This is a genomic window from Devosia sediminis (assembly GCF_016411825.1).
Classification (GTDB): domain Bacteria; phylum Pseudomonadota; class Alphaproteobacteria; order Rhizobiales; family Devosiaceae; genus Devosia; species Devosia sediminis.
On record NZ_JAEKMH010000002.1, the window covers coordinates 618,277 to 674,158 of the forward strand.

Genomic DNA, 55,882 nt, shown 5'->3' on the forward strand with positions numbered 1-55,882 from the left:
AGGGGCAGAAGAAGGGCGAGAAAGCTGGGCAGAGTGAACATGGCGACATTCACTGGCCTTATGGTCAGTGTCCTCGTTTGGTGCGATGATCAGACAATGCGCCAACCGTGCGAGGCTTTCCAACAAAAGACCGCCTGGTGAGCATAAGGAGGATTTATCCATGGCACTGCCGCCCATGACCGCCGTGCGCGCCTTCGAGGCGGTGGCCAGGCATCTCAGTTTCACCCGCGCGGCGGAGGAACTGGGCATGACTCAGGCGGCGGTGAGCTACCAGATCAAGATACTTGAGGAGCGGGTCGGCACGCCACTGTTCCTGCGCAAACCGCGCCAGATCGTGCTCAGCGAAGCCGGGGCGCGGCTGGCTCCGGATGTGGGCCAGGCCTTTGATTTGCTGCGCAATGCCTTTGCCGATACGCGCGGCGCGGTGGACAATCAGCTTTCGATCACCACTGTGCCCACCTTTGCCATCCAGTGGCTGGCGCTCAATGTCGGGCAGTTCCAGCTCGCCCACCCGCAGATTGCCGTACGCGTCGACAGCAGCGGCGACCTGGTCGACCTGCTGCATGACGACTTCGACATCGGCATCAGGACGCTGCCCGGGCCGCAGGGTGGCGGCCTGGCGACGCATCTCCTGGTCAAGGCGGATTTCACGCCGCTGCTGAGCCCGGCCCTGGCCGAGAGCGTGGGCGGCATCAGGGAACCGGCCGACCTCATGAAGCTGCCCTTTCTCGATCCGCAGGACGAATGGTGGGCCATGTGGTTCGCCGCAGCTGGCGTACCCGGCTTTTCGAGCGAGGGGCGGCCGCGCAACGTGCTGAACCATCAGAGCCTGCTCGCCGTGGCCGCCATGGCCGGGCAGGGGGTGACTATGCTGACCCCGGCGCTGTTCCGCGACGACATCGCGGCCGGACGATTGATCCAGCCGTTTCCGCTGCTGGCCGAGGCCGGGCGCGGCTATTACCTCGCCTATCCCGAGAGCCGCCGCAACCAGCCCAAGATCCGTATGTTCCGCGACTGGATGCTGTCGGCGACGGAGTATATGCGCGCGCCGTCCTGACATTTCCTGTCGCTGCGCACGGCTATCCCCAAGTCAAACAAAGGGGTGCGCATGACCGCCGCAGAACTGACCGCCATCATCGTCCGGGCCAAGGCCGCCAGCTATGTCGGGGGCGGCGACCGGACGCGACCGACCCGGCCCGGCTCGCATGACCTGAGCTGGAGCGAAGGCGAGTGGCGCTATCTCGACAGCTATTTCGGCGGCACCGACTTTCTCGGCCAGGAAGTGCTGTGGCGGGCGCATGAGCCGGTCTGGGCGATGAGCTATTACGGGCAGGTGCTGCGGCCCGACCTGATCGATGGCGAACGCGCGGGCGCCACCATCAAGGCGGCGCTGGCGGCCATGTATGGCGAGGGGCGGTTTCTCGGTGGTTTCGACTGGCAGGGGCCGTTCGGCCACTATGTGGACCGCAGCCAAGGCAATGTCGCGAGCTTCAAGGGACGCGAGATGATCGAGGTGGAGGGCGTGGAAGCCTATGCGCTGGATTATTTCGGCGGGCTGGTGAAGCCCTAGCAAAAGGCCCGGCACTTGCGCACCGGGCCTTTCTTTTTCCTTGGCGGGGAGGTGCCTTGGAAAACTGGGGTTGAAATCACACGATGCCGCTGGAGCCGGCCGCGATTTCGGGGCGGATTTCGGCGACCTTGGCGCGATAGCCCGAGGCGCGGTAGGTGCCGAGGAGGTCGATGGCGCCGCCCTGTTCCATGCGGGCCATGGCGAGGATCGGCTCGACATCAGTGCGATAGGCCTGGCGCAGCGCCTGGGTGGCGGCGAGGGCGTCATTGCCCTCCTGCGCGGCCTTGAGGGCAGCACGGTCGACCAAGAGGGCCTGGGCATAGGCGCGCTGCACGTCGGCGGCCGACAGCATCAGCGACTCGATCGGGTCGGTGACATTGTGCGACTGGTCGAGCATGTGGGCCGGGTGGAAATCGGTGTAGCGCGCTTCGGCATCGACCAGTTCGTTGAAGACCAGGAACAGGCGGTAGGGGTCGACCGCACCGGCATCGAGGTCGTCGTCGCCATACTTGCTGTCATTGAAATGGAAGCCGCCGAGCTTGCCGAACTGGGCAAGGCGGGCGACGATCATCTCGATATTGACGTTGGGGGCGTGGTGGCCGAGGTCGACGAGGCAGAAGGCCTTGTCGCCCAGTTCCTTGGCGATGAGATAGTTGGTGCCCCAATCCTGCACGACGGTCGAATAGAAGGCCGGCTCGTACATCTTGTGTTCGGTGTAGAGGCGCCAGTCGTCGGGCAGGGCGGCATAGATGGACTTCACCGAGTCGAGATAGTGCTCGAACTGGGTGGTGAAGTTGACCTGGCCGGGGAAGTTGGAGCCGTCGCCGATCCAGACGGTGAGGGCCTTCGAGCCGATGGTCTTGCCGATCTCGATGCATTCGAGATTGTGCTCGATGGCCTGGTCGCGGGTGGCCTTGTCGGACGCGGAGAGCGAGCCGAACTTGTAGCTCTGGAGCTGCCCCTTGGCATCGGCAAAGGTGTTGGAGTTCATGGCATCGAAGCCGAGATTGAAGCGGCTGGCAGCCTGCTTCAGGCGGTTCGGATCGGCCTTGTCCCAAGGAATATGCAGCGAAACGGTCCTGGTCGCCTGTGTGAGCTGGGCGATGACGGCGCAGTCTTCGATCTTGTCAAAAATGTCGCGCGGCTCGCCCTTGCCGGGGAAACGGGCAAAGCGCGTGCCGCCGGTGCCGACGCCCCAGGAGGGGACGGCCACGGAGAAGGCCGCGACCTGCTCCTTGACGGCATCGATATTGATGCCGCGACGGTCGAGACGCTCGCCAAGGGTGTCGTAGTCGACGTGAAGGTCAGCGGCGCGCTTGGCGTTTTCGGCCTCGACGACGGATGGGTCGATGATGTGTTCGGTCATGTTTTTGCTCCTCCTCCCACACCCACCTCTGTCATCCCGGCCCTTGAGCCGGGATCCATCTTGATATCTCAGGATGGGCCCCGGCCTACGCCGGGGTGACATTCAGTGGGTGGGCCAGGACAATGCCAATTAACGCGGGAACGACTGGGCGTTGCCGGCGTCGACGTTGATGATGTTGCCGGTGGACTTGGCCGAGGCTTCCGAGGCGAAGAAGTAGATGGCTTCGGCAATGTCCTCGGGGAATACGGAACGCTTCAGCATCGAGCGCTGGCGATACATTTCCTCAAGGCCGTCCTTGTCGGTCTTGTAGGTGGATGCACGCTGCTCGAGCCATTCACCGGCCCAGATTTTCGAGCCACGCAGCACGGCGTCGGGGTTGACGACGTTGACGCGGATCTGTGCTTCCGCGCCTTCAAGGGCGAGGCAGCGGGCCAGGTGGATTTCAGCTGCCTTGGCAGTGCAGTAAGCGGCGGCGTTGGGCGAAGCGGCAAGGCCGTTCTTGGAGGCGACGAAGACGACGTTGCCGCCGATCTTCTGCTGGCGGAACAGGCGGAAGGCTTCGCGCGAAACCAGGAAGTAGCCCGTGGACAGGATGTCCATGTTCTTGTTCCAGAGCTCGAGCGAGGTGTCCTCGATCGGCGCCGAGGAGGCGAGGCCGGCATTGCTGACGAGGATGTCGAGGCCACCGAATTCGACCACGGCATGGGCGAAGCCGGCGAGGACCTGCTCTTCCTTGGTGACGTTGATATTGACCGGACGGACGAAGTCGGCGCCGAAAACACCGGAGAGTTCGGCAGTCGCGGCATCAAGCGCGGTCTGGTCGATATCGGCGAGGACGACGCAGGCGCCTTCACGCAGGAGACGGGCGGCCGTCGCCTTGCCGATACCGCCGGCGCCGCCGGTGACGAGGGCAATCTTGCCGGCCAGGGACTTGGGCTTGGGCATACGGGAGAGCTTGGCTTCTTCAAGCAGCCAGTATTCGATGTCGAAGGCTTCCTGCTCGGGCAGGCCCTGATATTCCGAAACGGTCGAGGCGCCGCGCATCACGTTGATGGCGTTGACATAGAACTCGCCGGAAATGCGGGCGGTTGCCTTGTCCTTGGCGAAGGTGATCATGCCCACGCCCGGGATCAGATAAACGACGGCATTCGGATCGCGGACGGCCGGCGAGTTGTCATGCTTGCAGCGGTCGTAATAGGCCTGATAGTCGACGCGATAGGCGGCGATCTGGTCAGCAAGGCCAGCGATGACGGCGTCGACATCCGGATTGGCCGGGTTGAAGTCGATGACCAGCGGGCGGATCTTGGTGCGCAGGAAGTGGTCGGGGCAGGAAGTGCCGAGAGCCGCCAGCGGACGCAGGTTGTTGGAGTTGACGAATTCCAGCACCGCGGCCGAGTCGTCGAAATGGCCGAGCTTGTGGCTGTCTTCGGAAATGAAGCCGCGGATCTTGGGCATCAGGCGGGCAGCAACGGCGCGTCGGGCATCGGCGTCGAGCGACTGAGTCGCGGCGCCACCGAAGATGGTCTTGCCTTCGGTCTGCTCTTCGAACCAGGCAATGGCCTGGTTGATGATGGCAATGGTGGTCTCGTAGCATTCCTTGGGCGTGTCGCCCCAGGTGAACAGACCGTGGCTCTCAAGGACAACGCCCTTGGCATTGGGGTTCTCGAGGCAGAACTTTTCGAGCCACAGGCCGAGCTCGAAACCCGGCTTCTTCCAGGGCAGCCAGCCGATGGTGTCACCAAAGATCTGCCGGGTCAGTTCTTTCGAGTTCTTCGACGCGGCGATGGCGATGATCGCGTCCGGATGCATGTGATCGACATAGGGCCGGTTCACATAGGCATGGAGCGGGGTATCGATCGAGGAGGCGCGCGGATTGAGATTGAAAGTGGCGTGGGGGAGGTAGCCCACCATTTCGTCTTCGAACTCGACGCCGCGATAAAGGCCCTTCAGGGCGCGCAGCTTGTCCATATAGAGGGTGGCAAAGCCATCGAGCTTGATCGAGGCATTGTCGCCGCCCGAACCCTTGACCCACAGCACTTCGACGTCCTGGCCGGTCAGCGGATCCTTCTGCCAGATCTTGGACGAGGTGTTGCCGCCACCGTAATTGGTGACGCGCTTGTCGGAGCCGAGCAGGTTCGAGCGGTAAACCAGACGCTCGGGTTCGGTCATGGACGCGGCCTTGGCATCATCCCAGAGATTAGCAAGGCGCTTGGGCGCGGTGGACATCGGAATTCCTCCAAATAAGTTCCGTTACGCCTGTTGGAGCGCGGTGCCGATCCGACCGGCGAGTCATTCCGGCGAAGGCCGGAATCCATGCACGAGAGCCGAACATGGACCCCGGCCTGCGCCGGGGTGACGTCGTGGAGGTGGAGGGCGCGTGCTCCTCAGGCTTTGAAGCTGGCCCGGACATGCGCATAGAACGGTTCACAGTGTCAATCAGAAACAATCAGATATCGTCATGTTTGCGCGAGTATGACGGAAATTTGCGGATTGCTGATTGACTCTGCCCGGAATTGATGGAAGCAGTGCGTTCAGGGAGTATCAGCCTTGCACGAAACGGAACGCCATCGCGTCATTCTCGCCGCCGCACAGTCCCACCCCGTGGTGACTGTGGCGGAGCTTTGCGAGGTTACGGGCTCATCCGAAGCCACGATCCGCCGCGATATTGCAGCGCTCGACGAGCAGGGAAGGCTGCGCCGCGTGCGCGGCGGTGCCGAGGCTATCAACCCACCGGCCCAGGGCGGGCTGATGGGGCGTCCCTTTTCCGTCAATGAAATGATCAACATTGCGCAAAAACGCGCCATTGCGCGCGCCGCCGCCGACATGTGCCGCGATGGGGAGCCGATCATCATCAATGGCGGCACCACCACCTACCAGATGGTGCATTACCTGACGGGGCGGCGCACCAGCGTCTTCACCAACAGCTTCGCCATCGCCGAATTCCTCATTCACAACTCGCGCAATTCCGTCGTCATTCCCGGCGGCACGGTCTATCGCGAGCAGAACGTCATCCTCTCGCCCTTCGGCGGCGTGGTGGCGAGCCATTTTTACGCCAAGCGCATGTTCATCGGCTGCCAGGGCATCGGCGCCCACGGCCTGATGGAAGCCGACCCCATGGTGGTGCAGTCGGAGCTGGCGCTGATCGGGCAGGCGGACGAGCTGATCGTGCTCGCCGACTCCTCCAAGTTTTCGGGACGCTCGAGCCTCATCCTGTGTGGCCTCGACCGAATTGCCGCCGTCATCACCGACAGCGGCATCCGCGACGAAGACCGACAAATGCTGGAAACGGCAGGTGTCAAACTCATCGTGGCGGACACGACTGCTCAGGCTGAAACGACCGCTGCCTGAGATCAACTGCCAACCTCAAGAGCTGAACTCCCTGGGAGGGACCAAAATGAAACTCTGGAAACTGCTCGCTGCCACGGCTACCGCCGCTGTGCTGCTCGCCACCCCGGCCATGGCGCAGACCCGCATCGCGCTGGTCGTGAAGTCGCTGGGCAACGGCTTCTTCGACGCCGCCAACAAGGGCGCTCAGGAAGCTGCCGCCGAACTGGGTGACGTCGAAGTCATCTATACCGGCCCGACCGCTGCCACTGCCGAAGCCCAGATCGAAGTCGTCAACTCGCTGATCGCCCAGCAGGTCGACGCCATCGCCATCTCGGCCAATGACCCGGACGCCCTGGTGCCCGTGCTGCAGCGCGCCATGGAACGCGGCATCAAGGTGATCTCGTGGGACTCGGGCGTTGCTCCCGAAGGCCGCCAGATCCACCTCAATCCGTCTGACGTGAACCTGATCGGCGAAACCATCCTGAAGCTGGCCGCCGATTACCTGCCGGAAGGTGGCGACGTTGCCATTCTTTCGGCCGCCTCGACCGCGACCAACCAGAATGCCTGGATCGAAGCCGCCAAGGCCGTGCAGCCCGAGAAGTTCCCCAACATCAACATTGTGGCCACCGTCTATGGCGATGACGACTCGGTGAAGTCGACCGAAGAAGCCCGCGGCCTGATCGCTGCCTATCCGGACCTCAAGGCCATCATCGCCCCGACCACCGTCGGCGTCGTTGCCGCGGCCCAGGTCGTGACCGACCAGGACCTGATCGGCAAGATCAACGTCACCGGTCTCGCCCTGCCGTCCGAGTTCAAGCAGTTCATCGACAATGGTGCTTCGCAGGCTGTGGCTCTGTGGAACCCGATCGATCTCGGCTACTCGGCCGTGATGCTTGCTGACCAGCTCGTGGACGGCAAGGAAGCTGCTCCGGGCGCAACCTTCTCCATCGGCAAGGTGGGCGAAGTGACGCTCGACGACACCAACTCGGCCGCCATGGCCGCACCCTTCCAGTTCGACGCGTCGAACATCGAAGAGTTCTCGAAGATCTACTGAGGCGTTCTTCACCTCTCCCTTGGGGGAGAGGTCGACGCGAAGCGGCGGGTGAGGGGGCCTTGGTGAATAACCAAAAGGCCCCCTCACCCTAACCCTCTCCCCCAAAGGGAGAGGGGACTCTATCGAGCGCGCGGCCAAGTCGGCGCCCGACCTAAGGAATCGCAATGACAGACCCCATCCTGACCCTGACGGGCATATCCAAGAGCTTTCCCGGTGTGCGGGCGCTGCATCAGGTGGCGCTTGAGCTTTATCCGGGCGAAGTTACCGCCCTGATCGGCGAGAATGGCGCGGGCAAGTCGACGCTGGTCAAGACCATGACCGGCATCTACCAGCCAGATGAAGGTGAAATCAGGGTTAATGGCAAGCAGGTGACGCTGCCCACGGCGCATTCGGCGTCCGATGTGGGCATTACCGCTATCCACCAGGAAACGGTGCTGTTCGACGAGCTGAGCGTCGCCGAAAACATCTATCTCGGGCACGCGCCCAGGAACCGCTTCGGCCTGATCGACTGGGGCCGGATGCGCCGCGAGGCGCAGGAGACGCTGGACTCGATGGCGGCGGGGATCGACGCGTCGATGCCATTGAAGGAACTGGGCATTGCCAAGAAGCACCTGGTGGCCGTGGCGCGGGCGCTCTCCGTCGACGCGCAGGTCGTCATCATGGACGAGCCGACCGCGGCGCTGAGCCAGAAGGAAATCGAGGAACTCTACGTCCTCGTGGAACTCCTGAAGAAGGATGGAAAAGCCATCCTTTTCATCTCCCACAAATTCGATGAAATCTATCGCATTGCCGACCGCTACACCGTGTTCCGCGATGGCGAGCAGGTGGGCAAGGGCTTCATCAAGGATACGCCGCAGGGCGAGATCGTCCGCATGATGGTGGGCCGCTCGGTGGACCAGATTTTTCCGGCCCGATCAGCCGCGATCGGCGAGACGGTGCTGGAGGTTTCGGGCCTCAGCCACCCGACCGAATTCGACAATGTTTCGTTCAGCGTGCGCAAGGGCGAGATCCTGGGATTTTATGGCCTCGTGGGCGCCGGCCGCTCGGAGGTGATGCAGGCCGTGTTCGGCATGACCAAGCCGTCGGGCGGCAGCATGGTGCTGGAAGGCAAGGCCGTGGCGCCGCGCTCGCCGGCCGACGCGGTGGAAGCCGGCATCGTCTATGTGCCTGAAGAGCGCGGCAAGCAGGGCGTCATCACCGGCGAACCCATCGTCAAGAATGTGTCGCTGCCGAGCCTCAAGAAGACCAGCAAGTCAGGCTTCCTGCGCATGGCCGAGGAATACAAGCTGGCGCGGACCTATACTGAGCGGCTGGACCTGCGCGCCTCCTCGCTCAGCCAGAATGCCTCGACCCTGTCGGGCGGCAACCAGCAGAAGGTCGTGATCGCCAAATGGCTGGCGACGCTGCCGAAAGTCATCATTCTCGATGAACCCACCAAGGGCATCGATATCGGCTCGAAGGCGGCCGTGCACGAGTTCATGGGTGAACTCGTGGCGCAGGGCCTTTCGGTCATCATGGTGTCCTCCGAACTGCCCGAAGTGCTCGGCATGAGCGACCGCATCGTCGTCATGCGCGAGGGGCTGGTGGTCGACACGCTCGAAAACAAGGATCTGCAACCCGAAACGCTGGTGCGTCTGGCTGCAGGCATTGCCGAGGAGAAGGCCGCATGAACCGGCTCCTGAAATCCCGTGAACTCTGGCTGGCCATGGCGATCCTCGCCGTGCTGGTGCTGGTGACCCTCCGCTTCCCGCGTTTTGCCACGCCCGGCAACCTTCTTACTATTTTCAATGACACTTCGATCCTGATGATGCTGGCGCTGGGGCAGATGGCGGTCATCCTCACGCGCTCCATCGACCTTTCGGTGGCCTCGAACCTGGCGCTGACCGGCATGCTGGTGGCGCTGACCAATGCCGCCTTCCCGATGATCCCCGTGCCGCTGCTGATTGCCGGCTGCGTCTTGGTCGGGGCGACGCTCGGCGCCTTCAACGGCATCCTGGTGTGGAAGCTCAATATTCCACCCATCGTCGTGACGCTGGGCACGCTGACCATTTTCCGCGGTCTCGCCTTCGTCGCGTCGGGCGGCACCTGGGTCAACGCGGCGCAGATGAGCCCGGACTTCATCCAGCTCCAGCGCGGCGTGTTCCTCGGCCTGCCGGTGCTGAGCTGGTTCGCCATTGTCGTGGCCGTGCTGGTCTATATCCTCATGACCCGCACGCCCTGGGGCCGCGCCTTTTACGCCATCGGCGTCAACCCGACCGCAGCGGTCTATACCGGCATCAATGTGGGGCGGACCAAGTTCCTGGCCTTCGTGCTCTCGGGCGCACTGGCTGGATTGGCCGGGTATCTCTACGTCTCGAAATACGTGATCGCCTCGACCGAGAGCGCCGGCGGTTATGAGCTGACCGTGATCGCGGCCTGCGTCATCGGCGGCGTCTCCATTGCCGGCGGCATCGGCACGGTGGGCGGGGCGCTGTTGGGGGCGCTGTTCCTCGGCCTCGTCAACAATGCCCTGCCGGTCATCGGCGTCTCGCCCTTCTGGCAGATGGCCATATCGGGCGTCGCCATTCTCCTGGCCGTGGTGCTCAATGCCACGAGCGAACGCAGCAAGGGCCGCATTATTCTCAAGAAAGCCGAGGTGGCCGCATGAGCGACATCACCGCAACCGGCCGTCGACTTCCCGACCGCCTCGACAATCCTGTGAAATCGGCGGTGATGAGCTGGGAAAGCCTGCTCGTCCTCGTGGCATTGGCGATCTTCCTCGCCAACAGCTTTGCCTCCCCGTATTTCCTCAACGCGTGGAGCCTGTCGGATCTCACCTTCAACTTCACCGAGAAGGGCCTGATCGCGCTGGCCATGGCGCTGGTGATCATCACCGGCGAGATCGACCTCTCGGTCGCCTCGATCATCGCGCTGGCCTCGACGCTGATGGGCCTCGCCCTGCAATATGGCGCCGATACCCCGACACTGGTCGCGGTCGGCGTCGGCGTCGGCGTGCTCTGCGGCGCCTTCAATGGCTTCCTCGTGACCGGGCTCAAGCTGCCCTCCATCGTCGTCACCATCGGTACGATGAGTCTTTTCCGCGGCATCGCCTACATCATCCTCGGCGACCAGAGCTTCAAGGGCTATCCGCCCAGCTTTTCCTGGTTCGGCCAAGGCTATGTCTGGTGGGTGATCTCGTTCGAACTGGTGCTGTTCCTCGTGGCGGCGGTAGTGTTCTACGTGCTGCTGCACCACACCAATTTCGGCCGCCGCGTCTTTGCCATCGGCAACAATGCCACGGCCGCACAGTTCTCGGGCGTGCGCGTCGACCGTATCAAGTTCGTTCTGTTCTGCCTCACCGGCCTGATGAGTGGCATTGCCGCCGTGCTGCTGACGGCGCGTCTCGGCTCGACCCGTCCATCCATCGCCGAGGGCTTTGAGCTCGACGTGGTGACCATGGTGGTGCTGGGCGGGGTCTCGATCCTGGGCGGCGCCGGCTCGATCATCGGCGTCGTCATCGCCGCCTTCATCATCGGGCTCGTGACCTTCGGCCTCGGGCTGCTCAATGTGCCGGGCATCGTCATGACGATCTTCACCGGGTCGCTGCTGATCGTGGTGATCGCCCTGCCGATCCTGTGGAAGATGTGGAAGGAGCGCCGCGCATGATCACGGATGCTGGCTACGAGAAGCACGCCTTCAAGATGAAGCTCAATCCGGGCATGAAGGCCGAATACAAAAAGCGCCACGACGAGATCTTCCCCGAACTCGTCGACCTGCTGCACGAGGCGGGCGTGAAGGACTATTCCATCCATCTCGATGAAGAGACCAACACGCTGTTCGGCGTGCTGTGGCGGCGGGTGGATCACACCATGGGCGATCTGCCGAACACCGAGGTGATGAAGCGCTGGTGGGCGCACATGGCCGACATCATGGCCACCAACGAGAAGAACGAGCCGGTCTCTTTGGACCTGACGCCGGTCTTCTGGATGAAGTAGCGGTAGGGCTGTCTACAGCATCCTATCTTCGTCATCGCCGGGCTTGTTCCGGCGATCCAGTTTTTGGCGACATGGATTGCCCGGACAAGCCGGGCAATGACGATGGTGGCGGTTAGGTGCCTGTCGCCGCGAGCGTCACAGCCTGGCGCACCGCCAGCGCATCGCCAACCGCGAATATCGTAGGTGCCGACAGCGGAAACTGCTCCACAGCCGCCACCGCTTCGCCGATGGTCCCGCGCCAGATCTGCTCCTCGGGGCGGCCGAGGCTGCCGGCGATGATGGCGGGCGTTTCCATGCTCATGCCCTTTGCCGAAAGCTCTGCGACAATGCCGGGCAGGGTGCGGCGCGACATGTAGTAGACCGAGGTCGTTGCCGGGTCGGCGAGCGCGGCCCAGTTGAGCGTCTCGGGCAGGACGCCCTTTCTCGAATGGCCGGTGACGAAGCGCACCGACTGCGCATGGTCGCGATGGGTGAGCGAGACGCCGAGGCGGCTGGCCAGAGCGAGGCCCGCGGAAATGCCGGGCACGACGGAGACGGCAATGCCGTGGCTTTCCAGCATTTCGATCTCTTCGCCGGCGCGGCCAAAGATCATCGGGTCGCCGGACTTGAGGCGGACCACGTGCTTGCCCTGGCGGGCGAGGCTCAACATCATGTCATTGATCTCGTCCTGGGCGCAGCTTTCGCGCTGGGCCCGCTTGCCCACCAGCATGCGCTTGGCTTCGCGGCGGGCCAGTTCGAGCACTTCGGACGAGACGAGGTCATCGAAGAGGATGACATCTGCCGACTGAAGGGCGCGGACGGCCTTGATGGTGAGAAGTTCGGCATCGCCCGGTCCGGCGCCAACCAGGGTGACGCGGCCAGTCTGGGGTGAGGCGGCGAAGGTGACATCGGCGTCGCGGAACGTGGGGGCACGGTCACCGAAAGCGTGTTCGGCAAGGCGCTCCCAGAAGGCGCGCCGCTGTGGGCCGGCTTCGAGTTTTTCCATGACAGTGTCGCGGAGTTTCGCGGCAAGCTCCGCCCACTGGGTCAGGGTCTGCGGCAAGAGGGTTTCGATGCGACGGCGCACGGCCTGGCCGAGGATCGGCGCGGCGCCTGCGGTGGAAATGCCGACCACGACCGGCGAGCGATTGACGATGGCGCCGAACTGGAACTGGCAGAATTCGGGGCGGTCGATGACGTTATAGGGGACGGCATGGGACCTGGCCGCGGCGATAAAGGCCTGGGCTTCCGTGTCGTCGGCGAGGTCGGCAATAGCAAGGGCGACGCCGGCGAGGTCGGATGGGGTCCAGGGGCGGGGGTGGAGGGTGATGGAGCCGCTGGATTTTGCCTGTTGGTCCCCCCTCCCAACCTCCCCCGCAAGGGGGGAGGTGCTGCATCCAGCTTGGGGCTGGCTGTTAGTGACAGACACCGGCGCGGCACCCTCCCCCTTGCGGGGAGGGTTGGGGAGGGGGGCGGCAGGCAACAGAGCCACCAGTTCCTCACACAGCTTCTCCGCATACACATCAACCTGCGCACCTGCTGCAGCCAGCAGTTCGATCTTCCAGGCCGCCGGTTCGTCGCCGCCGATGACGACGGCGCGCTTGCCGCGGAGGTCAAAGAAAACCGGGAGGACGGCGAGCTCTGAAATGCGCTTACTCGGCTGCGACGAGACGGTTTGCATCGACAATCCCCCTGATTTCGGCGCGGCAGGAGCCGCAATTGGTGCCGGCGCGGGTGAGGGCACCGACGGCTTCGACTGTGGTGCAGCCGTTACGGGTCACGGCCTGGATGATGGTATTGATGCCGACGCCCATGCAGGCGCAGACCACGGCGCCGCCATCCGGTCGATCGGCGCCGGGGCGGCCGGCCAGGACAATGGAGGCGGTGAGATCGGGTTCGGCGAGGAGGCCCGCGGCCCATTGGCGCGAGACCAGGACCGGATCGGGCGCGGTATAGAGGGCCGCGACGAGCTTTCCGTTCTCGATGAGCACGAAGGCGCGGCGGCCGGAGCGCTCATCGCGGATGGACTGAAAAGGTGTGTCGATGCGGAAGGTGCGCCCGAGAAACAGGGGCCAGTCCCTGGGCTCCTCGAACATGGCGATCTCGGCGCGCCAGCCGGCGGTGGCCGGCGCAAGGGCCCAGTAGTCGGTGGTGAGGGTGGGCTTTGCGGCGGCAACGAGGAAGCCGTAGAGGCGGACGGCTACGGGTTCGGCATGGACCTGCGCCATCTTGAGCGCCGGCTGGCCCGAGACCGGGTCGGTCTTTCCCGGCACCAGCGCGTCGACGCGGCCATTGCTGGCGAACTGGTCGGTCCAGTGCATGGGCACGAAAAGATGGCCGCGCTGTTGCCGATCGGTGATGAGGGCCCGGACCATGGCGGTGCCGTGCTGATTGGAGAGGCGGACGAGGCTGGCGCGATGAATGCCGCGCAAATTGGCATCGGCCGGATGGATTTCCACAAAAGGCTCCGCCAGATGGGCGGCGAGGCGCGCAGCCTTTCCGGTGCGCGTCATGGTGTGCCAGTGGTCGCGCACTCGGCCGGTATTGAGAATGAATGTCCCGGGTGCCGGGGCAAAGGGCGGCGGGGGCTGGATCGGCAGGAAGCGGGCTTTGCCGTCGGGCGTGAAGAACTTGCCGTCGCCGAACATGCGGGCGGTTGGCCTGGCGCGCACAGGCCACTGCACGGGAACCAGGGTCTCGTAGTCGGCGTCCATGAGCGCGGAAAGATCGAAATCGCGGCTGCCGCCATTTTCAAAGGCGGAGAGGGCGACGTGCTCGGCAAAGATTTCGGCAGGGCTCTCGTAACCGAAGGCGTGGCCGTGGCCGAGGCGTTTTGCGACTTCGCGGATGATCCACCAATCGGGGCGGGCCTCGCCGGGCAGGGCGAGGAACGGGCGCTGGCGCGAGATGCGACGCTCGGAATTGGTGACAGTACCGTTCTTCTCGCCCCAACCGGCGGCCGGGAAGCGGATGTGGGCCAGGTCCATGGTGTCGGTATGCCTGTTCATGTCGGACACGACGACCAGCGGGCAGGCCTTGAGGGCGGCTCGGATGGCGTCGGCTTCGGGCAGGGAATCCACCGGATTGGTGGCCATGATCCAGACAGCCTTGATTTCGCCCCGCGCCATGGCGGCGAACAGGTCAACCGCTTTGAGGCCCGGGCCCTGGGCGACGTTGGCGCTGCCCCAGAAGCGCCCGACGCGGTCCACGGCTTCAGGCGTGAAATCCATATGGGCGGCCAGCATGTTGGCGAGACCGCCGGCCTCGCGGCCACCCATGGCATTTGGCTGGCCGGTGACCGAGAATGGCCCCATGCCCGGCCGGCCGATGCGCCCGGTGGCGAGGTGGCAGTTGATGATGGCGTTGACCTTGTCCGTCCCGGCCGCGGACTGATTGACACCCTGCGAATAGACCGTGACGACTTTTCGCGTCCGGGCGAACAGGTCGTAGAAGCGGGTGATGGCGGAGGGTGCGAGCCCGGTGGCCACGGCGACGCGCTCGACGGACCAGTCCTCGGCGGTGAGCAGAGCGGCCTCGAACCCATTGGTATAGGCCGAGATATAGTCGCTGTCGGTGACCCCGGCATGATCGAGATGGGCAAGGAGCCCGACAAAGAGGGCACTGTCGCCGTCGGGCGAGACGGGGAGGTGCAGGTCGGCGATGTCGGCCGAGACGGTGCGGCGCGGATCGATGAGCACGACCTTCATGTCGGGGCGCGCGGCGCGGGCGGCCACAATGCGCTGGTAGAGCACCGGATGGCACCAGCCGAGGTTCGAGCCGACCAGCACGATGAGATCGGCCTGTTCGAGATCCTCGTAGTTGCCGGGCACGGTATCGGAGCCGAAAGCGCGCTTGTGGCCGGCCACGGACGAGGCCATGCAGAGGCGCGAATTGGTGTCGATATTGGCGGCGCCGATAAAGCCCTTCATCAGCTTGTTGGCGAGGTAGTAATCCTCGGTCAGAAGCTGGCCGGAGCCGTAAATGGCGACCGATTGTGGGCCAAAGGTGTTGATGGCGGACATGAAGCCGTTGGCGACATGGTCGAGGGCTTCATCCCAAGTGACTCTGCGGTCAGCAATTTCCGGATGGAGCAGGCGCCCGTCGAGCGACAGGGTCTCGCCCAGCGCCGAGCCTTTCGAGCAGAGCCGGCCGAAGTTGGCGGGGTGATCCGGATCGCCGGCAATGGTGACGCTGCCATCGCGCTGGGGCGTGGCAAGGACGCCGCAGCCGACCCCGCAATAGGGGCAGGTCGTCTTGACGGTGCTCGCTGTGAGGGCCTGGTTCATCGCGCGTCCAAAACAAAAAGCCGCCAACCGGGAATGACAGCGAAACTGCTGTCGGTCCGGGTTGGCGGCTGTGCCGTTGATCGCCCACCGCTGGACGACAATTGAAACTAGCGCGATTGCAGACACCAGGCAAAGAAAAACGCGCAAAATCGCGGCAAAGTTCACGGCTGAACAAATTGTGTGCAATTAGCTCACGCGGAGAACAGCAGAATGCACAGGACGAGGCAGATAGAGGCGAGGAGGGCGCTTACCGCCTGCCAGAAGCGGACCGGGTCGCGCTGGGACAGAGGCAGGTGGTCTGTCGAAAGCAGGCTCGGATTGGGATGTCTGAGATCGTAGAGGAATTCACTGATGACGGCATAACGGCGTGCGGGATCCGGGTGTACGGCCTGGCGCAGGGCGCTGTCGACCCAGGCCGGAATTTCCGGGCGCCCGGAGAGAGCGGGGCGGTACGTGAGGCGCTTGCCCTGCGCCACCGCCGCGCCATAGGGCAGTTCGCCGGTGACAAGTTCATAGGCAATGGCGCCGAGCGAGTAGATGTCGGACTGCTCGGTGCCGCGCTGGCCGGCAAAATATTCGGGGGCTGCATATTGGTGCGTGCCGAGAATGTCGTCGGTCTCGCTGCGCGGCAGGGCCTCGACCACGCCGGCAACGCGCACGGCGCCGAAATCGATGATACGCGCCGTGCCATCCATGTCGAGCATGACGTTTTCGGGGCGCAGATCCTGATGAATCATGTCCTTGCGATGGAAGGCCTGGAGACCGGCGCCGATCTGCTCGATGAGGCTGCGGACGGTTTCGAGCGAGGGCTTGGGATTGTCCGCCATCCACTGCCGCAGCGTCTGGCCCTCGAGATAATCGGTGACCGTATAGAGCGTGCGGCGGCCGGTCGGCACCGGCGCGGCGGCCAGGACATGGGGCGAATGGATGCGGCGGGCGATCCACTCCTCGGCGGCAAAGCGCCGGAGATAGGCGTCGTCGTCGCGCAGGTCGGCCGATGGGAATTTCATGGCAACGCGTCGGCCGGTGGCGACGTCCGTGGCGAGATAGACATGGCTGCGGCTCGAAGCATGGAGTTCGCGCTGGATGCGATAGCCATCGAGCAGAGCAGGCAGCATGGGCAAGGGGGCCGGTGGCAGGAGCTGGCCGTCGTCGAGGTCGCCCTGCTGCGCCTGATCGGGCAGGGCATCGACGCGAAGGACCTGAACGGTGAGGTTGTCATCGCTGCCGGCGGCGAGGGCGGCGTCGACGAGGGTACGGGCGGCAGTATCGAGATCCGGCGCAGCAAGGATGCGGGCCGCCATGTCGCGCGGGCCCAGGACGCCATGCACACCATCGGTCGAGAGCACGAAGATGTCGCCCGGCGCCAGGGCAAGGGTGCGGTAGTCGATCTCGATCGAGGGTTCGAGGCCCAGGGCGCGGGTAAGATAACCCTGGCCGCGGTGGTCCTGGGTCAGCGGTTCGAGACTGTCGCCGGAAAGCCGCCAGATGCGGCTGTCCCCGATATGGAGAATATGGGCGGTGCTGCCCTTGAGCACGAGCGTGCTGAAGGTGGTGACATAGGCATGGTCGCGCTCGGCAATGGCGGCGCCCTGGGCGGCGAGCCAGCTATTGGTGGCGCCGATCACGCGGCTGGCGGCCGTCTTCACCGTCCAGGCCTCGGACGTGCAGTAATAGTCGGTGAGAAAGCTCTTCACCGCCGTCTCTGCGGCAATGTGGCTGACCGGGCTGGGCGAAATGCCGTCGGCAATCGCGACGACGATGCCCTTATGCGTGAGCGCGGCGCCCTCGGGAACGAGAGCGCCGTGAAAGTCCTGATTAAACTCTTTGCGGCCCGCGGTTGAATACTGGCCGATCGAGACGGCAAGGGTCGCGGGCAAGGGTCGATGCAGCATGGGGAATGGGGCGGCGCGGAGCCGTCCCCGTGTCCTATTCGGCCGGCCGGACGGTGACCTGACCCTCGCGCTGGACCGGCGCGCGGCTGGGGGAGGTCTTGTAGTGGGTGGAGTAGATCATGGCGCCGACAAAGGTGAGCCCGCCCACCAGATTGCCAAGCACGGTGGGGATTTCGTTCCAGATCAGGTAGTCGCCCCAGGTGAACTGGCCGCCGAGCAAGAGGCCCGAGGGGAAGAGGTACATGTTGACGATGGAATGCTCGAAGCCGAGGTAGAAGAAGATCATGATCGGCATCCACATGCCCAGCACCTTGCCCGGCACGGTGGTGGACATCATGGCGGCGACGACGCCGGTGGACACCATCCAGTTGCACATGACGGCCCGGATGAAGAGGGTCAGCATGCCGGCTGCGCCGGCTTCGGCATAGCCCAATGTGCGGGCCTCGCCGATATGACCGATGCGTTCGCCCACGGCATCGGGCGCGTGGGTGAAGCCGGTGGTGAAGATGATGGCCATGAAGATGGCCGTGGTGAAGGCGCCGGCGAAATTGCCGACGAAGACCAGGCCCCAATTGCGCAGGACGCCCTGCAGGGTGACGCCGGGACGCTTGGCGATCAGCGCCAGCGGCGCGAGGGTGAAGACGCCGGTGAGCAGATCAAAGCCGAGCAGGTAAAGGATGCAGAAGCCCGCGGGGAAAAGGAGCGCCCCGATCAGCGGCTGCCCGGTATTGACGGTGATGGTGACGGCAAAGGCTGCGCCCAGCGCCAGGATGGCACCGGCCATATACGAGCGGATCAGCGTATCCTTGGTGGACATGAAGATCTTGGCTTCACCGGCCTCGATCATCTTGGTGGCGAGCTCCTTGGGAGCGATATAGGACATCGGAAAATCTCCAGAAGGGATGCGGCCGCTACTCGGCGGCCATGGCGATGAGGACGTCGGGGGCGATGAAGATGAGGCCGTTCTCGACCTTGACCGGGTAGGTGCGCACGGAGCCTTCGTCAGCGCCCTGGGCCTCGCCCGTCGCGAGGTCGAAGACCCAGTTGTGCAGCGGGCAGGTGACGGAGGTGCCGTGGACGATGCCCTCGGCCAGCGGGCCGCCCTTGTGCGGGCAGCGGTTGTCGATGGCAAAGACCTGGTTCTCCGCCGTGCGGAAGACGGCGATCTTGCCCGAGGGTGTGTTGACGCAACGCGCGCCGCGCAGGGGGACGGCGGTGACTGCGCCGAGTTCGATCCATTCGGTCATATTTGTGATCCCTTAGGGAAAAGAGGTCCCCTCATCCGCCCTTCGGGCACCTTCTCCCACGAGGGGAGAAGGGGGGCGGAGAGCGTTGGCGCACACAGGGTTACCCCTCTCCCCTTGTGGGAGAGGGTGGATCGGCCGAAGGCCGAGACGGGTGAGGGGGATTGCATCGTCATCATTCTCACTCCGCAGCCACCGGGAGCCCGAATTCGGCCATGGCGGCGAATTCGTGGGCGTCCTTGCCGTTGACGCGTTCCTCCCAGGGATCGACCTGGGCGAATTGCTGGGAATAAACGAAGCGGTCGTAGAGCTGGCGGCGCTTGGCCAGATCGTCGATGACCGCGGCCTTGATGCTGTCATTGCCGACGCGCTTGGCCCATTTGTAGATGCGCTCGAGATAGTAGCCCTGCTCGCGATAGAGCTGGGTCAGGGCAACGATGATCTCGAGGGCCTCGTCTTCGCTATTGGCGTGGCCGAGCAGTTCGGTGCCCTTGATGTCGAGGCCGGCGGCCCCGGCAAAGTGGATGTCGTAGCCGCTATCAACGCAGATGACGCCGATATCCTTGCAAGTGGCTTCGGCGCAATTGCGCGGGCAGCCTGAGACGGCGAGCTTGAGCTTTGCGGGTGTCCAGGACCCCCACATGAACTTTTCGATGCGTACGCCGAGGCCGGTGGAATCCTGGGTGCCGAAGCGGCACCAGTCGGAGCCGACGCAGGTTTTGACGGTGCGCAGGCCCTTGGCATAGGCGGCGCCCGAAACCATGCCGGCGGCATTGAGATCGGCCCAGACGCCCGGCAGGTCCTCCTTCTTGACGCCGAGGAGGTCGATGCGCTGGCCGCCCGTGACTTTTACGGTCGGGATGGCGAACTTGTCGGCGACATCGGCGATGGCGCGCAATTCGTTGGGCGTGGTGATGCCACCCCACATGCGCGGCACGACCGAATAGGTGCCGTCCTTCTGGATATTGGCGTGGACGCGCTCGTTGATGAAGCGCGACTGGCCATCATCCTCGTATTCGCCCGGCCACTCGGAAACGAGATAGTAGTTCAGCGCTGGGCGGCACTTGGCGCAGCCACAGGAGGTCTTCCATTCGAGCTCCTGCATGACTTCGGGGATCGAGCGCAGGCCCTTGGCGACGATCAGGCGGCGGATCGTGCCGTGGTCATGCTCGGTGCAGGGGCACATAGGCTTGACGGCGGTCGGGTTGTAACTGTCGCCCAGGGTGATGGCCATCAGCTTTTCGACCAGATGCGTGCACGAGCCGCACGAGGCAGAGGCCTTGGTGTGGGCGCGGACGCCATCGAGGTCGGTCAGGCCTTTTGCAACGATCGTGCCGGTGATCTTGCTCTTGCAGACGCCGTTGCAGCCGCAGATTTCTGCATCATCCGGCAAGGCTGCAACGGCCGCCATAGGGTCCAGTGCGGCACCCCCCTGGTAGGCCTGGCCAAAGATCAGGGTATCGCGCATGTCTCGGGTGTCGGTGCCCTTGCGGATCATGTCGAAGAACCACGGACCGTCGCCGGTTTCGCCGTAAAGCACGGCGCCGATGACCTTGTCCTGCTTGAGCACGAGGCGCTTGTAGATGCCCGACTGGGCGTCGCGCAGCACGATCTCCTCGCGATCCTCGGCATCGGCGAAGTCGCCGGCCGAATAAACGGCGACGCCTGTGACCTTGAGCTGGGTCGCGGTCTGCACCGGGCGGAAGGCGGCATCGACTTTGGCGAGGGTTTTCGCCAGCACCTTGGCCTGGTCGTAGAGTGGGGCGACGAGTCCGTAGACGATCTTCTCGTGTTCGACGCATTCGCCCAGGGCCAGCACGTCGGGGTCGGAAGTGACCATCTGGTCGGTGACGACGATGCCGCGCTCGACATGGAGGCCGGCGGCGGTGGCGATGCGGGTTTCCGGGCGGATACCGACGGCCATGACGACTATATCGGCGCCATAAACGGTGCCGTCTTCGAGCGCCACGGCCTCGACCTGGGTCTCGCCCAGAATGGCTTTGGTCTGGGCCTTGCAGTGCACCTTGATGCCGCGCGCCTCGAGATCGCGCTGCAGCAGGAAGCCGGCGGCCGGATCGAGCTGGCGCTCCATGACGTGGCCCATGAGGTGGAGCACGACCACTTCCATGCCACGGGCGCGGAGAGCGGCGGCCGCTTCAAGGCCGAGCAGACCCCCGCCGATGACGACCGCTTTGGCGCCGGGACGCCTGGACACATCGACCATGCGATTGACGTCGTCGAGATCGCGGAAGGCCATGACGCCGGGCAGGTCCTTGCCCGGCAGCGGGATGATGAAGGGGGCCGAGCCCGTGGCGATGATCAGCTTGTCGTAGGGCGTCTCGCCGTCCTTGGAGACCACCACCTTGCGCTGGCGATCGATTGCGGTGACGGTTTCGCCGAAGCGGGTATGGACGCCATGCGCCTCGTACCAAGCCGCATCGTGGGTGATGATCTGTTCGTATTCCTTCTCGCCAGCCAGGACCGGCGAGAGCATTAGGCGGTTATAGTTGCCGCGCGGCTCGGCGCCGAACAGGGTGATGTCGAACCGGCCAGGGGCTTCTTCGAAGATGTGCTCAAGGGCGCGGCCAGAGGCCATGCCTGCACCAACGACGACCAGTTTTTCCATTGTGCGAATACTCCAGGGAGAGGGATCAGGCCGGCCGGGCGACGAGCTGACGCTCGCGGCGGCGGACGGCGGAGTGCATGAGCCCCAGCGAGACGACGATCAGGACAAAGAGCGCCGCAAAGCAGCTCGTCCAGATGCCGGTGAGGTCGTTGAGGAAACCGAAGAGCAGGGGCAGCACGAAGCCGCCGAGACCGCCGATCATGCCGACCAGGCCACCCACGGCGCCGACATTGTCGGGATAATAGGCCGGGATGTGCTTGTAGACGGCTGCCTTGCCGAGGCTCATGAAGAAGCCGAGGACGAAGACCAGGGCGATAAAGGCCCAGGGCGCCAGGGCGTAGTGGAAGCTGACCGGGCCGTTGATGCCGGTCACCACATAGTCCGCCGTGGGCAGGGCCAGCAGCAGCGTGCAGAGGGCGGAGACACCGAACGTCCAGTAGAGCACGGTGCGCGCGCCGATGCGGTCGCTGAGCGTGCCGCCATAGGCCCGGAAGATGCTGCCCGGGATGGAATAGGCGGCGGCCACGGCGCCGGCAGTGGCGATGTCGAAGCCATAGACCCCGATCAGGTAGCGCGGCAGCCAGAGGGTGAGAGCGACGAAGGCACCGAAGGCGAAGAAATAGTAGAGGGCAAAGCGCCAGACCTGTGGATTGCGCAGCGGCGCGAATTCGCTGGCAAGGCTGCGCGGCGTATAGCCCTCGGCGCGGCGGCGGATGATCACCGGATCGTCCGTGGTGTTGAACCAGAATACCGCAGCCATGACCACCAGTGCCGCCGCCCAGATCATGGCGACCGACTGCCAACCCCAGGCCAGCATGACGAAGGGTGCGAGGAACTTGGTCACCGCTGCGCCGACATTGCCGACGCCGAAAATGCCCAGTGCCGTGCCTTGCCGGTTGGCGGGATAGAAACGCGAGACATAGGCGACGCCCACTGCAAAGGAGCCACCGGCAAGCCCGACGCCGAGCGCCGCGAGCAGCAATTGCTCATAGGTCTGCGCGAAACCGAGGAGGAAGGTGGCGACGGCGGCGCCGAGCATGGTCAGCGTGAAGACGAGGCGCCCGCCGTGGCGGTCCGTCCAGATGCCGAGGACGATGCGGACCAGTGATCCGGTGAGGACTGGTGTGCCCACGAGGAGGCCGAACTGGGTCTCGTTGAGGCCGAGCTGGTCCTTGAGCGAAATGCCGATGATGGAAAAGATCGTCCACACGGCAAAGCAGACGGTGAAGGCGACGGTAGAAAGGCCGAGCGCCCTGTTGGGTTCGGCAGCGGCAAGTCCAGTAGTGCGATCCTGTGTCATCGGGCACGGCTCCGGGGGTCAGACTGGAAAAACAAAAAGCCGCCAATCGACACGTCACCGGTCGAATGACCGATGCGAACCGATTGGCGGCTTTGCCTTTTGACGCCCAGCTCTGGACGTCGACAGTAAAGAGCGTCTTGGGAGGAGCTCCTGCCCACGATATTGCAGGAAGCGTGCCAAGTGAGGATTGGCGGATTTAGTCGATTGATGACAGCCACTTGGCCAATTTCGTTCAGCACAAGCGGGAGATAGGCCTCGTGCCGGAAGCGATTAGCGGATCAGCAATTCGCTCAAATTTTGGGCGGACATTGTCATGCGGCGCGAAAATAGACACATGCCCGAGGCTCCCTTGCTAGCTTCGCTAGTCGCGGCGGGACAAGCTTCGCTAACCTCTCCTGAAGGGGGAGGATAGGTTGGGGCGTGAGCTACCTGGACGACTGGCCTGCGATGTAGTCGTCGAGCCTCGCCGGATCGAAGACGGCGCCGTCGAAGAAGCGGTTGGGGCCGAGTTCGACTGTCCCGTTTGTGGCCGGCACGGCGTGGCGCTGGGCCTGGTCGCCGGAGGAACGAAAGTCCTCGGCGGGGAGGGCGATGCCCTTGCCGGCCAGGGCGGCGCGGTAGAGGTCGGGCCGGAAGGTTGCAGCAGCGCGATCGGCATTGGCCGGGCTTGCCTCCGCTTCCCCCCAGCGGACCATCTGGCTGTAATACCAGAGGGCATGGCTCTTCCAGGGGAAGTTGGCGGCGCCGGCATGGGGCGTGAAGAAGTCAGGAATTGCGGTGACGTGGGCGCCGTCATCGATCTGGCCCGTGAGGGCGCGGGTGACGATGTCGACGGGCAGGTCGAGATAGGCCGGGCGGGCCATGATTTCGGCAGCCTGCTGGCGGTGCACATCCCTCTGGCACCACTCACCGGCACGGTAGATGGCGCGAATGATGCCGGCGACCCAGTCGGGGTGGCGGTCGGCCCAGTCGCTGCGCATGCCGATGGCCTTGTCGGGGCTCGACTGCCAGATGGAGGACTTGGTGGTGGCGATGCGGGCGCCGTGATTGGCGACGCCGACGCTATTCCATGGCTCGCCCACGCAATAGCCGTCGAGGCTGCCGCTGCCCAAGGCTTCGGGCAGGAGCGGCGGGGGCAGGACGACGATCTCGACATCGAGATCGGGGCGGATGCCGCTGGAGGCGAGCCAGTAGCGCAATTCGTAATTGTGCGAGGAGGTCTGGTGGACGACGCCGAAGCGCAGCTTCTTGCCGCCCGTGCGTACGACGCGGGCGAGGGCAGCGCCGGCCGGCCCCGCAGCCAGGTCACCCGGCGCACCGGCATCTGCCATGGCCTTCCAGAGGTTGGCGCTGACGGTGATGGCATTGTTGCCGAGGCCCGTCATGACAGGCGCGATCATCGGCGTGGCGATGGGGGTGAGGCCGAGGCTCGAGGCGATCGGCATCGGCGCCAGCATCAGCGAGATATCGAAATGCCCAAGCGCGGTGCGGTCGCGGATATTGGCCCAGGAGCTTTCGCGGGTGAGCCCCAGGGTAAAGCCCTCTGCTTCGGCAAAGCCCATTTCGTGGGCGAGCACCAGGAGGGCGCTGTCGAGCAGGGGCAGAAAGCCGGCGGTGATGTGGGGACGGGACATGGCTGTTCCTATGGCCCGAGCAAGCTGGCTGCGGTGACGAGGCTCTGGGCGATATCCACCATGCGCCGGTTCTGGTTCATGGCGGTCTTGCGCAGGAGGGCGTAGGCGTCGGGTTCGCTGAGGCCCCTGGTCTTCATCAGGATGCCCTTGGCCTGATCGATGATCTTGCGCTCTTCGAGGGCGCTGCGGGCCTCTTCCAGCTCGCGCGTCAGGCGCGAAAAGGCGTTGAAGCGCGATACGGCCATGTCGAGGATCGGCTTGACGCGCTCCTTCTTTAGGCCATCCACCACATAGGCGGATACCCCGGCCTCGACGGCCTTCTCGATGGTGGCGCCGTCGGAGCGGTCCACGAACATGGCGATGGGGCGCTGAATGGCCCGGCTCAGCGAGAAGAAGTGCTCGAGCGTGTCGCGCTTGGGATTTTCGAGATCGATGACGATCACGTCGGGCGCGGTCTCGGCAATGGTGCGGCCGACCTCGTTGACGTCGTGGATGACGGCGACACGCGCGTGACCCGCCTCGCGCAGGCCCTCCTCGATAATCGAGGCGCGGATGCGGTTCTCGTCGATGATGAGGATGGACAAGTCGGGGCTGGGCATTTGCCGGCACTTATGCCGTTGCACAGAAAAAGCGCAAGTGCAGAAAATGCACGTTTGCGATGCAAAATCGACTTGCCGGGCGGAGGAGATGGATGAACCCAAACTGAACCCACCTATCAGGGTGGGTTCAAAGCCGCATGGATACGGTAAGTCATTGTCCATCAGTCCAAGGACCGATCCAATGAACAAGGCTCAGGAAAAGGTGCTGGTTGCAGCCCTGTGCGGCCTCATTGTGACCACTGCTGCAGGCTTTGCCGTGCAGCCCGCAGTCGCCGCCGGCTATCTTGTCGATACACTGGCCCAGGTTACCGGTATTCCCCAGTGGGACCGACTCAATGTCCGCAAGTGGCCCGCCAGCTATTCGCAGAAGGTGGGCTCGTTCGAACCAGGCGTGCATGTCTGGGTCGAGCGCTGCATCGAGGTCCAGAACAGTTCGGACTGGTGCCTTGTGGATCGCAACGACACCAAGGGTTGGGTCAATTCCCGTTTCCTGACCCCGGTCGAAGACTGGGATATCTGACGGCGTGTTGCGCCGGCAATGGCGGAGATCTGGGGCATGGCGCTACCGCCGCAAAGCGCCAGGCTTCGGGTCTCCACCCTTTCCGGCGCAGGCCGCGACCGGCTTGGTACCGTGTACCCTTCTCTCCCATGCATGTTGACTTTCTCCGGTGCTCTTGCTGTTCGTGGTGACAGCAGGAGCCCCGGAGATCTTTCATGGACGCCAACCCCATTCTGGCCGAAGTCGTGCGCGGCAACTGGGTGGAGAACCGCCATCGCGGCGCGTTCATCGTGGTTGATGCCGAGGGCGCGGTGATCGCTTCGGGCGGGGATGTCGAGCGGCCGGTTTTCCCACGCTCGGCGATAAAATCCATGCAGGCGCTGGCGATTTTCGACCGGCATGCCCTCGATCGATTCCACCATAGTGCGGAGGAACTGGCGCTGGCCTGCGCCTCGCATCATGGCGAGGACGAGCATGTGTCCGGCGTTGCGCAGTTTCTCGACCGCATGGGCCTCTCGGTCGCTGATCTCGAATGCGGCGCGCACATGCCCACCAATGGCAAGGCACGCGAAGCGCTGCGGGCCGTCGGCGCTGACCCAAGCGCGCTCCACAACAATTGTTCGGGCAAGCATTCGGGCATGCTGAGCGTGGCGCTCGCCATGGGCGTGCCCACTGCGGGCTATGTCACCCGCGAGCACGATGTGCAGAAGGCGGTGCGCGCAGCGGTTGAATATGTGATCGGCGAAGACCTGACCGAGGATCGGTGTGGCACCGATGGCTGCTCGATTCCCACCTGGGCCGCGCCTTTGCGGACCTGGGCCCTGGGCTTTGCCCGCATGGCCACGGGCAGGGGGCTCGATGCCGGCCATGCGGCGGGGGCGCAAAAGCTGTTCGACGCGGCCACCAGCCATCCGCACCTCGTGGCCGGGACCGGGCATCTCGACACGCTGGTCATGGAAGCCTTCAAGGGCAGGGTGATGCAGAAGGGCGGCGCCGAGGGCGTGCAATGCGGCGCCATCCGCGACAAGGGCTGGGGCTATGCGCTCAAATGCGACGACGGCAACATGGCGGCAAGCCACGCCATGGTCGCGGCGCTGCTGACGAAATATGCCGACCCTGACGACGCGCAGAAGGCTGTGCTGGAGCAGTTTGCCCGGCAGGCGACGAAGAATGTGCGAGGGGCCGTGGTGGGGGAGTTGCGGGCGGTGGGGGTTTAGTCCCACTCGGCCCATTTTCTTCCATTCCACGGAGCCGCCCTCGGGCTTGACCCGAGGGCCAGTCAACACGGGCCAGTGCATGTTGGAACTGGTCCTCGGGTCAAGCCCGAGGACGGCACCGATTGAGTGATGGCTGAGGAGCTCCCCAACCAATGCCGGCCGTCATCCCGGCCTTGTGCCGGGATCCATCCTGCTATCTCAAGATGGGCCCCGGCTTCCACCGGGGTGACATCGAGATCACTAAGGGCCTCGTGAGCCCTAAAGCCCGAAGATCGCGCCGGTGCGGCAGTTGCGGATGCGGTCGACCTTTGTGCCGTCCCAGTGGAAGTCGAAGTGGTCGGCTTGCACCGGGGGGGGAATGAGGTCGGGCCAGAAGATGCCGGCGCAGTCGCCGCCTGGGCAGCGGACGCTGCGATAGAGCACGCCATTGCTGCCCGCGCGGCGCAGGTCGCGGCCGAGAGCCTGCGCAGGGGCGTAGTTGTCGGGGTCGTGGATGGCGTCCTGGCCGCGCCCGTCATGCAAGTCGAGATCGAGCCGGTTGACCAGCATGCGGAATTGCGAGGTCCAGCCCGGCGCTTCGGCGCTGGCGCGCATGGCGCGGGCATGGTGGTGGGCAACCTCGCGGATGGCGACTTCTTCGCTGTTGCCGGCGCTGTAGACGCCATAGCTGCCATCGGTGAAACGGCCGGGGCGATCGCGGCTGACATGCACGAAGGGCGCCATCAGATAGCTGGCGCCCGGACCACTGACACGCCGATCAGGCGGCACCAGATCGAGCCGGCCAAGATGCTCCCAGAGCCGCGGATTGGTCTTCGATTCGGCAGAGGCCAGAGCCTCCCAATCGCGTGGATCGGCGATGTCCTCAAAGAGATCGATCGGCGGATGGATGGAGCGGATGAGGCGAAAGGCCTTTGGCCAGACGACCCGGACGACGGGAAGGGCCGTCACCAGCCGCCGCGCTCCGCATCGAGGTAGTGCCGCATCCGCGCCAGGGCGAAGATGCTGCCCTCGCTCATCAGGTCGACTGGCGTGCGGCCGCCCAAATCGGCATTGGGCTTTTTTACCCAGGAGTAGCCGCGCTCGGGTTCGGTGAAGAGATAGCGCAGGCCCTTGTGGATACCCATGAGCAGCGACAGGCGCGTGGCGAGGTCGCGGTCGATGCGACCGGTCTCGCCGGCCTTCCAACGGGCAAAGGTGCGGGCGGCAAGGCCACCCAGAATCTGGCGCGCCTCGGCGTCGCTCACCTGCCAGTGCTCGAACAACCTGATTACGGCGCGGGCCATTGCCGCCGCCTCGGCTTCGGTCAGCGCGGCCGTCTCGGGTATGGCTTCGGTGCGCGGCAATTCGTGCAGCACGGCAACTCTCCTTTTGGCAACAAATAGGACATTTTGTGCCAAATGGCAAGTGACGTGCCGGTATGGGTGGTTCAGTTTGCTTGTTCGGGAAGCGGGGCGCTGGCTATAAGAGACGCAAGTAGACCAACAGGCGGTGCGATATGCTCGTAGACGGCAAGATCTTTCTGGGTGCGAGCGACCGGCCGGAATACCTCAACCTCAAATATGCCAATCGCCACGGACTGATCACTGGCGCCACGGGTACTGGCAAGACGGTGAGCCTGCAGGTGCTCGCGGAAGGCTTCTCGGCGGCCGGCGTGCCGGTCTTTGCCGCCGACATCAAGGGCGACCTGTCGGGCGTGTCGAAGCTGGGCAAGGCTCAGGACTGGCAGACCAAGAGGGCCGAGGATATCGGCTTTGCCGATTACGCCGACGACGTCTTCCCGGTGATTTTCTGGGACCTGTTCGGCAAGCAGGGGCATCCGGTGCGGGCCACCATTTCCGAAATGGGGCCGGTGCTGCTGAGCCGCATTCTCGATCTCAACGACACCCAGGAGGGCGTGCTCAACATTGCCTTCCGCGTCGCCGACGAGGAAGGCCTCCTGCTGCTCGACCTCAAGGATCTGCGGGCACTGCTGGTCGATATCCAGGAGCGCGCCAAGGAAATCTCGGCGCGCTACGGCAATGTCACGACGGCCTCGATCGGCGCCATCCAGCGGGCGCTGCTGGTGCTCGACCAGCAGGGCGCAGATAACTTCTTCGGCGAGCGCGCGCTCGAGATTGCCGACCTGATGCGTACGGACAGCGACGGGCGCGGGGTGGTCTCGATCCTCGCGGCGGACCAGTTGATGCAGTCGCCGCGGCTCTACGCGACCTTCCTGCTCTGGCTGCTATCGGAATTGTTCGAAGTGCTGCCCGAGGTGGGCGATCCGGACAAGCCCAAACTAGTCTTCTTCTTCGACGAAGCGCATCTGCTGTTCGACGACGCGCCCAAGGCGCTGATCGACAAGGTCGAGCAGGTGGTGAAGCTGATCCGCTCCAAGGGCGTCGGCGTTTATTTCGTCACCCAGAACCCCATCGACATTCCCGAAAGCGTGCTGGCCCAGCTCTCCAATCGCGTCCAGCACGCGCTGCGCGCCTATACCCCACGCGAGCAGAAGGCAGTGCGGGTAGCGGCGGAGACGTTCCGGCCGAACCCGGCCTTTTCGACCGAAGAGGTGATCACCCAGCTCGGCATCGGCGAGGCGCTGGTCTCGGTGCTCGAGGACAAGGGCGTTCCTTCAATGGTCGGGCGCACCTTCATCCGTCCGCCCTCGGCTCAGGTGGGCCCAATCTCGCCGGCTGAGCGCGATGCGACGCTGGCCAATTCGCCGGTCGGCGGCCTCTACGACATCGTTCAGGACCGCGAGTCGGCCTATGAAATCCTGCAAAAGCGGGCGCGCGACAAGCAGCTCGCCGACGAACGGGCGCAGTATGAAAGCCTGCGCCAGGAAGAGGCCGACCGCCTCGCCAAGGAGCGGGAACGCGCCGATCGTGCGGCCGCCCCGCGCCGCAGCAGCCGGCAAACCCCGGCCGAGGCAGCCATCAATTCCATGGCCCGGACCTTTGGTCGCGAACTGGTGCGTGGCATTCTCGGCAGTCTCACAGGGAAACGCCGCTGATGGCCGCTCTTACGCAGGCAGTACCGACCGTCGCCATCTTCGCCTCGGACAAGGGGCCGGGCGATCCCGAACGCGCCAGCCTCATGGGTGAGGTCGGGCGGGTGTTCGCGCGCAAGGGCGCGCGCATGTTGTGCCTTGCCGAACAGGGCGTCATTCCGGTGCCGCTGGTGACCGCGGCACGCACCGCCGGGGGCCAGGTGGAAGTGGTTGCCGATGCCAGCATCGTCTTGCCGCAGGCCCTGAGCGAAGTGCCGATCACGGTGCTGCCCGAAGCTGCGGCGCGGCACGCATATCTCGCCGAGATGAGTGCCGCCTATGTGGCACTGCCCGGCTCGCTGGCCTCGGCCAATGCGCTGTTCGGCGCCTGGTCGACCGGCGCCGGCCGGCCGGTGGTGATGCTCAACCGGCACAAGGCTTTCGACGTGCTGCGCGGCTTCGCCGTCGATGTGTTGGCTGCCTCGGTGCCCAATTATGACCGCAACATCCAGTTCGCCGAGACGGTTGAGGATCTCTGGAACAAGGTCGTTTGGGTCAGCGAGCAGAGGCGGTAGGAGCGGACCATTCCCCCACCCTAGCTTCGCTACGGCCTGCGGCCAGCTCCGCTACCCTCCCCACAAGGGGGAGGGAGACGATGAACACTGGAGCTTTCACCTGCGCCTCCCTCCCCTTGATGGGGAGGGAATGAGGGTGGGGTGATTTCGCTGAGCCTTGCTAATTCAGCGGTCCCATGTCCGGGCGGCTGGCGCGGCGGTCGGGGAAGAGGGGCACGACGTTGTCGGTGTAGCGGCGGGCAGGATGCGGCTCGGGCTTGCGGGTCGGGACGCGGTTGCGCCGCTCCGGGCCGCGATAGCCGAAACCGAGGGCGCCCACGACGCTGCGATTGAGCAGGCGCGCCTGGACCCGTTGCAGCAGGTGGCGCGGCGACATGGGCTTGACCACGACTTCGTCGATACCGGCGCTGATGGCCTGCTGGCGCATGGGCGGGGTGATGGCGCGGGTGAGCGCAATCACCGGCAGGTCGCGTGACACAAGGCGGGGGTCGAGGCGAATGGCCTCGACCATTTCATAAGCGGGGCGGCCATCGCGGTCGAAATCCACCACCAGCATGTCGAGTGGGGCGATGCGCATATAGGCGAAGAGTTCGGCTTCGCTGTCGAAGGGGCGGACACGCAGGCGCGAATCGCCGGCCAGGACCATGCTCAGCAGAGCGCTGAGGGCCGGATTGGCGGCCAATATGGCGATGGTCTTGCCCGGAATGCTCACGAGTCACCCTTCTTGTCGTTAACGCTTCGTTAACACGCCTCAACGGGGGATTGAAGCGGGCGGTTCCGGTTCTCGAGGGAGAACGAGAAGAAAGTAAACCGGGTGGTCGGCGCCGCGTCACCGTGCCCGTTGCGCCGGGAGGCGGCACCTGCTTGATTGGCGCCATTCGAAGTGACGAAAGCGGGACCGTTGAGACCCCTCTACCTGATCCTTGGCCTCGCCTCGACCGCTGTCGGGATTGCCGGCGCCTTCCTGCCCCTGGTGCCGACGACGCCGCTGCTGATCCTGGCGACCTGGTTCTTCGCCAGGTCGTCGCCACGGCTGGAGCGCTGGCTGGTCGAGCATCCTAAATTCGGCCCGTTGCTGCGCGCCTGGCGCGAAGAGGGCGCCATTCCACGTCGCGCCAAGATTGCCGCACTGTGCGGCATCGCCGTGGGCGTGGTGTTCTTCTGGATCGGCGCCAAGCCCGGCTACTGGCTGTGGCTGGCTGGGGCGGCGGTGCTGGGCGGCAGTGCGGGCTATATCCTGTCGCGGCCGGATGGCTCGGGCCGGCAGGCGGCGGAGTAAAAGAAAACGGCGGGATTGCTCCCGCCGTTGTCGTTTCCAAGGGTCAGAGGCCGATCAGGCCGAGGCTTCATCGAACATGTGCTCGACATGTTCCCAGTTCACCAGGTTGTCGAACCAGGCTTCGAGATACTTGGGACGGGCATTGCGGTAGTCGATGTAATAGGAGTGCTCCCACACGTCGACGCCGAGCAGCGGATGGCCGCCATAGACCAGCGGCGACTCGCCATTGGCGGTCTTGGTGACTTCGAGCTTGCCGGTCTTCTGATTGAGCGACAGCCAGGCCCAGCCCGAACCGAACTGGGTGGTGCCGGCCTGGATGAAGTCGGCGCGGAACTTGTCGAAGCCGCCCAGATCCTCGTCGACCTTGGCCGCCAGCTTGCCCGGCAGCGACTTGCCGCCGCCATTGGGCTTCATCCAGTTCCAGAAGTGGACGTGGTTGTAGTGCTGGCCGGCATTGTTGAAGAGGCCCGCATTCTTGCCGAAGGCTTCCTTGACGATGTCTTCGAGCGGCAGGATTTCGAGGCCCGAGCCTTCAAGCAGCTTTTCGCCGTTGGTGACATAGGCCTGGTGATGCTTGTCGTGGTGGAATTCCAGCGTTTCGGCGGACATGTAGGGGCCGAGGGCATCATAGGCGTAGGGCAGGGGCGGCAGGGTGAACTTGGTGGACATGGTAGCCTCCGTTTCTGGAACTGTTTGACGCTGCGTCAAAATCGGAACTGGGGTGAAGGTATAGGCAAATTGCTGTGTCGCAACAATGTCGCCGGGGGAACTAACCGTCCAATCCGACTGACTTTATTGCAAAAGCATAGCACTGGGCGGTTTCCTTGAGGCGGTCGAAGCGGCCCGAGGCGCCGCCATGGCCCGCGCTCATATTGGTCTTGAGGTACAATGGGGCATCGCCGGCCTTGGTTGCCCGGAGCCTGGCCACCCACTTGGCCGGTTCCCAATAGGTGACGCGCGGATCGGTGAGGCCGGCAAGGGCGAAAATCGGCGGATAGGCCTGATCGCTGACCGCCTCGTAAGGGGCGTAGGCCGCGATGCGGGCATAGTCCTCGGGCGAGGTGATGGGATTGCCCCATTCGGGCCATTCGGGCGGGGTGAGCGGCAGGGTATCGTCGAGCATGGTGTTGAGCACGTCGACAAAAGGCACCTGGGCGACAATGCCGCCCCAGAGGTCCGGTCGGAGATTGGCAATGGCGCCCATCAGCATGCCGCCGGCCGACCCGCCCTGGGCGACGATCCTGCCGGGTTGGGTGTAGCCCTCGGCGATCAGCATTTCGGCGGCGGCGATGAAGTCGGTAAAGGTGTTGGCCTTGTGCTCGCGCCGGCCCTGCTTGTACCAGCGATAGCCCTTTTCCATGCCGCCGCGGATATGGGCGATGGCATAGACAAAGCCGCGGTCGACCAGCGACAGCACCGAGACCGAGAAGGCCGCGGGCATCGACATGCCATAGGCGCCGTAGCCATAGAGCAGGGTCGGGTTGGCGCCGTCGAGGGCGAGGCCCTTGCGGTAGAGCAGGGTGACCGGCACCTGCTCGCCATCCGCGGCGGTGGCAAAGAGGCGGCGGGTCTCGTAGTCGGCCGGGTCGTGGCCCGAGGGCACGTCCTGGGTCTTGAGCAGGGTGCGCTTGCCGGTACCGAGGTCGAAGTCGAACAGTTGCTGCGGCGTGGTCGGCGAGGAATAGGTGAGGCGGAATACCGCGGTGTCGAACTCGTAGCCGGTCGACATGCCCAGCGAGTAGGCTTCCTCGGCGAAGTTGACGGTCTCTTCCTGGCCGGTGCGCAGGTCGCGGGCGACGATGCGCGGCAGGCCGTCCTCGCGTTCGAGGCGGAGCATGTGGTTGGCGAGGAGAGACACGTCGAGGACGAGGACGCCCTCGCGGTGCGGCACGAGATCGACCCAGTTTTCGGCGCCGGGCGCGTCCGCGGCGACCGTGACGATCTTGTAGTCCTCGGCGCCATCGGCATTGGTGCGGATAAAGAGCTGCCCGCCGCGCTCATCGACTTCGTATTCACGGTCCACGAGGCGCGGAGCGACGAGACGCGGCTCGCCGCCCTTGTCGGCGTCGATCAGCCAGACTTCGCTGGTCTGGTGGTCATGCGCATCGATGATGATGAACTTGTCGGACAGCGTCTTGCCGACGCCGACGAAGAAGCCCGGGTCTTTTTCCTCGTAGATGATCGGGTCGCTGGCCTGGTCGGTGCCGAGGTCATGCCGCCGGATACGGTAAGGGCGGTGGTTGTCGTCGTATTCGGTGTAGTAGAGGGCGCTGGAGTCATTGGACCAGACATAGGAGCCGGCGGTCTCGCGGATGACGTCGTCGCTGTCCTTGCCGGTGGCAAGGTCGCGCAGGACGATGTCGTAATATTCCGAGCCGGCGCGGTCAGCGGCCCAGGCGAGGGTCCGGTGCGATGGATCGTGGCTGGCGCCGGCAAAGCCGAAATAGGTCTCGCCCGCTTCGACATTGCAATCGAGCAGCACGGTCTCCGCGCCACCATTGCGCGGGGTGCGAACGATCAGGGGATACTGCTTCCCCTCGAGCATGCGCGTATTGTAGGCCCAGTCGCCGTCGGGCAGGGGGACGCCGCTGTCGTCTTCCTTGATGCGGCCGCGAATCTCCTTGTAGATCGCGTCCTGAAGCTTGGCGGTCGGTTGGCCAAATTCGGCCTCGTAATAGTCGTTCTCGGCCTCGAGATAGACGCGGATATCGGCGGCCAGCGTCTCGGGCTTCTGCATCACCTCCTGCCAGTTGTCGGCGCGCAGCCACGCATAGGGATCCTCGCGGGTCACGTTGTGATGCGTGTAGCTGTGAGGGACGCGCTTGGCGACGGGCGGGGTGGACTTGGACATGATCTCTCCGCGGGAGGGGCGGCGGCAGCCGCCAAAGCAGGGTGCTAGAGCACATAGGCCGCCCGCCGCAGCATTGCCAGCCCCGGAAATGGTTGAAAACGCATGATAGTCACCGAACGCCCGGGCGGATGCCCTTGTCGCGGGGGGCTCAACGGGTAAGGTCCCCTATCCGTTTTGAATCGCCGACAGAGCGAGAGAGGAGTGGCAGGTTTGGGGCCGTCCCTTGACGCAGGTATAGGTCTTGCCGCGCTGGCGCCGTTTCTGGCCGCCATGCTGGCGCCTTTCATCCATCGCCTGGCCGGAGGCTTTGCCGGCTGGATCCTGGCCCTGGTGCCGGCGAGCATTTTCGTCCTACTGCTCGGATATGTCCCCACGGTGGTGGGCGGCGAAGTCATTGCCAGCGCCATCCCGTGGGTCCCGGCCTATGGCATCAACCTGTCTTTCCTGGTCGATGGGCTCAGCCTCATCTTCGCCTTGACCATTTCGGGCGTCGGCACGCTCATCATGCTCTATTCCGGCGCCTATCTCGCCGGGCATCCGCAGCAGGGCCGATTCCTCGCTTTCATGCTCGCCTTCATGGGGGCCATGCTCGGCCTGGTGCTGGCGGACAGCCTCGTCGTGCTGTTCGTGTTCTGGGAACTGACTTCGGTCACCTCCTTCCTGCTGATCGGGTTCGACCACACGCGGCAGGCGGCTCGGCGCGGGGCGATCCAGGCGTTGGTGATCACCAATATCGGCGGCATGTTCCTGCTGGCCGGCGCCATTCTCGTGCAGCAGTTGAGCGGCAGCTGGGAGATGAGCGCGGCGCGGGCCATGGGCGATGTGCTGCGCGAGAGCGGATTGTACCTGGTCGTGCTGATCTGCTTCCTTGGTGCCGCCTTCACCAAGTCGGCGCAGTTTCCGCTCCATTTCTGGCTGCCCAATGCCATGGAAGCGCCGACCCCAGTCTCGGCTTTCCTCCATTCGGCGACCATGGTGCAGGCGGGGGTCTACCTCCTCGCGCGCATGACCCCGTCGCTGGGGGGCACCGAAATCTGGACCAATGTGCTGGTCCTCTTCGGCGGCGTGACGCTGATCTGGGGTGCCCTCGGGGCGCTGAAGCAGACCGACCTCAAGCAGATCCTGGCGCAGACCACCATCGCCTCACTGGGTCTGCTGGTGCTGCTGATCGGGCTGGGAAGCGATGCCGCCATCGCGGCGATGGTGCTCTATTTCGTCGCCCATGCCTTCTACAAGGCGGGCCTCTTCATGGTCGCGGGGGCAATCGACCACGAGGCGGGCACGCGCGAAATCACCGTGCTGGGGGGCCTTGCGGACAAGATGCCGGTGACCTTTATCGGCGCCGCGCTGGCCGCTCTGTCGATGATCGGCCTACCGCTGACGGTTGGCTATTTCGCCAAGGAAGAAATGTATCTCGCCCTCTTCGGCGGCGAGTGGACCGCCTGGCTGGTGCTGGCCATCCTGGTAGCCGGCAATGCCATGCTGGCGGGCGTCGCCCTCATGGTGATGATCCGGCCCTTCCTCGGCGAAGCGAGGCCAACGCCCAAGAGCCCGCATGAGGCGCCAATCGCCATGCTGGCGGGCCCGATCCTCCTGGGTGCGGCCGGTGTGGTCGCGGGTATCCTGCCGGACTGGCTGGGGCACGATGTGCTTGTGCCGGGGGCTGGGGCGATCCTCGGGCGCGGGGTGGAAAGCCACCTGACTTTGGCCCTCGACCTTACTTCCCCGCTGCTCTGGCTTTCGGCGCTGACCTGGGCCCTGGCTATCCTCGTCTACCGGCAGGTCGACGCCATCCGCACGGTGCTGCGGCGCTTCGATACGGCTTTGGGCTGGACGGCCGACACCGTGTTCGATGCCGTCATGTTCGGGCTCATTCGCTTCTCGGGCGCCGTGACCCGTTTCCTTCACCACGGGCAGCTCGAATTCTATCTCGTCCTCGTGTTTGCGGCGCTTGCGCTGGCGCTGTTCGGGCCGATGCTAGCCTGGGGTGGGCTCGACTGGATCATGCCGACGGCCGAACTGGGCGATTGGAGCCAGCGCTTCAGCCTGCCGGCGCTCCAGTTCTACGAGTGGGGCATCATTGCGCTCGCGGTGCTCGGGCTGATTGCCGTGCTCGTCGCGCCGACGCGATTGGTGGCCATCTTGTCGCTGGGTGTGCAAGGAACGGCCGTAGCGTTGATCTTCCTGATGTTCGGGGCGCCGGACCTCGCCTTCACCCAGCTCATGGTGGAAATCCTCTCCGTCGTCATCCTGACCTTCGTGATGACGCGCCTGCGCCTCGACCAGCGCGACCACCGGCGCTTCGAGGATTGGGCCCGGGACGGGACGCTGGCGATCATCTGCGGCCTTGGCGTCAGCCTGATGCTGATGCTGGTGCTGAACGGGACCCTCGACACGCGCCTTTCCGAATTCTTCACCGCCACGAGCGTGCCGATCGCGCATGGGCACAACATCGTCAACGTCATCCTGGTCGACTATCGCGGCTTCGATACTTTGGGTGAGATTGCCGTGGTGATGGGCGCCGGCATGGCCGTCGTTACGCTGCTGCGCCGGCCCAAAAAGCCGCCCATGCCCGTCGCGCCCCCGGCGCCGCCGGTGCGCGTGCGCAGGCCCAGGAAGGTCGCGTCATGAACACGGTGATCTTCCGCACCCTAGCGCCGCTGATCGTCGCCATCATGCTGGTCTTCTCGATCTATGTCTGCCTGCGCGGCCATAACGAGCCGGGTGGCGGCTTCATCGGTGGGCTGATCGCCGCGGCGGCCATCGGCGTGTTCGGCATGGCCGAGGGCGTCGACAAGGTCCGTCGCGCATTGCGCGCCGATCCCCTGGCGATTGCCGGCTCCGGCCTTCTGCTGGCCGGGTTCTCGGGGCTGCTGAGCCTGTTCACGCAATCTCCCTTCATGACCAGCATCTGGCTCTATGTGCCATTGGGGGAGAGCGAGGTTCCGCTGTCGACGCCGCTCTTCTTCGACCTCGGCGTCTATCTCGTGGTCTTCGGTACGCTATCGGCCATCGCCCTCTCGCTCGAGAGCGACCGCGAGGAGGATCTCTGATGGACTATGTTCTGGCAGCCCTGGTTGGCCTCTTCATCGCCATTGGTGTCTACCTGCTGCTGTCGCGCTCGGTCATCCGCATGCTGATCGGCATGACCATTTTCGGCAATGGCGTGAACCTGCTTATTTTCACGGCCGGACGCGTGACGCAGGAAATCGCGCCCATCGTGCCGGCCGGACTGGACACACCCGATGGTCCGATCGCCAATCCGCTGCCGCAGGCGCTGATCCTGACGGCCATCGTCATCGGCTTTTCGATGTTTGCCTTCCTTCTGGTCCTGGCGTTCCGCGCTTATCAGAGCCTAGACGCCGACAATACAGACACCATGCGCCTGGCCGAGCCCGAAGGCTCGCCGCGGCCGCCGCTGAGCTACTGAGCCATGGAGGCAACTTCCACAGTGACCGACCTGTCGCAGGCCATGCTCGACTCGATGACCCAGGTGGCCGATTGGGTCATCGTCCTGCCCATCGTGCTGGCGCTGATGGGTGCGGCGGCCCTGCTGACCTTCCGGCGCAGCAATGGCGTGCCGTTGGTCGGCGCCATCATCGTCGTGCTCGGCATCATTGCCTGCGAAATCGTCCTGCTGCTCGATGTCATCGTCAACGGTCCGGCCAGCATGACCATCGGCAAATGGCTGCCGCCCTTCGGCATCAGCCTGACGGCCGACCTTTTCGGCGCGGCCTTTGCGCTTGCCGCGTCTGTAGTGACACTGTTCGTGCTGATCTATGCCGAAATCGACCGCGCCGGTGCCGATCGCAACGACGCGTTCCACGCCATGGTGCTGCTGCTGCTGGCCGGTGTTACAGGGGCCTTCCTCACCGGCGACCTCTTCAACCTCTATGTCTGGTTCGAAGTGATGCTGATCGCCTCGTTCGGGCTGATCGTGCAGGGTGGACGGCCGGTGCAGATCGACGGCGCCATCAAGTATGGCTTCCTCAATTTTCTCGCCACGACGCTGTTCCTGCTGTCCCTTGGGCTGCTTTACGGCCTGCTCGGTACGCTCAACATGGCCGACATCATGCGCGCCGCGCCCCTGGCCAACCCGACGGCCATGGCCGGTGTCGCGGCCTTGCTGCTGCTCGCCTTCGGGATGAAGGCCGCGGCCTTTCCGGTCAACGCCTGGCTGCCGGCCTCCTATCATACCCCGCCGGCGGCGGTGTCGGCCTTGTTCGCGGGCCTGCTGACCAAGGTGGGCGCCTATGCACTTTTGCGGGCGCTGGTCGCCCTTCTCCCGGCGAGCCGTGACCTGCTCGAGCCGGCCCTGGCGGTGATCGCCATGGCGACGCTGGTCATCGCCCCGCTGGGTGCCATTGCGGAAACAAACCTCCGGCGTTCCATTGGCTTCCTGGTGATCGGCGGCATCGGTGCGGTCATGGCCGGGCTCGCCACCCCATCGCTCAACGGCATTGCGGGCGCGGGTCTCTATATCTTCCACGCCATTCTGACCATGACGGCGCTCTACATGGTGGCCGGGCTGATCGAGAAACGGACCGGCTTTACCGACACGCGAATGATGGGCGGGCTTTATGCCGCCAGTGCGCCGATCTCGATCGTGTTCCTGGTGCTGATCCTCGCTGCCGCCGGCGTGCCGCCCTTCCTCGGTTTCTGGCCCAAGCTGCTGCTGCTCGAGGCCGGGCTGGCGGATGGTGCCGCCGGCTGGATGGGGACGGCCATTGTCGTCGCCCTGCTGATCAACGCCGTGCTGACGCTGATCGCCGGCACGCGTCTCTGGGCCCATATGTTCTGGCGGGCCGGGCCCATCGGGGAAGGGACCGGGCACATTGCCGCGACCCTCGTGGCGCTTGACGGGCGCGGGCGGTTGGCCTTCACCGTGACTGCGGCGCTGGTCGTCGGCATCGTGGCCATCGGGCTCTGGCCGGGCCCGCTCATGGATGGCATTGCCGTCGGCGCGGCCGACATTGCCGACCCGGCGCGCTACGTCGCCGCGACCGGGCTGGCGGGAGGTTCGCCATGAATCCGGTTTTTCTGATCATCGTGCTGGCCCTGATCTGGGCCGCCATTTCGGGCAATTTCTCCGGCCTCAATCTGCTGCTGGGCGCGCTGATCGGCGGCGTTGCGATCTGGCTGCTGCGAGACGCCTGGGCAGGGCCGCGGTCGACGCGCAAGATTCGGCGCGTCCTTTCCCTGGCGGCCCTGTTTTTGTACGAGCTTATGGCAAGCGCCGTCCGCGTCGCCATCGTCGTCATGCGGCCGGACCTCAAGTCGGCTTTGCGCCCTGCCATTATCGCGGTGCCGATCGCGCTCAAGTCGGACGCCGAGGTCACGCTCCTGGCCAACCTCATCACCCTCACGCCCGGCACGCTTACGGTCGATGTCTCCGCTGATCGCAGCGTGCTTTATGTGCATGTGCTGGACATGGGCGACCGTGAGGCCGTGATCTCCGACATCGCCAACGGTTTCGAGAAAAAGGTCAGGGAGGTCTTCGAATGACCGCCGAACTCTTCATCGACTGGGCCACTCTGATCGCCCTGGTGCTGCTCGGCCTGGCACTCGTGGCATCCATGGTGCGCATCGTCATTGGCCCGAGCCTCTCGGACCGGGTGCTGGCTCTCGATCTGCTGACGGTGGTGGCCATGGGCTTTATCGGTGCCATCGCGGTGCGGACCGGGCTCTGGCTGTATTTGGATATCGCCATTGCGCTGGCCCTGCTGGGTTTCCTCGCGACGGTCGCGCTGGCGCGCTATGTGCTGCTGCGAGGCCATGCCGATGGGGAGGTGGGCTGATGCTGACGGGCCTCGAATTGTATCTTGGAGGCGTGGTGCTGGTGCTGGGCGCCGCTTTCACGCTGCTGGCGGCTATCGGCGTCGTCCGTCTGCCTGACCTCTACACCCGCATGCATGCCGCGTCCAAGGCGGGTGCGGTGGGCGGCGGGCTGATTCTCGTCGCCGTAGCGGTGGTAAGCCAAGATGCCGCAGTCGCGACTCGAGCGATTATTGGCGTGGCATTTCTGTTGCTGACCACACCTGTTTCTGCACATCTATTGGCGCGGGCCAGTTATCTGTCCCGCTACAAGCCCGGCAGTCAAACTTTAATTGATGAACTCGCATCAAAGAACGGACAAAATCCTGCCACAGAGTGATTGCCTCCGCTGCATGTTGAGCTGCGGTGTCGGGGTTGCGTGCACCAATAAACGATCCTAATAACACGCAACGGCCACAACGGCCCCTGTTGCGGCCCAATAATAAAATGGAAGGTTGAAAAATGAACGACGATACCGGCGCGTTCGTAACTGCTGAGTCCGATCTTATCGAACTGAGCACCGAGATTGTCTCTGCTTACGTGAGCCACAATGCCGTCAGCCCGGGCGACCTGCCCAAGCTGATCGCCGAAGTGCATGGCGCGCTGCGTGCCCTGCAGACCAATGAAGTGCCCGCGCCCGTCGAAGAGCTGAAGCCCGCCGTGCCCGTGAAGAAGTCGGTGGCGAACGACTACATCATCTGTCTCGAAGACGGAAAGAAGTTCAAGTCGCTCAAGCGTCACCTGCGCACGCACTACAACCTGTCCCCCGAGGAATACCGCGAGAAGTGGGGCCTGCCGGCCGACTACCCGATGGTGGCCCCGAGCTACTCAGCCACGCGCTCCAAGCTGGCCAAGGACAATGGCCTGGGCCGTAAGGCCGACTAGCCTCCATCGCCGAGCGATACCGCAATGGCCGCCCCCGGGCGGCCATTTTTGTTGATCGCTGCTTATGCGCGAACACACTTATCCCCGTCGCTAGCTTTCCACCGAAAATAGGAATATCATCCTATTTGAGGTGGAGAGTTCCATGCATATGAAGTGCCAAAGGGTCCTCGAACCGGCGCACACGGCGGTCTTCCGGCCTACTACTGGCGACATTCATCGTGTCGTCGCTATGGTGTCGAGGCACAGTAAAGTACCACAGCCGTTGATTTTCAGCCGCTCGCGCTGCCGTATCGGTACGGCGCGGGCCCGCCAGCTCGCCATGTATCTTTCCCACGTCATCCTGGGCGAAACGCTGACCGCTATCGGCATCGCGTTTGGGCGCGATAGGACAACAGTCTCCTATGCCTGTGCTTTGATCGAGGACATGCGCGACGATCCGGACTTCGACGCGGAAGTGAGCGCCATCGAACTGGCGCTGCAGGGGGCGGGAGACTGACCATGGCGACGCCGTTGCCAGATGCCGTACGCCGCCTCGATGGCTTCCTGGCGCCCCACCACATCGAGGCCGCTAGCCGGCTCCTGAACCTTTTCGAACGCGCGAGCCTGCGTCAGCGCGTTACCATGAGCTACGATCCGGGGCGGGTGGGCGCGGCGCGCGGCAACGCGCAGGGCGAGCTTGCCGACAGCGCGGCGGACGCCCGCCGGCGCCTAGCGGGCCTCGCGAGTCGGCTTCCCGCCGACTGTTGGGGTCTATTGGCCGATATCTGCCTCTACGACAAAGGCCTGCAGCAGATCGAAGCCGAACGGGGTTGGCCGCGCCGAGCCGCCAAGCTGGTTCTGCGCATCGGCCTCGAGCAGAGCGCGATGCTCTTCGGGCTCGCTCCGGCGGCCGCCGGACGGGAGCGGGGTGCGGTGCAATCGTGGTTGCCCGAGCGCGTCCCGATGTTTGCAGCGACCGAGCAAAATTAACGATGTCGGCATTGGTAATGAACAGGCGCCGCGCTTCGGTGTTATGGAGACGTCCTAAGTTCCATGGTGCGGCCATGTCGTCCAAGATCAACGCCATCCAATCGCTCAGGGCCGGTGCCGCCATCCTGGTGCTGGTTTCGCACGCCCTGCTTTACCCACTGGTCGAGCAGTCACTGGCCTTTGGCCGACTGGGATGGCTGGGCGTTATCCTGTTCTTCGTGGTGTCTGGTTTCATCATGGTCGCGGTGACCGGCGAGGGGCGGTTCGAGGCGCGTAGTTTCCTCAGGCGCCGGCTGCTGCGGGTGGTGCCGCTCTACTGGGCCTTCACCCTGCTTGCGGCGCTGCTGGCGCTGCTGCTGCCGCACGTCTTCAAGACGACGGTATTCGACGGCCAGCAATTGCTGCTGTCGCTGGCTTTCATTCCCTTCTACAACCCGGCCAGCCACGGCCTGCACCCGCTCTACAAGCTGGGCTGGACGCTGAACTACGAGATGTTCTTCTATGTCAGCTTCGCACTGCTGGCCGTGCTCACGGCCCGCCGTCGCGTCATGGTACTGACATTGGCCTATTCGGCGCTCAGCCTTGCGGGGCTGCTGCTGCATCCCGAAAGCCCGATCCCGGCCTTTTACACAAGCTTCATGCCGCTGGCCTTCGTGGCGGGCGCCTGGCTGGGACTGGCCCATATCGAGGGACGGCTGCAGCGCCTCGCGACTTGGCCGGTGCTGCTGCTCGCCACCATCGGACTGGCGGGGCTCATCGAAGGCTTCTGGCTCGATCGCGGCGTTGTCGAGGACGCCAGCGCTTTCCTGGGGTTCCTCGCCTTTGCCTGCGCCGCAGTGGCCCTGTTCGTGGGGCTGGAACATCGCCTGCCGCGGGTTCGCCTGCTCGAGCAACTGGGTGACGCCTCGTATTCGATCTACCTTGTCCACATCTTCGCAGTGGGCGCCGTGGCCGGCGTGTTGCTCCGGCTGGTCGATGACGGCAACGGACTCGTGGTCGGCGGGGCAGTCGCCCTGGCAATTGCCGGCGGCCTCGTCCTGGGCTGGATGCTCTATACGCTGGTGGAAAAGCCGCTGATGTCGCGACTGCGGCGCTTCGCTTAAGCCAAGGCCGCCCGCGCCTCGTTACGGATGCGGTTGACCATGGCCACCAGGCCATTGGAGCGCTGCATGCCCAGATGCTCGCTGAGGCCGAGCTTGCGGAACCACTCTATGGCATCGGTCTCGGCGATCTCGGCAGCGGGACGGCCGGAATAAAGCGCGATCAGCACCGCCACCAGCCCTTTGGTGATGATGGCGTCGGATTGGCCACGGAAGGTCAGCACGGCGGGCCCGGCCGAGCGGTCGACACCCGATACCAGCCAGACATTGGACACGCAGCCCCGGACCTTGTTGTCGTCGGTCTTGTCGGCGTCGGCCATGGGTGGCAGCGCCTGGCCGAGCTCGATGAGGTAATTCAGGCGGTCCTCCCAATCATCCAGATAGGAAAGGTTGTCGGCAATGTCCTGGAAGGGCTGGTTCTGGCTCATGCGCCCTATCTAGGAGATCGGCGGCGGCATTGCCAGTACCCGGTGTGGCGCAAAAGAAAGCCGCAGATGCGGGGCAGCGCATCTGCGGCAGGGGCCAGGGGTCTATGGAGTAGCGTCGCTTGGGGAAGTGACACACCCCTGGAGTAAAATCTCGGGCGCCGGGGCCGGCGCCCGTCAGCCCGCGCGGTCCGGCCGAGGTCTGGGTAGCGGGACCTCTGTTGGCGCCGGCTCGACATGCATGGGGAGGCCGGCGTGCGGGGTGGCGTTGAGTGCTGCGGTGGCAAGCGCCTTGCCGCCCAGGCACTGAATGTCGGTACACTCGATGGCTTCAATCTGCTGGGCCACGAACTGGCTGCCGCGCGCCATGGCCTCGCGGGAGAGGTCGGCCGCCGAATCGCTCATGTCCGCGCCAACGCCCGGCCGGATGACCAGGAAGGCAAGAGTGAGCCAGAATGCGGAACGCAGCAGAAACATCATAAATCGGGTCCATCGCGGCGGGACTTTTCCCGTCCGATGTTGTGAGCCTAGAAGCCCCGGATTAAGCGGGGTTGGGGCATTTCGGTAAAATTTGAAACAAAAGCGGCGCGCCTCATCAAGGTCTGCAACCCCTTGTTTACGCTAACTCCCAAAACCCGCCCGTACCACCCGTTCAAGGGGGGCGGGGAGGGGCCGACTTAAGGTGGTCTTAGCTGTTGCTGGCCGAGGTTTAAGTCAACAAGGACCCGGATCCATCCGGGCCGGGCGGCTCGGGGAAGGGCCGCCATCCTGGCCCGACCGGCCGGAAACCGCAGGCGTCGTTGAGTGAGTTTTTTGTGCATGCGTAGCTTCAAGGTTTTCGGAACCAGCAAGGCAGGCGAAGCCGTTCCCGCGATTGCCGGGAACCGCCCCGAACTGCTGCGCCGCAAGACCACCGCCAACAATGCCCGCATTCTCGTCGCCGCGGCCGCGCTTGCCATGGTGCCTGCCATCTATCTTCTCGTCACTGGAGCCCCGCTACTCTTCCTCCTCGCCTCGATGACCCTGGCTGGCGGCATGGTGAGCCTCGCCATGCATCAGCGCGGGCAGAACGAGCTCGCCGTGTCGGCCCAGGTCGCGACGCTAATGGCAGTGGGCTTGGTGCTGACCCTGGCCGATCCACGCCTCGGCGATGCGGGCCTGGCCATTGCCGTCATGGGCACTGTGCTGGCGGCGCTGGTCGGACGCCCGGTCCTGCGGCGCACGAGCTGGCTGACGCTGATCCCGATCGGACTCCTCGGCATCGTCATGTCGATAATGGGCCTGCCCGCTGCGCCGGTGGCCGAACCCACCATGCTGTTCGCCTCGGCCATCGGCTTCCTCATCGCCTTCGCCGTGGTCGCCCACAGCGCCCATCGCATCAACACCGCCTATGAAGTGCACGACAAGGCGCAGGTCAGCGCCTACCGGCACCTGATCGAGCATGTGCAGGACGCCGTGTTGCGCTTTTCGCCCGATGGCGCCGTGCTGCTGGCCTCGCGCTCGTCCGAGGTGCTGTTCGGTTGCCCGCGCTACCAGATCGCCGGCGACAAGCTCAGCGAGCGGCTGCATGTGATGGATCGCCCCGCCTTTCTCACCGCTTTCGCCGACGCGGCCCAGGATGGCCGCAGCCGGACGATCGAGCTGCGCATCCGCCAGGACGATCCGCGCGCCCGCACCAATGTGCCGCGCTTCGTCTGGGCCGAAATGCAGCTTTCTCCCATTCTCGACGAGGATGGCGGCAGCGACCGCCACGAGGTGATTGCACTGGTACGCGACATCTCTGCCCGCAAGGATGCCGAATCGGCCATGGCCGAGGCACGCCGCGTCGCCGAAGATGCCTCGCAGGCCAAGTCGCGCTTCCTTGCCACCATCGGCCATGAACTGCGCACCCCGCTCAATGCCGTGGTCGGATTTTCTGAGATGATGACGAGTGGCATCGGGGGCGAGCTGTCGCCGACGCACAAGGAATATGCCGGCCTGATCCAGCACAGCGGCAAGCACCTGCTCGAAGTGGTCTCCATGCTGCTCGACATGTCGCGAATCGAGGCGGGTAAGTTCGAGATACAGGCCGAGCCGCTCGACCCGGCCGATATCGTGCCTGCCTGCCTCTCCATGGTGGATGCGCTGGCCCAGGAGCGCGGTATCCGGCTGGTTTCCGAGATCGAGCCGGACCTGCCGCTGATGACGGCCGACGAGCGCGTCTGCCGCCAGATCATGATCAACCTGCTCTCCAACGCCATCAAGTTCAGCCATGACGGTGGGGTAGTGACGACCACGGTCAAGCGCCAGGGCCAGTCGATCAACCTGTCGGTGCGCGACCGAGGCATCGGCATGGCGCCTGCTGCCATGGCGCGCATCGGCGAGCCCTTCTTCCAGGTGCAGGATGGCCTCAGCCGCAAGTATGAAGGCACCGGCCTGGGGCTCTCCATCGTCAAGGGCCTGGTCGAACTGCATGGCGGCACCCTGCGGGCCATGTCGGAGATCGGGGCGGGGACAACCATCACCGTTTTGCTTCCCATAAACGGTCCGGCAACCAAACCCGGCGAAACTGCCGACATTCTGACCCTTCACCGTGATCCCGCTTCCGTAGCCCCCACTTCATGGCCAAACGAAAAAAGAAAAGCGCAATGACGGCTTCGACCCTCACCCAGCTGCCGCTTCTGGCCGGCAGCGCCCTGCTCGGCACGATGGGCCGCGCAGGGCTTTGGACTGTTTCGCGCTACATGCGCGCGCCCCTGGCATCCACCGGCCTTCTGGCCATGGTGACGATGACAGCGCTGGCCGGCAGCAATGCGCTGTTCTTCCAGACGGCAGAACACCCTTCGCCGTTCTTCGCGCCCGCGCGCGCCGAAATCGCGGCCCTGCCGACGCCCTCCGTCGATCGCCCCGAAACCGCGAGCACGCCTGTCGAAACCAGCGCCGTCCAGCCCCTGCCGGCGGTCGCGGCACCTGCCGTGAGCACGGAGACGACAGGGACGGTTGCGCCGGCGCCGGTCGTACCGGATGTGCCAGTGGGCAATGAGCAGATGTTCGCCGTGCAGAAGAAGCTCTTCGAGCTCAATCTCTTCACCGGCAAGGTGGACGGCTATTACGGACCCAAGACCGCCGAAGCAATTCGTGCCTTCGAAATCCGCAACGGCATGACGCCGACCGGCGCCAATGACCCATCCGTGTTCGAGGTGATCCTCCGCTCCGATGCGGAAGGCCGTGCCACCGTGCAGCCCCAGGCCGCGGCGCCAGCGCCGGCGCCGGTGCTGGAAAGCCAGCCCGTCCAGCAGGTCGCCTTAGCCTCGACCCAGCCTGTCGCACCGGTTGTGCCGCAGCCGCTGGCAGCCTCGCAGCAGACCCTGTCGCCGGCCGAGGAAGCCTTCGACGACGTCGCCGAGACCGCCGCCAGCACCATCGATTCCATCATCGCGGCAGTGGACGGCTCGCGCGGGTCCGCGCCGGTCAGCAGCAATCCGCCAACGCCCAGCGCCTCCCTGCCCAGCGTGACGCCAGACGTCGTGGCCCAGCCCATGCCGGCCCCGGTGCAGCCCGCGGTGGCCGCGCCCGTCCAGCAGGCCCCCACCGTGCAGGTGGCGAGCGCAGAGCCTGTCGCCGCGCCCGTCAGCGTGCCCCCCGCCACTGACAGCGTGCTGGTGACGCAGATCCAGAGTGGCCTTGCGAGCCTCGGCTTCTTCCGTGGCCCGATCGATGGCAAGCCGGGTCCGGAAACGGCCCGCGCCATTCGCGAGTTCGAGAACTTCCACCGCTACAAGATGACCGGCCAGGTGCAGCCTGACCTGGTCGAGCTCCTGCTCAAGGCAGGCGCGACGATCTAGAGTGGCAAGCCTGCGCAGCGACCTGTGGTGCATGGCCTTTGTGCGGCGGCACAATGACCTGGGCGACATGTGCGTGGTGGTCCGGCGTGGTGATCCTATTGCCGGCCAGGTGTTCATCGAGGTCGATCACCTGGATGGGACGCGCTCGCTGTTCACGCCGGCGCCGGTTGTCAGCAGGGGCGATAGCGCCGGCCCAGTGTTCCAGCGTCGTTTTTTCCGGGTATCGCCGGACAAGGTGCGTGAGCGCATCGCCCAGGAAATCGACTTCGATCCCGATCTCTGGGTGTTGAGCATCGACCGGCGCGGCGACGATCTCGATATCGACGTGGCGCGCGAGCAGAACTAATCCCCGGAGCACGCCCGGGGGTTAAATTGTGACATACTGACAATCAGCCGGCGCGGCGGACACCGATCTTGGCGAGGGCCTCGATGGCCTGCTCCACGACGGGATTGTGCGCGGGGCTCATGGCCGTGCGCTTGCTCGGCTGGGTGAACGGCTGGTGCTGCGGCTTCGAAAGCTCGAGCAGGTTCACTTCACCACGCCAGGCGCTCATCAGGTAGGCCATGGATTCAGGCGATACAGCGCCGAACAGGGTAGCGAAATCGGCAAGGGCGCGGGAGCGCTCGCTGTCGTGGCTGGTGGCGTAAATCAGAACCTTGAGCCCGTCATAGGCAGTGGCGCCGAACGCACGCAGGATGACAAAGAGCGAGGCGCCGGTGACGTCGTGGGCGATCTGGCCGCAACGCACTTCGTCGAGGCCGGTGATCTGGGCGAGGAGGCGCGTGACCTCCGGGCGGCGGTTCTCGGAAAAAAGCTTCATCAGCGCCTTGGTCAATTCGCCGCTGGCGACCGAAAGCTGTTCGATGGTGCGCGAGATCGGCGCGGCCGGCGTGGTGCGGTTGGCGAAAGCCTGGATGACCTTGACGCGATGGGCGTCGGACAGGTCGAAGAAAGCGGGGGCCAGCAGGGCGGCGTCGAAGTCGTCGCGACGGCCCAGAGCCTCGGCAACGAGGTGATCCATCTGTGCCGAACGGGCGAGGGCGCTGAGATAGGCGCCGCGCGGGGTGATGAGCGTATTGGCGGCAAGGGCACGATAGACCTTGCGCGAATTCATCTGGAAGAGCTTGGCCAGTACCACATTGGAGAGGTCGGCGCGGGTGGCCAGCGTGGCGCAGGCCATGACGTCATAGCGCGCGATAATATCGAGCATGGTCTGGTCGGACAGCTCGGTCGCCCCTTCGAGGAAGGGGATGAGGTCTTCGCCGATATTGTCGACGACCAGACGCTCGAGGGCAGGGGACAGCACTTCCGCGCGCCCGAGAATGGCGGCGCCCTTGGCACGGGCCTGCGGGCCGGCCGTGGGGAAGAGGCGGGCAGCGAGGACTTCGAACTGTTCCATTTCGGGAACCGTCGGCTTGCCGCGCCGCGCATAGGCGTCGCAGGCCGCGATCAGCAGCGTGTTGGTGCGATCGACACCACCCGTTTCGATCAGCAACTGAAAGGTCTCGTAAGGCTGAAATCCAAGCATTTCGGGCGGAACCATCGACTCGCATTGCATCGAATTTGATGCGAGTTCGACTCTTGCCGCCAATTCGTTAGCAGACTGTTAACCTTGACGATCTCTTAATGGTGAAACAGCGCGAGGGGCGTCGCGCCGGGACAAAAACGACTCAACTCGCTGCCCCCACTAGGGACGGGGGAGCTGCGCGTCATGGAGGTTTGCTTGGGTAAGCTTTTGAAGTTCGAGGGTCGGACACGATCCGCCAATGCTGGGCAGCAAAGGTCCGGCGACGCCCAGATCCTGATATTCACCGGGGTGCGTTATGAACGCGGGACGCCGCCGCCACCAAACAATCACAGCGACGCCAGGCGCAAGCGCAAGCGTGGCTAATCCTTCCGGGTCGCTGCTGCGATCCTTCGCCTTGATTCTCCTGGCCAGCATGGCCGTCGGCTGCGTCGCGCGGCCGGTGGGTGATTTCGGCCGGGCGCAGCCCAGCGTCGTGCATGACAGGATCATGCCCGCGATGGGAGAGGTCGCCGCCACGAGCCGCGGCGAGCCCGTCAGCAACCTCAACCAGACCGACCAGGAACGCGAGATGCACGACCGCACCTGGCGCTTCCTGATTGCTTCCCACAGCCGCGACTGGATGTTCGATTCCTCGGTCGAATTGCAGCGCACAAGGATCGGGGCGGCACGCGACTTCCGCTTCGGCATTGATCGCTACTACACCTGGCTGCGGACCACGGAATACCAATCCTCCACCACTCGCTACCGGACGGTCGGGCGGCATATCCTGGCCGATCTCGACACGGTGCCCACGACCTTCGCGTCGATTTGTGCGGTCGAGGAAATCGACCGGCAGCGGGCGGTGGCGTTGGCCGAGCTCGGTGGGATCGAACAGAGCGTGGCCGCCAATGTCTCGGCAAGGCGGGTCGAGAACCAGTGGCATATCGACTGGTTCGTGCGGGCGCTGAACTATCGCTATGAGAGCTATGCCTATGCGCTCGACCACTTGCTGGTCGAAACGCCGCATGAGCAGTCCATGGCCGTGGACGAGGACCTGCGGCGGCTGCGGCCCTGGGTGGACCGGGCCAATCGCCGCGACTTCTGTTCCGGGACGGGCGCAGGCGGCGGCCATGGCGGTGTCACCATACCGTCACGCTTCCAGACCATGGTCTACGACCAAGAAGTGATCCCGCAGAAATAGGCGGGAACTGGGGGAATGTTGCCCGTCGATTCTGCTGCCCCCCGGGGAACGCCCGGTGAGGTGTTTCTCGCTTTCCTCAAACTGGGGCTCACCAGTTTTGGCGGGCCGATCGCTCATCTGGGCTATTTCCGCGAAGAGCTGGTGACACGCCGGCGCTGGATCGACGAGGCCGGCTATGCCGACCTCGTGGCGCTCGGACAGTTCCTGCCGGGGCCGGCTTCCAGCCAGGTCGGCTTCGCCCTCGGGTTGATGCGAGCCGGTCCGCTGGGAGCCCTGGCGGCCTGGGCCGGGTTCACGCTGCCATCGGCACTGCTGCTTGTCGCCTTTGCCCTGGGTGCGGCAGCCTTTGACGGCGCCATGGCGCAGGGCGCCCTGCATGGATTGAAACTGGTCGCCGTGGCGATTGTCGCGCAGGCCGTTCTGGGCATGGCCAGGAGCCTGACGCCGGACCGGGAGCGGGCGGCAATTGCCGTGCTTGCCGTGTTGGTCCTGGTGCTGGCCGGCGGCGTGCTGGGACAGGTGGGTGCCATCGTCTTCGGTGCACTCGCTGGCCTCGCGGTGTGCCGCAATGGTGCTGCCGCTGTCGTCGAGCATACCTTCCCCGGTTCGCGCCGCGTGGGCTCTGGGCTTGTCCTGCTTTTTGCAGTGCTGCTGGTCGGCCTGCCGCTGCTTGCGGGGCTGGGGCAGGGCTTTGCCCTGTTCGACGGCTTTTATCGCGCCGGGGCGCTCGTCTTTGGCGGCGGTCATGTCGTGCTGCCGTTGCTGGAGGCTGAAACCGTGGCGCGCGGATGGGTGACCGAGGACCAATTTCTGGCCGGCTATGGGGCGACCCAAGCTGTGCCCGGCCCGCTCTTCACCTTTGCCGCCTATCTCGGCACCATTGCCGGATCGCCGCCCATGGGTCTCATGGGCGCAGCAATTGCTCTCGTGGCCATCTTCCTGCCTGGCCTCTTGCTGATGGCCGGCGCACTGCCGTTCTGGAACCAGTTGCGACATTGGCCGCAGGCGCAGGCGGCTATGCGCGGCGCCAATGCCGCAGTCGTCGGCATCCTCGGCGCCGCGCTCTATGATCCGGTCTTCGTGACGGCGGTGCTGACCCCGCTGGACTTCGCCTTGGCGCTTGCCGGTTTCGTGGCGCTGGTCTCATGGAAGTGTCCGCCATGGGTGGTGGTGCTTGCGCTCGGCGCTATCGGGGCCGTGCTGGGGACGCTCTAAAACCGCGCCGCCTCTGGAAATTTGTCACTCCGATGGCCATGTCCAACAGGCAGCGTGCTGCTGTGGGAGGAATTTCATGGACATTGTGCTGGGCGCGACCCTGCATGACCCGGTGGGGCGGACCGCCGAGGCGATCGGGCGCATGGCGCCACGGCTGCATCAGGTCTTTCCGGCCATCTGCCTCAATGTTTCCGATGCCACCCGGCCGGAGGTCGTGGAAGCCGTGGCGGCGCTGGGCGCAAGGACCATGTTCCACGCTGCCAGCGAGTCCAATATCGGCCGCTTTCGCCGTGACGCTGTGACAATGGCCGCTGATGGCCGGCACGTGCTCTATGCCGACTTCGACCATCTTCTGCGCTGGATGGAATTCGGATTCGAGGACCTGCAACGCGTGCTCGCGGCAGAGCATGAAGCAGACCTGCTGGTGATTGGCCGCTCGGACCGGTCGTTCGCGGCCGAGCCCCGACGGTTGCGCGAGAGCGAAGAACTCGTCAATCACACCCATGCCCTGCTGACCGGCGACCACTGGGACCTGATGTTCGCCATCAGGCGCCTGTCGCCGGCCGCCGTCGAACTCATCGCCAGGGAAAGCCAGGTCGACAGCCTCGCCAATGACGTGGAATGGCCGCTGCTGGCGCGTGCCGCGAGTCTTCGGCTTGGCTACGCGCAGTCCGATGCGCTTTTCTACCGGACCATTGAAGGCTTTGGCGCTGATGCAGACGAGGGCGATCGGGACCCGCTGCAATGGGTCCGCCGGATCGAGTTCGCGGCGCAACATGCCAGCGTGATGCGGCGGTTTCTGGGGTAGGGGGCAAGATGGATTGCTGGGACAGGCCCGGCAATGACGATGGGTGGGATGATCCTGATGACCCAACACCCAAAGTCCGCCCTCGGGCTGACCCGAGGGCCACGCGAAGCATGCACCAGGGTCGAGCTTGTGGCGGCTGGTCCTCGGGTCAAGCCCGAGGACGGCACGGTGGTGGGTTTATGATCGAGGGCTATCCAGGCGCTTCAACGCCCTTCAATCGCTCAAGCACCTTTGGCGCGAATTCGCCGAGGCGGGAGACGTCTTGCCACTGGGCGGCATGGACTTCCTCGAGCTGGGCGATGAGCGGCAGGGCCGGATCGGCGATAAAGAGATATTGCAGGTCGTGATGGACATGCGGCGGCTCGTGGCGCGCGGGCTTGCCGGGGACGTCATGACTGTCGATGACGAAGGGCAGGTCGCCATCGCGGTGCCAGGGATGCAGCCGCAGACCCTGGACGCCAGTTTCCTCCTCGGCCTCGCGCCGGGCCGAGACGTGGAAGAAGTCGGCCGGTTCGTAGTGGCCGCCGGGCTGCAGCCAGCGGCCGATAGTGACGTGGTCGATGAGGAGGGTCTGCCGGTGGTCGGGCGAGAGGATGACTGCGCTGGTCGTGAGGTGACCGGGGAAAGTCGTGCGCTCGTCCAACCGATGCCCCTGATCGATCTGCCAGCGCAGCAGCGACAGGTGCTCGCGCGGCCCGGCAACGTCGTCGAGATAATGCTGCACGATGGCGGCGAGGGTAGCGTCGAACCCGGTCACGACGGACGTGGCCCGCAACCGATCTTGGCGAGCTCTTCTTCGAAGCGGGCGCGCATGGCCTCGTGCGGAGGCGAGAGGCGCACCAGGGCAAAAAGATTGTCGGTCCGCGATTCCACGACCAGCAGCCCCTCGGCGATATCGATCTGCTGCTGGGCGAGAAGGCGCGTCTGCGCCGCATTGAAGATGCCGAGCTCGACCGTCTGGCCGATGCCATCGCGATTGGTGGTCGAATAGGTGACGACGCCGGCCTCGTTGAAGAGGGCCACCGACCAATAGGCATCGGGGAGGACGCCGCTGAGATAGGCGGGACCTTCGCCTAGGTCGATCTGGCAGACGCCATAGCTCAGCTCGGGATCGAGCTGCAGCGGATTGGGCTGACCCGCCTCAATGGGGGGCAGCACGGTCATGCGGTTTTGCGCCTCGAGGGCTTCGATGCGCGACCAGGTGGTCTCTTCGGCCAGGAGCGGCAGAGTGAGAATGGTGACGATATGTATGATGCCGCCGAGCAGTACGCCGCCGATCAGCCAAAGCAGGGTGCGGATCATGCGCATTCCTCCCTGACGATGGAGGGCATGGAGATGTCGGAGGAAAAGCTCGACAGCGCCGTGGTGTCATAAAGGGTGAGCACCAGGCTGAAGGCACCGCTGCCGGCGAGTTCCAGCCAGGTGCCGGGCACGAGCCGGGTCCCGACCAGGATGCTGAGCGAGCCATCCGGGCTGCGGATGACTTCGCTCGAGCGCAGGGCCGCGTCGGTCTCGGGAGCCGCCAGATTGATCCAGTCGTCGTCGATCGCCGCCAAGGTCCAGAAGGTCGAGACCGGGACATGGCCCTCGAGGCGATAGGTGCAGTTCAGGTCAAGCGGCGCATTTGCGCTATCAGTCGTGGCAACGAAGCGCAGGCCTTCGCTCCGCCCCAGTTGCAGGGCCGCCTCGCGGGCAATGTGGCCATTGGTATAGGGATTGGGGCTGGGCGCGCCGATATCGGGCCAGGCCGTCCAGGGTCCGATGGTAGCGGCGCCGAAAAGACGCCCGTCGGTCAGCGCGTAGTAACTCAGCCCGAACCCCACAGCGAGGGCGACGGCAATGCTCATCAGCAGGCGGAGGACGAAGCGCACGGATCAGCGTCTCAACATTTGCGGCATGAACGGCTGGGCCGGCGAATTTGACATGCTCATCGCTATAGCAATGGCAGCGAAAGGGCGGAAGCGGAATGTCTCGGCGCTTCCATTATGTCAGCCTGCACAGGCGCTTGCATACGCTCAAGGGGGCAGGCACAAATGGGCGAGGACCCACGGGAGCCAAACATGCCCAACCATGTCACAGTCTTCGCCATCCTAGCGGCCGCGCTGGTGTTCACTGATGCCGCCGAGGGCAAGAGCGCATCCCGGCTCGACCTGTCCGAATGGGTCGGCGAATGGTCGGCCAGCGACGAACAGATGCTGACCGTGTCCCTTCCCGAAAAGAAGACCCTGCTGTTTGAAGGCTATGCCACGTATGGCGCCAACGATCCGGACCGCGTCGCCAGTGGTGGGGTCAACATGGGTGAATTCTCGGTGCGCGTGCCCAGCAGTTGGATCACGGACGACAACGAAATCGCCTTCGCCGTTGGCAGCGAGGGCGAAGCCATCCCGGTCGACGAGGCGGAGGAATACGACTGCGTCATCGAAATGCGACTCGACTGGAACATCAACTGGATCGACGTGGTCGATAACCGCATGTGCGGCGGGCTCAATGTGAGTTTCACGGGTCAGTATGAATGGGTGGTGGAGTAGCGACGCCTAGCGGCAGGGTGCTCCGACCGTCTGAAGTGCCGGTGAGACGAAATACCATGTTCACCGTCATTGCCGGGCTTGTCCCGGCAATCCAACTTGCCGTGAGGTGGACCACCGGGACGAGCCCGGTGGTGACGGTGTTAAGAAATCGAGCGATTGAACAGGCTACAGGAATCAGAGTTCCGCCGTGCCGGTGGCCGGGGCCTGGGCGGTGTCGCGCGGCGTGTTGAGGTCTATCGTGGCTTCCAGGCGATCTGCCAGGTCGAGGAGCTTGCGGGCGGCGGCCGGCTTGAGGCTGGGCGGGCGCTCGATGATCTCTTCGACATTCTCGGGATCGGCATCGGCGATGATCTGTTCGGGCATCTGGAAGTCGATGCCGAAGACCGGCTTGACCTCCACATTGGTGTGCGCATAGGCCATGAATTTCTGCCACGCTATGGTGGGCAGGGTGCCGCCGGTGAGATTGTTGGTGGTCCGGTAGTCGTCGTTGCCGAACCAGACGGCGGCGACGAAATTTCCGGTAAAGCCGCAGAACCAGGCATCGCGATAGGATGTCGTGGTGCCCGTCTTGCCCAAAGTGGGCACGCCCTCGATGCGGGCGCGGGTGCCGGTGCCGCTCTGGGTCACGGCGTACATCATCTCGTTCATATAGGCCACGGTCTGTTCGGAGAGCACGCGTTCGCGCGGCGCTTCGGGATCGAGCTCCCAGACGAGCTGGTCGTTGAGCGTGGTCATCCGGGTAAGGCCATAGGCCTGGGTCTTGTAGCCATGATTGGCAAAGACCGCGTAGGACGAGGTCATGTCGATCACCGAGACCGAGGCCACGCCGAGCGCCAGGGAGCGGGTGACGGGGTACTCCTGACGGAGGCCCATGCGATGGCTGAGGGCGGCGATGGTGTCGCGCCCGGTCTTGATCGAGAGGGTGACCGGAATGGTGTTGATCGAGGCGGCGAAGGCGCTGATCAGCGTGGTCTGGCCGCGATAGGAACGGCCATAGTTCTGCGGGCACCAGTCGCCGATGCAGACCGGGTGATCGGAAACTGTATCAGTGGGCGTGAGGCCCAACTGCTCGAAGGCCTCGGCATAAACGAAGGGCTTGAACGAGGAGCCCGGCTGCCGGTTGGACACGATGGCGCGGTTGAACTGGCTCTTGGCATAGTCGGTGCCCCCGACCATGGCGCGGATGGCGCCCTGGGTATCGGTGACGACCATGGCGCCCTGCTCGACGCGATATTGCTCGCCCTGTTCGCGGATCACGGAGGTGATGGCTTCCTCGGCATAGGCCTGGAGGGTGGTGTCGATCGTGGTGCGCACGACGAAATTGTTGCCCGGCGCGTTGTTGGCCTCGATCAGCGTCTT

55 protein-coding genes (2 of these 55 running past the window's edge) are annotated in these 55,882 nt (G+C 64.7%); 31 read left to right on the forward strand and 24 right to left on the reverse strand.

All coding sequences use genetic code 11. The features are described 5' to 3' along the window. Nucleotides 1-41, reverse strand: the 5' portion of a protein-coding gene (locus JEQ47_RS10280) for a hypothetical protein (RefSeq protein WP_198876308.1). It extends 157 nt beyond the left edge of the window; the window shows 41 of its 198 coding nt (coding positions 1-41); it begins with the start codon at nt 39-41; its stop codon lies off the left edge, out of view. Nucleotides 42-160: 119 nt separating this feature from the next. On the opposite strand from JEQ47_RS10280, the gene JEQ47_RS10285 reads away from it, so the two are divergent. After that, nucleotides 161-1,057: a LysR substrate-binding domain-containing protein gene (locus tag JEQ47_RS10285; RefSeq protein ID WP_198876309.1), complete on the forward strand. Its 897-nt coding sequence runs from the start codon at nt 161-163 to the stop codon at nt 1,055-1,057. A gap of 51 nt (nt 1,058-1,108) precedes the next feature. Beyond that, a complete protein-coding gene (locus JEQ47_RS10290; RefSeq protein ID WP_198876310.1) occupies nt 1,109-1,570 on the forward strand; it encodes a DUF5680 domain-containing protein in 462 nt (153 codons plus the stop codon). 76 nt (nt 1,571-1,646) lie between these two features. Here the strand turns inward: JEQ47_RS10290 and rhaI are convergent, their stop codons facing one another. After that, a complete protein-coding gene (gene rhaI / locus JEQ47_RS10295; RefSeq protein ID WP_198876311.1) occupies nt 1,647-2,936 on the reverse strand; it encodes an L-rhamnose catabolism isomerase in 1,290 nt (429 codons plus the stop codon). Between the two features lie 129 nt (nt 2,937-3,065). Next, entirely contained in the window at nt 3,066-5,162 is a 2,097-nt protein-coding gene (locus JEQ47_RS10300) for a bifunctional rhamnulose-1-phosphate aldolase/short-chain dehydrogenase (protein ID WP_198876312.1), read from the reverse strand. A 321-nt stretch (nt 5,163-5,483) separates the two neighbouring features. Between JEQ47_RS10300 and JEQ47_RS10305 the strand changes: the two genes are divergently transcribed. The 6 genes from JEQ47_RS10305 to rhaM all read left to right on the forward strand — a co-directional run bounded on the left by JEQ47_RS10305 (nt 5,484) and on the right by rhaM (nt 11,291). After that, nucleotides 5,484-6,284 carry a DeoR/GlpR family DNA-binding transcription regulator gene (locus JEQ47_RS10305; protein ID WP_198876313.1) on the forward strand — a complete coding sequence of 267 codons (801 nt, stop codon included), beginning with the start codon at nt 5,484-5,486 and terminating at the stop codon, nt 6,282-6,284. A gap of 46 nt (nt 6,285-6,330) precedes the next feature. After that, nucleotides 6,331-7,317, forward strand: coding sequence for a rhamnose ABC transporter substrate-binding protein (gene rhaS, locus JEQ47_RS10310; RefSeq protein ID WP_198876314.1), 987 nt, complete (start codon nt 6,331-6,333; stop codon nt 7,315-7,317). A 164-nt stretch (nt 7,318-7,481) separates the two neighbouring features. Beyond that, entirely contained in the window at nt 7,482-8,987 is a 1,506-nt protein-coding gene (locus JEQ47_RS10315) for a sugar ABC transporter ATP-binding protein (RefSeq protein WP_198876315.1), read from the forward strand. After that, nucleotides 8,984-9,964 carry an ABC transporter permease gene (locus tag JEQ47_RS10320; protein ID WP_198876316.1) on the forward strand — a complete coding sequence of 327 codons (981 nt, stop codon included), beginning with the start codon at nt 8,984-8,986 and terminating at the stop codon, nt 9,962-9,964. The genes JEQ47_RS10315 and JEQ47_RS10320 overlap by 4 nt, the downstream gene beginning before the upstream one ends. Further along, a complete protein-coding gene (locus JEQ47_RS10325; protein ID WP_198876317.1) occupies nt 9,961-10,962 on the forward strand; it encodes an ABC transporter permease in 1,002 nt (333 codons plus the stop codon). The genes JEQ47_RS10320 and JEQ47_RS10325 overlap by 4 nt, the downstream gene beginning before the upstream one ends. Then, nucleotides 10,959-11,291, forward strand: coding sequence for an L-rhamnose mutarotase (rhaM, locus tag JEQ47_RS10330; protein ID WP_198876318.1), 333 nt, complete (start codon nt 10,959-10,961; stop codon nt 11,289-11,291). Before JEQ47_RS10325 ends, rhaM begins: the two co-directional genes overlap by 4 nt. Nucleotides 11,292-11,403: 112 nt before the next feature. On the opposite strand, the gene cysG is transcribed toward rhaM, so the two are convergent. The 9 genes from cysG to JEQ47_RS10375 form a co-directional block, all read right to left on the reverse strand. After that, nucleotides 11,404-12,951, reverse strand: a complete 1,548-nt coding sequence (gene cysG, locus JEQ47_RS10335) for a siroheme synthase CysG (protein WP_198876319.1) — start codon at nt 12,949-12,951, stop codon at nt 11,404-11,406. Beyond that, nucleotides 12,923-15,556: a nitrate reductase gene (locus JEQ47_RS10340; protein ID WP_198876320.1), complete on the reverse strand. Its 2,634-nt coding sequence runs from the start codon at nt 15,554-15,556 to the stop codon at nt 12,923-12,925. The genes cysG and JEQ47_RS10340 overlap by 29 nt, the downstream gene beginning before the upstream one ends. A 191-nt stretch (nt 15,557-15,747) precedes the next feature. Further along, nucleotides 15,748-17,436, reverse strand: coding sequence for a bifunctional protein-serine/threonine kinase/phosphatase (locus JEQ47_RS10345; RefSeq protein ID WP_236020776.1), 1,689 nt, complete (start codon nt 17,434-17,436; stop codon nt 15,748-15,750). A gap of 49 nt (nt 17,437-17,485) precedes the next feature. Next, nucleotides 17,486-18,334: a formate/nitrite transporter family protein gene (locus JEQ47_RS10350; protein WP_198876322.1), complete on the reverse strand. Its 849-nt coding sequence runs from the start codon at nt 18,332-18,334 to the stop codon at nt 17,486-17,488. A 28-nt stretch (nt 18,335-18,362) separates the two neighbouring features. Then, nucleotides 18,363-18,698, reverse strand: coding sequence for a nitrite reductase small subunit NirD (gene nirD / locus JEQ47_RS10355; protein ID WP_198876323.1), 336 nt, complete (start codon nt 18,696-18,698; stop codon nt 18,363-18,365). Nucleotides 18,699-18,876: 178 nt separating this feature from the next. Then, the gene (gene nirB / locus JEQ47_RS10360; RefSeq protein ID WP_198876324.1) at nt 18,877-21,321 is read right to left on the reverse strand and encodes a nitrite reductase large subunit NirB; all 2,445 of its coding nucleotides are present in this window, start codon (nt 21,319-21,321) and stop codon (nt 18,877-18,879) included. Nucleotides 21,322-21,346: 25 nt separating this feature from the next. After that, nucleotides 21,347-22,621: an MFS transporter gene (locus JEQ47_RS10365; protein ID WP_198876325.1), complete on the reverse strand. Its 1,275-nt coding sequence runs from the start codon at nt 22,619-22,621 to the stop codon at nt 21,347-21,349. A 425-nt stretch (nt 22,622-23,046) separates the two neighbouring features. Continuing rightward, entirely contained in the window at nt 23,047-24,255 is a 1,209-nt protein-coding gene (locus JEQ47_RS10370) for a CmpA/NrtA family ABC transporter substrate-binding protein (RefSeq protein WP_198876326.1), read from the reverse strand. 8 nt (nt 24,256-24,263) lie between these two features. Next, nucleotides 24,264-24,854 carry an ANTAR domain-containing response regulator gene (locus JEQ47_RS10375; protein WP_198876327.1) on the reverse strand — a complete coding sequence of 197 codons (591 nt, stop codon included), beginning with the start codon at nt 24,852-24,854 and terminating at the stop codon, nt 24,264-24,266. A 181-nt stretch (nt 24,855-25,035) separates the two neighbouring features. On the opposite strand from JEQ47_RS10375, the gene JEQ47_RS10380 reads away from it, so the two are divergent. Next, nucleotides 25,036-25,374: an SH3 domain-containing protein gene (locus JEQ47_RS10380; RefSeq protein WP_198876328.1), complete on the forward strand. Its 339-nt coding sequence runs from the start codon at nt 25,036-25,038 to the stop codon at nt 25,372-25,374. A 194-nt stretch (nt 25,375-25,568) separates the two neighbouring features. Beyond that, nucleotides 25,569-26,570: an asparaginase gene (locus JEQ47_RS10385; protein ID WP_198876329.1), complete on the forward strand. Its 1,002-nt coding sequence runs from the start codon at nt 25,569-25,571 to the stop codon at nt 26,568-26,570. A 258-nt stretch (nt 26,571-26,828) separates the two neighbouring features. Here JEQ47_RS10385 and JEQ47_RS10390 read toward each other — a convergent pair whose 3' ends face one another. Continuing rightward, nucleotides 26,829-27,521 (reverse strand): RES family NAD+ phosphorylase, encoded by a 693-nt coding sequence (locus JEQ47_RS10390; protein WP_198876852.1) that lies wholly within the window; start codon nt 27,519-27,521, stop codon nt 26,829-26,831. Next, entirely contained in the window at nt 27,515-27,925 is a 411-nt protein-coding gene (locus tag JEQ47_RS10395) for an antitoxin Xre-like helix-turn-helix domain-containing protein (protein ID WP_328768761.1), read from the reverse strand. The genes JEQ47_RS10390 and JEQ47_RS10395 overlap by 7 nt, the downstream gene beginning before the upstream one ends. A gap of 140 nt (nt 27,926-28,065) precedes the next feature. Between JEQ47_RS10395 and JEQ47_RS10400 the strand changes: the two genes are divergently transcribed. Together JEQ47_RS10400 and JEQ47_RS10405 are read left to right on the forward strand one after the other, a co-directional pair. Then, nucleotides 28,066-29,565 (forward strand): helicase HerA-like domain-containing protein, encoded by a 1,500-nt coding sequence (locus JEQ47_RS10400; protein ID WP_198876330.1) that lies wholly within the window; start codon nt 28,066-28,068, stop codon nt 29,563-29,565. Then, nucleotides 29,565-30,116, forward strand: coding sequence for an LOG family protein (locus JEQ47_RS10405; protein ID WP_198876331.1), 552 nt, complete (start codon nt 29,565-29,567; stop codon nt 30,114-30,116). Before JEQ47_RS10400 ends, JEQ47_RS10405 begins: the two co-directional genes overlap by 1 nt. Nucleotides 30,117-30,276: 160 nt before the next feature. Here JEQ47_RS10405 and JEQ47_RS10410 read toward each other — a convergent pair whose 3' ends face one another. After that, nucleotides 30,277-30,828, reverse strand: coding sequence for a response regulator (locus JEQ47_RS10410; protein WP_198876332.1), 552 nt, complete (start codon nt 30,826-30,828; stop codon nt 30,277-30,279). Between the two features lie 189 nt (nt 30,829-31,017). Between JEQ47_RS10410 and JEQ47_RS10415 the strand changes: the two genes are divergently transcribed. Continuing rightward, the gene (locus JEQ47_RS10415) at nt 31,018-31,395 is read left to right on the forward strand and encodes a YbaN family protein (protein ID WP_198876333.1); all 378 of its coding nucleotides are present in this window, start codon (nt 31,018-31,020) and stop codon (nt 31,393-31,395) included. A 54-nt stretch (nt 31,396-31,449) separates the two neighbouring features. On the opposite strand, the gene JEQ47_RS10420 is transcribed toward JEQ47_RS10415, so the two are convergent. After that, the gene (locus JEQ47_RS10420) at nt 31,450-32,064 is read right to left on the reverse strand and encodes a superoxide dismutase (RefSeq protein WP_198876334.1); all 615 of its coding nucleotides are present in this window, start codon (nt 32,062-32,064) and stop codon (nt 31,450-31,452) included. A gap of 100 nt (nt 32,065-32,164) precedes the next feature. Then, nucleotides 32,165-34,246, reverse strand: a complete 2,082-nt coding sequence (locus JEQ47_RS10425; RefSeq protein WP_198876335.1) for a S9 family peptidase — start codon at nt 34,244-34,246, stop codon at nt 32,165-32,167. 210 nt (nt 34,247-34,456) lie between these two features. On the opposite strand from JEQ47_RS10425, the gene JEQ47_RS10430 reads away from it, so the two are divergent. The 11 genes from JEQ47_RS10430 (at nt 34,457) to JEQ47_RS10480 (ending at nt 43,017) form a co-directional block, all read left to right on the forward strand. Beyond that, nucleotides 34,457-36,877: a putative monovalent cation/H+ antiporter subunit A gene (locus JEQ47_RS10430; protein WP_236020777.1), complete on the forward strand. Its 2,421-nt coding sequence runs from the start codon at nt 34,457-34,459 to the stop codon at nt 36,875-36,877. Further along, entirely contained in the window at nt 36,874-37,299 is a 426-nt protein-coding gene (locus tag JEQ47_RS10435) for a Na(+)/H(+) antiporter subunit B (protein WP_198876336.1), read from the forward strand. The genes JEQ47_RS10430 and JEQ47_RS10435 overlap by 4 nt, the downstream gene beginning before the upstream one ends. Then, nucleotides 37,299-37,676, forward strand: coding sequence for a Na+/H+ antiporter subunit C (locus tag JEQ47_RS10440; protein ID WP_198876337.1), 378 nt, complete (start codon nt 37,299-37,301; stop codon nt 37,674-37,676). The genes JEQ47_RS10435 and JEQ47_RS10440 overlap by 1 nt, the downstream gene beginning before the upstream one ends. Nucleotides 37,677-37,697: 21 nt before the next feature. Further along, nucleotides 37,698-39,275, forward strand: a complete 1,578-nt coding sequence (locus JEQ47_RS10445) for a proton-conducting transporter transmembrane domain-containing protein (RefSeq protein WP_198876338.1) — start codon at nt 37,698-37,700, stop codon at nt 39,273-39,275. Further along, complete coding sequence (locus JEQ47_RS10450; protein WP_198876339.1) at nt 39,272-39,751, forward strand: Na+/H+ antiporter subunit E; 480 nt, start codon at nt 39,272-39,274, stop codon at nt 39,749-39,751. The genes JEQ47_RS10445 and JEQ47_RS10450 overlap by 4 nt, the downstream gene beginning before the upstream one ends. After that, on the forward strand, nt 39,748-40,044 hold the full coding sequence (locus JEQ47_RS10455) for a cation:proton antiporter (protein ID WP_198876340.1): 297 nt from the start codon (nt 39,748-39,750) through the stop codon (nt 40,042-40,044). Before JEQ47_RS10450 ends, JEQ47_RS10455 begins: the two co-directional genes overlap by 4 nt. After that, the gene (gene mnhG, locus JEQ47_RS10460) at nt 40,044-40,400 is read left to right on the forward strand and encodes a monovalent cation/H(+) antiporter subunit G (protein ID WP_198876341.1); all 357 of its coding nucleotides are present in this window, start codon (nt 40,044-40,046) and stop codon (nt 40,398-40,400) included. The genes JEQ47_RS10455 and mnhG overlap by 1 nt, the downstream gene beginning before the upstream one ends. Nucleotides 40,401-40,522: 122 nt before the next feature. Beyond that, a complete protein-coding gene (locus JEQ47_RS10465) occupies nt 40,523-40,945 on the forward strand; it encodes a Ros/MucR family transcriptional regulator (RefSeq protein WP_198876342.1) in 423 nt (140 codons plus the stop codon). A 148-nt stretch (nt 40,946-41,093) separates the two neighbouring features. After that, nucleotides 41,094-41,441, forward strand: coding sequence for a helix-turn-helix domain-containing protein (locus JEQ47_RS10470; protein ID WP_268905755.1), 348 nt, complete (start codon nt 41,094-41,096; stop codon nt 41,439-41,441). A gap of 2 nt (nt 41,442-41,443) precedes the next feature. Continuing rightward, entirely contained in the window at nt 41,444-41,914 is a 471-nt protein-coding gene (locus JEQ47_RS10475; protein WP_198876343.1) for a DUF6456 domain-containing protein, read from the forward strand. A gap of 74 nt (nt 41,915-41,988) precedes the next feature. Beyond that, entirely contained in the window at nt 41,989-43,017 is a 1,029-nt protein-coding gene (locus JEQ47_RS10480) for an acyltransferase family protein (protein WP_198876344.1), read from the forward strand. On the opposite strand, the gene JEQ47_RS10485 is transcribed toward JEQ47_RS10480, so the two are convergent. Both JEQ47_RS10485 and JEQ47_RS10490 read right to left on the reverse strand, forming a co-directional pair. After that, the gene (locus JEQ47_RS10485; RefSeq protein WP_198876345.1) at nt 43,014-43,442 is read right to left on the reverse strand and encodes a SufE family protein; all 429 of its coding nucleotides are present in this window, start codon (nt 43,440-43,442) and stop codon (nt 43,014-43,016) included. The genes JEQ47_RS10480 and JEQ47_RS10485 overlap by 4 nt on opposite strands. Before the next feature lie 174 nt (nt 43,443-43,616). Next, nucleotides 43,617-43,919, reverse strand: coding sequence for a hypothetical protein (locus JEQ47_RS10490; RefSeq protein ID WP_198876346.1), 303 nt, complete (start codon nt 43,917-43,919; stop codon nt 43,617-43,619). 339 nt (nt 43,920-44,258) lie between these two features. Here JEQ47_RS10490 and JEQ47_RS10495 point away from each other — a divergent pair, with 339 nt between their 5' ends. From JEQ47_RS10495 to JEQ47_RS10505, 3 genes are read left to right on the forward strand one after another with little or no spacing between them, the layout of a single operon-like run. Then, nucleotides 44,259-46,070: a PAS domain-containing sensor histidine kinase gene (locus JEQ47_RS10495; RefSeq protein ID WP_198876347.1), complete on the forward strand. Its 1,812-nt coding sequence runs from the start codon at nt 44,259-44,261 to the stop codon at nt 46,068-46,070. Further along, entirely contained in the window at nt 46,067-47,263 is a 1,197-nt protein-coding gene (locus JEQ47_RS10500; protein WP_198876348.1) for a peptidoglycan-binding domain-containing protein, read from the forward strand. The genes JEQ47_RS10495 and JEQ47_RS10500 overlap by 4 nt, the downstream gene beginning before the upstream one ends. Nucleotide 47,264: 1 nt before the next feature. Beyond that, complete coding sequence (locus tag JEQ47_RS10505) at nt 47,265-47,609, forward strand: DUF1491 family protein (RefSeq protein WP_198876349.1); 345 nt, start codon at nt 47,265-47,267, stop codon at nt 47,607-47,609. Nucleotides 47,610-47,652: 43 nt separating this feature from the next. Here JEQ47_RS10505 and JEQ47_RS10510 read toward each other — a convergent pair whose 3' ends face one another. Continuing rightward, nucleotides 47,653-48,792, reverse strand: coding sequence for a DUF2336 domain-containing protein (locus JEQ47_RS10510; protein ID WP_198876350.1), 1,140 nt, complete (start codon nt 48,790-48,792; stop codon nt 47,653-47,655). Between the two features lie 355 nt (nt 48,793-49,147). Here JEQ47_RS10510 and JEQ47_RS10515 point away from each other — a divergent pair, with 355 nt between their 5' ends. From JEQ47_RS10515 to JEQ47_RS10525, 3 genes are all read left to right on the forward strand, one after another. Continuing rightward, nucleotides 49,148-49,972, forward strand: a complete 825-nt coding sequence (locus JEQ47_RS10515; RefSeq protein WP_198876351.1) for a hypothetical protein — start codon at nt 49,148-49,150, stop codon at nt 49,970-49,972. A 15-nt stretch (nt 49,973-49,987) separates the two neighbouring features. After that, nucleotides 49,988-51,187 (forward strand): chromate efflux transporter, encoded by a 1,200-nt coding sequence (chrA, locus tag JEQ47_RS10520; RefSeq protein ID WP_198876352.1) that lies wholly within the window; start codon nt 49,988-49,990, stop codon nt 51,185-51,187. Between the two features lie 76 nt (nt 51,188-51,263). Then, a complete protein-coding gene (locus JEQ47_RS10525) occupies nt 51,264-51,995 on the forward strand; it encodes a hypothetical protein (protein WP_198876353.1) in 732 nt (243 codons plus the stop codon). A 190-nt stretch (nt 51,996-52,185) separates the two neighbouring features. Here JEQ47_RS10525 and JEQ47_RS10530 read toward each other — a convergent pair whose 3' ends face one another. Genes JEQ47_RS10530 through JEQ47_RS10540 form a run of 3 tightly spaced genes read right to left on the reverse strand, consistent with a single transcriptional unit; the run spans nt 52,186 to nt 53,866 of the window. After that, nucleotides 52,186-52,752: an NUDIX hydrolase gene (locus JEQ47_RS10530; protein WP_198876355.1), complete on the reverse strand. Its 567-nt coding sequence runs from the start codon at nt 52,750-52,752 to the stop codon at nt 52,186-52,188. After that, nucleotides 52,749-53,297, reverse strand: coding sequence for a DUF1254 domain-containing protein (locus tag JEQ47_RS10535; protein ID WP_198876356.1), 549 nt, complete (start codon nt 53,295-53,297; stop codon nt 52,749-52,751). Before JEQ47_RS10535 ends, JEQ47_RS10530 begins: the two co-directional genes overlap by 4 nt. Next, on the reverse strand, nt 53,294-53,866 hold the full coding sequence (locus tag JEQ47_RS10540) for a DUF1214 domain-containing protein (RefSeq protein ID WP_198876357.1): 573 nt from the start codon (nt 53,864-53,866) through the stop codon (nt 53,294-53,296). The genes JEQ47_RS10535 and JEQ47_RS10540 overlap by 4 nt, the downstream gene beginning before the upstream one ends. 189 nt (nt 53,867-54,055) lie before the next feature. Here JEQ47_RS10540 and JEQ47_RS10545 point away from each other — a divergent pair, with 189 nt between their 5' ends. Further along, nucleotides 54,056-54,523, forward strand: a complete 468-nt coding sequence (locus tag JEQ47_RS10545) for a hypothetical protein (protein ID WP_198876358.1) — start codon at nt 54,056-54,058, stop codon at nt 54,521-54,523. Nucleotides 54,524-54,697: 174 nt separating this feature from the next. On the opposite strand, the gene JEQ47_RS10550 is transcribed toward JEQ47_RS10545, so the two are convergent. After that, a protein-coding gene (locus JEQ47_RS10550) for a transglycosylase domain-containing protein (RefSeq protein WP_198876359.1) crosses the window boundary here: on the reverse strand, nt 54,698-55,882 show its 3' portion. Its footprint extends 972 nt past the window's final position; 1,185 of the gene's 2,157 nt are visible here — the last part of the coding sequence; its start codon lies beyond the right edge, outside the window; it ends in the stop codon at nt 54,698-54,700.

Coding starts and splice junctions, on each gene's coding strand:
- JEQ47_RS10545 (WP_198876358.1), top strand. CDS start 54,056: ATGCCCAACCATGTCACAGTCTTCGCCATCCTAGCGGCCGCGCTGGTG.
- JEQ47_RS10475 (WP_198876343.1), top strand. CDS start 41,444: ATGGCGACGCCGTTGCCAGATGCCGTACGCCGCCTCGATGGCTTCCTG.
- JEQ47_RS10375 (WP_198876327.1), bottom strand. CDS start 24,854: ATGCCCAGCCCCGACTTGTCCATCCTCATCATCGACGAGAACCGCATC.
- JEQ47_RS10400 (WP_198876330.1), top strand. CDS start 28,066: ATGCTCGTAGACGGCAAGATCTTTCTGGGTGCGAGCGACCGGCCGGAA.
- JEQ47_RS10500 (WP_198876348.1), top strand. CDS start 46,067: ATGACGGCTTCGACCCTCACCCAGCTGCCGCTTCTGGCCGGCAGCGCC.
- JEQ47_RS10455 (WP_198876340.1), top strand. CDS start 39,748: ATGACCGCCGAACTCTTCATCGACTGGGCCACTCTGATCGCCCTGGTG.
- JEQ47_RS10365 (WP_198876325.1), bottom strand. CDS start 22,621: ATGACACAGGATCGCACTACTGGACTTGCCGCTGCCGAACCCAACAGG.
- JEQ47_RS10440 (WP_198876337.1), top strand. CDS start 37,299: ATGGACTATGTTCTGGCAGCCCTGGTTGGCCTCTTCATCGCCATTGGT.
- JEQ47_RS10425 (WP_198876335.1), bottom strand. CDS start 34,246: ATGTCCAAGTCCACCCCGCCCGTCGCCAAGCGCGTCCCTCACAGCTAC.
- cysG (WP_198876319.1), bottom strand. CDS start 12,951: ATGCAAACCGTCTCGTCGCAGCCGAGTAAGCGCATTTCAGAGCTCGCC.
- JEQ47_RS10525 (WP_198876353.1), top strand. CDS start 51,264: ATGGACATTGTGCTGGGCGCGACCCTGCATGACCCGGTGGGGCGGACC.
- JEQ47_RS10470 (WP_268905755.1), top strand. CDS start 41,094: ATGAAGTGCCAAAGGGTCCTCGAACCGGCGCACACGGCGGTCTTCCGG.
- JEQ47_RS10340 (WP_198876320.1), bottom strand. CDS start 15,556: ATGAACCAGGCCCTCACAGCGAGCACCGTCAAGACGACCTGCCCCTAT.
- rhaS (WP_198876314.1), top strand. CDS start 6,331: ATGAAACTCTGGAAACTGCTCGCTGCCACGGCTACCGCCGCTGTGCTG.
- JEQ47_RS10370 (WP_198876326.1), bottom strand. CDS start 24,255: ATGTCCCGTCCCCACATCACCGCCGGCTTTCTGCCCCTGCTCGACAGC.
- JEQ47_RS10435 (WP_198876336.1), top strand. CDS start 36,874: ATGAACACGGTGATCTTCCGCACCCTAGCGCCGCTGATCGTCGCCATC.
- nirD (WP_198876323.1), bottom strand. CDS start 18,698: ATGACCGAATGGATCGAACTCGGCGCAGTCACCGCCGTCCCCCTGCGC.
- JEQ47_RS10285 (WP_198876309.1), top strand. CDS start 161: ATGGCACTGCCGCCCATGACCGCCGTGCGCGCCTTCGAGGCGGTGGCC.
- JEQ47_RS10535 (WP_198876356.1), bottom strand. CDS start 53,297: ATGATCCGCACCCTGCTTTGGCTGATCGGCGGCGTACTGCTCGGCGGC.
- JEQ47_RS10465 (WP_198876342.1), top strand. CDS start 40,523: ATGAACGACGATACCGGCGCGTTCGTAACTGCTGAGTCCGATCTTATC.
- JEQ47_RS10510 (WP_198876350.1), bottom strand. CDS start 48,792: ATGCTTGGATTTCAGCCTTACGAGACCTTTCAGTTGCTGATCGAAACG.
- rhaI (WP_198876311.1), bottom strand. CDS start 2,936: ATGACCGAACACATCATCGACCCATCCGTCGTCGAGGCCGAAAACGCC.
- rhaM (WP_198876318.1), top strand. CDS start 10,959: ATGATCACGGATGCTGGCTACGAGAAGCACGCCTTCAAGATGAAGCTC.
- JEQ47_RS10485 (WP_198876345.1), bottom strand. CDS start 43,442: ATGAGCCAGAACCAGCCCTTCCAGGACATTGCCGACAACCTTTCCTAT.
- mnhG (WP_198876341.1), top strand. CDS start 40,044: ATGCTGACGGGCCTCGAATTGTATCTTGGAGGCGTGGTGCTGGTGCTG.
- JEQ47_RS10480 (WP_198876344.1), top strand. CDS start 41,989: ATGTCGTCCAAGATCAACGCCATCCAATCGCTCAGGGCCGGTGCCGCC.
- chrA (WP_198876352.1), top strand. CDS start 49,988: ATGTTGCCCGTCGATTCTGCTGCCCCCCGGGGAACGCCCGGTGAGGTG.
- JEQ47_RS10405 (WP_198876331.1), top strand. CDS start 29,565: ATGGCCGCTCTTACGCAGGCAGTACCGACCGTCGCCATCTTCGCCTCG.
- JEQ47_RS10420 (WP_198876334.1), bottom strand. CDS start 32,064: ATGTCCACCAAGTTCACCCTGCCGCCCCTGCCCTACGCCTATGATGCC.
- JEQ47_RS10490 (WP_198876346.1), bottom strand. CDS start 43,919: ATGATGTTTCTGCTGCGTTCCGCATTCTGGCTCACTCTTGCCTTCCTG.
- JEQ47_RS10290 (WP_198876310.1), top strand. CDS start 1,109: ATGACCGCCGCAGAACTGACCGCCATCATCGTCCGGGCCAAGGCCGCC.
- JEQ47_RS10315 (WP_198876315.1), top strand. CDS start 7,482: ATGACAGACCCCATCCTGACCCTGACGGGCATATCCAAGAGCTTTCCC.
- JEQ47_RS10300 (WP_198876312.1), bottom strand. CDS start 5,162: ATGTCCACCGCGCCCAAGCGCCTTGCTAATCTCTGGGATGATGCCAAG.
- JEQ47_RS10385 (WP_198876329.1), top strand. CDS start 25,569: ATGGACGCCAACCCCATTCTGGCCGAAGTCGTGCGCGGCAACTGGGTG.
- JEQ47_RS10325 (WP_198876317.1), top strand. CDS start 9,961: ATGAGCGACATCACCGCAACCGGCCGTCGACTTCCCGACCGCCTCGAC.
- JEQ47_RS10450 (WP_198876339.1), top strand. CDS start 39,272: ATGAATCCGGTTTTTCTGATCATCGTGCTGGCCCTGATCTGGGCCGCC.
- JEQ47_RS10350 (WP_198876322.1), bottom strand. CDS start 18,334: ATGTCCTATATCGCTCCCAAGGAGCTCGCCACCAAGATGATCGAGGCC.
- JEQ47_RS10320 (WP_198876316.1), top strand. CDS start 8,984: ATGAACCGGCTCCTGAAATCCCGTGAACTCTGGCTGGCCATGGCGATC.
- JEQ47_RS10495 (WP_198876347.1), top strand. CDS start 44,259: ATGCGTAGCTTCAAGGTTTTCGGAACCAGCAAGGCAGGCGAAGCCGTT.
- JEQ47_RS10380 (WP_198876328.1), top strand. CDS start 25,036: ATGAACAAGGCTCAGGAAAAGGTGCTGGTTGCAGCCCTGTGCGGCCTC.
- nirB (WP_198876324.1), bottom strand. CDS start 21,321: ATGGAAAAACTGGTCGTCGTTGGTGCAGGCATGGCCTCTGGCCGCGCC.